Source organism: Actinoalloteichus fjordicus, assembly GCF_001941625.1.
GTDB classification, from domain to species: domain Bacteria; phylum Actinomycetota; class Actinomycetes; order Mycobacteriales; family Pseudonocardiaceae; genus Actinoalloteichus_A; species Actinoalloteichus_A fjordicus.
The window spans coordinates 5,071,224-5,125,000 of the sequence record NZ_CP016076.1 but is presented as its reverse complement, the minus strand read 5'-3'; the positions used below and the strand labels follow the sequence as shown (position 1 = coordinate 5,125,000).

Below are 53,777 nucleotides of genomic sequence, written 5' to 3'. Positions count from 1 at the left end.
CGAAAGCGAGTCCGAATAGGGCGTTCTGAGTCGCATGTCCTAGACCCGAAGCGGAGTGATCTACCCATGGCCAGGGTGAAGCGCGGGTAAGACCGTGTGGAGGCCCGAACCCACCAGGGTTGAAAACCTGGGGGATGAGCTGTGGGTAGGGGTGAAAGGCCAGTCAAACTCCGTGATAGCTGGTTCTCCCCGAAATGCATTTAGGTGCAGCGTCACGTGTTTCTCATCCGAGGTAGAGCACTGGATGGCTAATGGGCCCTACAAGGTTACTGACGTCAGCCAAACTCCGAATGCGGGTGAGTGAGAGCGTGGCAGTGAGACTGCGGGGGATAAGCTTCGTAGTCGAGAGGGAAACAGCCCAGAACACCAGCTAAGGCCCCCAAGTGTGCGCTAAGTGGGAAAGGATGTGGGGTCGCCCAGACAACCAGGAGGTTGGCTTAGAAGCAGCCATCCTTTAAAGAGTGCGTAATAGCTCACTGGTCAAGTGGTCCTGCGCCGATAATGTAGCGGGGCTCAAGCGCACCGCCGAAGCTGTGTCATTCACACGTGTGCCCGGCCTGCCTTTCGGGGTGGGTCTAGGTGTGTGGATGGGTAGGGGAGCGTCGTGCATCGGGTGAAGCGGCCGTGGAAACGAGTCGTGGACGGTGTGCGAGTGAGAATGCAGGCATGAGTAGCGAAAGCAGAGTGAGAAACTCTGCCGCCGTATGACCAAGGGTTCCTGGGCCAGGTTATTCCGCCCAGGGTAAGTCGGGACCTAAGGCGAGGCCGACAGGCGTAGTCGATGGACAACGGGTTGATATTCCCGTACCCGTGTAGATGCGCCCATGGCGAGGCTGGTGATACTAACCGCCCGGATTATTGTTGCCCTTTCGGGGGTGGTGGTGGTCTGCGCGGGATCTGAGCTGGTAGTAGTCAAGTGATGGGGTGACGCAGGAGGGTAGCTCCGCCAGTGAGTGGTAGTACTGGTGTAAGCGTGTAGCCTGCTCTGATAGGTAAATCCGTCGGGGCTTATAGGGTGAGACGTGATGCGTAGCCGAATGAGGCGAAGTAGAGTGATCCCATGCTGCCGAGAAAAGCCTCTAGCGAGTATCTTCGCGGCCCGTACCCCAAACCGACACAGGTGGTCAGGTAGAGTATACCGAGGCGATCGGGTGAACTGTGGTTAAGGAACTCGGCAAAATGCCCCCGTAACTTCGGGAGAAGGGGGGCCGTGTGGCGTGAAGCCCTTCGCGGGCTAGCGTTGTGTGGCCGCAGAGACCAGGGAGAAGCGACTGTTTATTAAAAACACAGGTCCGTGCGAAGTCGTAAGACGATGTATACGGACTGACGCCTGCCCGGTGCTGGAACGTTAAGGGGACCGCTTAGCTCTTCGGGGCGAAGGTGAGAACTTAAGCGCCAGTAAACGGCGGTGGTAACTATAACCATCCTAAGGTAGCGAAATTCCTTGTCGGGTAAGTTCCGACCTGCACGAATGGCGTAACGACTTCTCCGCTGTCTCAACCACAGGCCCGGCGAAATTGCACTACGAGTAAAGATGCTCGTTACGCGCGGCAGGACGGAAAGACCCCGGGACCTTTACTATAGCTTGGTATTGGTGTTCGGTTCGGCTTGTGTAGGATAGGTGGGAGACTGTGATGTGGTCACGCCAGTGGCTGCGGAGTCGTCGTTGAAATACCACTCTGGTCGTACTGGATGTCTAACCTCGGACCCTGATCGGGTTCAGGGACAGTGCCTGGTGGGTAGTTTAACTGGGGCGGTTGCCTCCCAAAGGGTAACGGAGGCGCCCAAAGGTTCCCTCAGCCTGGTTGGCAATCAGGTGTTGAGTGTAAGTGCACAAGGGAGCTTGACTGTGAGACTGACGGGTCGAGCAGGGACGAAAGTCGGGACTAGTGATCCGGCACTGGCTGGTGGAAGCGGTGTCGCTCAACGGATAAAAGGTACCCCGGGGATAACAGGCTGATCTTGCCCAAGAGTCCATATCGACGGCATGGTTTGGCACCTCGATGTCGGCTCGTCGCATCCTGGGGCTGGAGTAGGTCCCAAGGGTTGGGCTGTTCGCCCATTAAAGCGGCACGCGAGCTGGGTTTAGAACGTCGTGAGACAGTTCGGTCCCTATCCGCCGCGCGCGTAGGATACTTGCGGAAGGCTGTCCCTAGTACGAGAGGACCGGGATGGACGAACCTCTGGTGTGCCAGTTGTACCGCCAGGTGCATGGCTGGTTGGCTACGTTCGGGAGGGATAACCGCTGAAAGCATCTAAGCGGGAAGCCTGTTCCTAGATGAGGTGTCCCACCCCTTTGTGGGTTAAGGCCCCCAGCAGACCACTGGGTTGATAGGCCCGAGATGGAAGCCTGGTAACAGGTGGAGTTGACGGGTACTAATAGGCCGAGGACTTGCTCACGAAGATGCTACGCGTCCACTGTGTGGTTCTGAAGGAACAACTGTTCCCCTTCAGACACTCTGGTTGGTTGTCTTGGGTGTGGTCTGCTTCGGCAGACGACACTCCGAGACGATCGGTCCACGGGTGTCGGGGGTGGGTTGTTCGTTCGCTGGTGTGTCGGTGGTCATAGCGGTGGGGAAACGCCCGGTCCCATTCCGAACCCGGAAGCTAAGCCCTCCAGCGCCGATGGTACTGCACCCGTGGGGGTGTGGGAGAGTAGGACGCCGCCGACCTTTACCTCAACCGATGGGTGGAGGGGAGACTGGTTGTAGCACCCTTGTGTGTGGTGCTCCCGGTTTTCCCTCCACCCATTTTTTGTGCCCGAAACCCATGGCACGGCCTGCCCGGGGTCGACACCACCTCGACACCCCCAGCTACCGTGTTACCTAGGCAAGTCGTTTTTGGTCAGCAGGAGGTCTCGTGTCCGGTTCAGAAGAGCGGTCTGGCGGTAACAGCCACCGCTCACCCAGCCACTCAGGGTCAGGTCGTGGCCCTGGAGGTGGCGATCGGGCACAGCGAGAGAACAGGTTCTCCGGTTCCCGCGACAACTCGCGTGATCGCGATCGAGGTCGGGACCGAGACGGCGGCCGAGACGACCGGAATCGCGGCGCGAACCGGAGCGGCGACTCGCGGGGTCAGCGTTCCACGAGTGGCGGGGACCGTCCCCGACGGTCGGACGCCCCTCGGGGAGACCGGCGTGAGGGCGACCGGGGTGGTCGCCCCGCTCCGCGCCGCGACGGCTCCACCGGCAGGGACCGGGACCAGGGCAGGCAGGGCGGTTACGGCCCGCCGCGTGGCGACCGGCCTCGTTCCGGTTCGCCTGCTCGGTCGGGACAGCAGGGTGACGACCGACGTGGCAGGCCGGACGATCGACGCAGCGGGTCCGCTGATTCTCGTGGACGTTCCGGGTCGGGCGACGACCGGCCGAGGCAGGGTTCCGCCGACCGCCGTGACGACCGGGGGCGCACCAGCGCACCTCGGGGAAGCGCGGACCGCCGAAGCCAGAGTGGCGGCTGGTCGCGTGGCTCGGATCGGCCGAGTTCCGGGGGCAGCCGGGATCGCAGGTTCGACGGAGACCGTGGTCCTCGCCGTGACGGTGACAGCGCGCCGCGCCGATTCGACCGGCCGGAGCGCCGGGACGGTGCGTCCGGCGGCGGGGGCGGCTTCCGCTCGGACCGGCCGCGTCGGGACGACTCCGGTACAGGTGGTCGTCCATCCCGCTACGACGGGCCTCGGCGCAGCGACTTCACCGGCGGCCGAGGGTCGTCGGATCGCCCGGCAGGCTCCGGCGCGAGCCGGGACTCGCGGTCGAGCGGCTCGGCGCCGCGTCGGGACTGGGAGCGGCGTGACGGCGGCGGTGTCAGGCGTGCTGACGATCGACGCCCCGTAGGCTCCGCCGACCGGGGACGCTCCGAGGATCGCGGCTCGTTCCGCGGCCGAAGCGATGACCGGCGATCGGATGATCGGCCCAGGTTCGGCGACCGTCGGCCCACGCACGACGGTGATCGACGGGATTCGTCGACCTCTCGGCCGGAACGGTCCTTCGATCGGCGTCCGCCGCGTGACGACGATCGGCGAGGCACTTCGGCTGGTCGTTCGGATCGCCCGGAACGGTCCTTCGACCGCAGGCCGCCGAGGGACGACGACCGTCGTGGCAGTTCGAGCGCTCGCTCGGATCGCCCGGAGCGCTCTTTCGATCGGCGTCCGCCGCGTGATGACGACCGGCGAGGCGGCAGTGCAGGGCGGTCCGACCGACCGGCACGCTCCTTCCGGGACAAGGACAGCCGGTCGACCGGCCCCAGCCGCGATCGATTCGCCGGTCGGGACAACGACCGCAGGCCGTCGGACCGTCGTCGGGACGACCGTGCCGAGTCGGTCCGCGAGCCGGAGCTGCCCGAGGACATCGAGATGACCGACCTCGATCCGGGCGCTCGCCGCGCGCTGGGCTCGTTGTCGTTGAGCCTGGCCGAGCTGGTCGGCAAGCACCTGGTCGCCGCGGGAAAGCTCGTGGACGACGACCCCGCGGCCGCGCTGGCTCACGCGAGGTTCGCTCGGTCCAAGGCAGGCCGGATCGGCCTGGTCCGGGAGGCGGCCGGTGTGACCGCGTACCACGCGGAGCAGTGGGCAGAGGCGTTGACCGAGCTGCGGGCGGCTCGCCGGATGAGCGGCGGCCCCGGCATGATCGCGGTGATGGCCGACTGTGAGCGTGCCTTGGGCAGGCCGGAGCGTGCCCTTGATCTGCTGCGCTCGCCGGAGGCGTCTCAACTGCCTCCTGCCGAGGCGATCGAACTGCGCATCGTCGCGGCGGGGGCTCGTCGGGACCTCGGTGAGCTGGACGCCGCCGTGGTGGCCCTGCAGGGTCCGGATCTCGACCTCAAGCGCCGTCAGCCGTGGAGTGCGCGGCTGTTCTACGCCTACGCCGACAACCTCGCGGCGGCAGGTCGGGGCGATGATGCGGTGCGGTGGTTCCTCAACGCGGCCGAGGCCGATGACGAGGACGAGACCGACGCCTCCGAGCGTGCCAGCGACCTCGCCGACGAGCTGGCGGGCCGCACACCTCCGCAGCGCTACCTGCCGGTGGAGGAGCCCGCGTCGTCGCGGGCCGAGTCGGCGGACGTCGCCGATGCAGACCGCTCCGCGACCGACCGGGACGACACGTCGACGACCGCAGCGCGGGTGTCGGAGCCTGCCGAGCGTGCCTCGGCCGACGGCGCTGACGGCACGACTGCCCGGCCGACCCGGAACCGGCCCGTCCTGGAGGACCCGCCCGAGTCGGAGTCGGCAACGGCGACGGAGTGGGCGCCGGTGACGACGCAGGGATCGGACCCGCGGCCAGCATCGGCCGCCGACGCCGAGCCTGCTGCGGAGGAGCCGTCCGACCCCGAGCCGTCGAGCACCGAATCGCCTGCCGACGAGTCCTCGGAGAAGACGGAGTCCCCGGACGACGCCGAGTCCCCGGAGCGGGCCGAGGCCGCCGAGTCGGATACGCCAGACGAGCAGGGGAAGACGGGCGAGACGGCTGCGGCGGCGACGGCGGCCGAGGAGAGCCCCGGGGCCGCTGCGGACGACGCGACCGGCACGGCCGATCAGACCGGCACCGCCGGGGATCGTTGATCGAGGAGGAAGCATGGGCGGGTTCTCCGCCACTCGGGAGGACGTCGAGGCCGGTCGGCGGCTGCTGGACCGGTACGACGCGTTGTTGCTGGACCTGGACGGCACCGTCTTCCGGGGCGGCGAGCCGGTGGCCGACGCGCAGGCCACGCTGGTGCGGGCCCGCGCGGCGGGCGTCACGCTGCGGTTCGTCACCAACAACGCCTCACGGACTCCCGGCGAGGTGGCGGAGCACCTGCGGATGATCGGCTTCGCCGCCGACGCCCCCGAGGTGAGCACCAGTGCTCAGGCGGGCGCGGCGATGCTCGCCGACCGGCTCGACCCCGGTACCGAGGTGCTCGTGGTCGGCGCGGCAGCACTGCGGTCCGAGGTCCTCTCGGTGGGCCTGCGGCCCGTGCCTGCTGCCGAGGCGGTGTCACCCGAGCGGTTCGCCGCGGTGGTCCAGGGACACTCGGTCGCCACGGCCTGGCCGGACCTGGCCGCCGCCTGCCAGGCCATCCGGTCCGGTGCCTGGTGGGTGGCCTGCAATCTCGACCCCACCGTTCCGACGGAACGCGGTCAGCTGCCGGGCAACGGATCGATGGTCGCGGCGCTGCGCGCGGCCACCGGCCGGACACCGGACGTGGCGGGCAAGCCGAGGGCACCACTGTTCGAGCAGGCGGCCCGCAGTGCGGACTCCGCTCGACCGCTGGTGGTCGGCGACCGGCTGGACACCGACATCGAGGGCGCCGTCGCAGGCGGCATGGATGCGTTGCTGGTGCTCTCCGGGGTCACCGACCCTGCCGGGCTGCTGGCCGCGGAGCCCGCCAGGCGACCGGGATTCCTGGCGGCGGATCTGGATTCGGTCCTCGACGATGCGGAGTCCCTGCGGATCACGTCGCAGCCGGACTGGCGAATCGACGTCGTCGAGGGCGGGCTGACGGTGCGGACGTCGGATTCCGCGGCCGCCCAGGGGCCGCCGTCGGCGCTCGGCCTGTTGCGCGGACTGTGTGCGGCGTGGTGGGCCCGGCACGAGTCGGCGGGCGGTCCTGCCGTACGGCCACTCGATGAGGCCTCCCGCGCTGTGGTGAACGCACTCGGTCTGTGAGTCATGGCAGAGTGTTCATCGTGACCAGATGGCGATCACGAGACGAGCGGATCGGATGAACGCGGATCAGCGCCCGAGCCCGATGGTCTTGTCGAGCAGACGCGCGCCTGGATCGGATTCGGGGGCACCGTACGCGGTCTCCGAGCGCTCGGCAGCCGACCACGCGGTGTCTGATCACACCGGGTCCGATCACGCGACCGCCATTGCCGAGGTCGAGGAGGCGGTCCGGCTGTTGGACGGACTGGACGAACTGGAGACCGCCGCACACGTCGCCCGCTTCGACTCGGTGCACGCCGCACTGAGTGAGGCCCTCAGCGGCATCGATCGGATCTGATCGTGACTCGACGGGTACGGCTGGACGCCGAGCTGGTTCGCCGTGGGCTGGCGCGGTCGCGTGAGCAGGCGGTGGAACTCGTGAACGCCGGGCGGGTCGTGGTGCGCGGGATGGTGGCGCGCAAGCCCGCCACCGCCGTGGAGACCGACGCGCCCGTACTCGTGCAGTCCGATGAGGACGACCAGGGCTGGGCTTCACGCGGCGCGCACAAGCTGATCGGCGCCCTGGACGCCTTCGAGCCTGCCGGTCTGAGCGTGGCAGGCCGTCGTTGTCTCGACGCGGGCGCCTCGACCGGCGGCTTCACCGACGTCCTGTTGCGCAGGGACGCCGCCGAGGTGGTGGCGGCGGACGTGGGCTACGGCCAACTCGTCTGGCGACTGCAGACCGATGGGCGGGTCCGGGTCCTGGACCGGACCAACGTTCGTGCGCTGGACGCCGACGTGATCGGCGGCCAGGTCGCCCTGATCGTCGCCGACCTCTCGTTCATCTCGCTGCGACTGGTACTGCCCGCGTTGGCGTCCTGTGCCGCGCCTGGCGCGGATCTGCTGCCGATGGTCAAGCCGCAGTTCGAGGTCGGCAGGGGCAGGCTCGGAGCCGGTGGGGTGGTGCGTGATCCGGAGGTCCGCGTCGACGCGGTCCTGGAGGTGATCCGGGTGGCCGAGCGACACGACCTGAGCTTCCGGGGCGTGGTGGCGAGTCCCCTGCCCGGTCCGGCAGGCAACGTCGAGTACTTCCTCTGGCTGACAAGAGGACATGCCGTCGCGGGGGAGCCTGCCAGCCCCGCACCGGTGTCGTCCGCCGACCGGACGGCGGCGCAGACCGTCGCGCCGGGGAACCCCGTCGACGTCGAGCAGGCCGTTCGTGACGCCGTGCGGGAGGGGCCGCGATGACCCGCGAGGTGCTCATGATCGTCCACACCGGACGTGAGGCGGGCAGGCGCATCGCGCACGAGGTCGCAGCGATGTTCGCCGAGGCCGACATCAGGCTTCGCGTTCTCTCCGACGAGGCACCGGATCTCGACGCGAACTGTTACGACCGGGTCGTCGATCCGGGACCGGACGCGGCGACGGGAGTGGAACTCGTCTTCGTCCTGGGCGGTGACGGCACTCTGCTGCGGGCCGCCGAGATCGCCCGGCCTGCCCGCGTCCCGGTGCTCGGCGTGAACATGGGACGGGTCGGCTTCCTGGCCGAGGCGGACTCCGAGCACGTCGCGGACGCGGTGCGCGCGGTGGTCCGCCGTGATTACCAGGTGGACGAGCGGATGACGGTGAACGTCGTCGCCTCCTATGCTGGCGAGGTCATCGCGCGGGACTGGGCGCTCAACGAGGCCAGCGTCGAGAAGAGCAGCCGGGAACGCATTCTGGACGTCGTCGTCGAGGTCGACGGGCGACCGGTGTCGGCCTTCGGCTGCGACGGGGTGCTGTGCGCCACTCCCACCGGGTCGACGGCGTACGCGTTCTCGGCGGGGGGCCCGGTGATCTGGCCCGAGGTCCCCGCATTGCTGGTGCTGCCGAGCAACGCGCATGCATTGTTCTCGCGGCCGTTGGTGGTCGCCTGGACCTCGGTGGTGGCCGTCGAGGTCGCCTCCGACGGACACCCGGCAGTGTTGTGCTGTGACGGGCGTCGCACGGTCGAGCTGCCGCCGGGCGCCCGGGTGGAGGTGTTGGCGGGCGACCTGCCGGTTGGCCTGGTCCGGTTGCGCCCCGCTCCGTTCACCGACCGGCTGACCCGCAAGTTCTCTCTTCCGGTGCAGGGATGGCGCGGTCCCATCGACGACTGACCGCTCCGGTCGCCTCCACAGTGCTCATCGGCCTGGCTGCCCGCCCCCGTCGGCGGGCCGAGGGCGCCGAAGGGTCCCGGACGTCTCACCACGGCGATAGGGTTCGGGGTGTGCTGGCCGAGATGCGAATTCAGGGCCTCGGCGTCATCGACGAGGCCACCCTCCAATTGCACCCCGGTCTGACCGTGGTGACGGGTGAGACGGGCGCGGGCAAGACGATGGTCGTCACCGGTCTCCACCTGCTCAGCGGCGGGCGGGCGGAGTCGTCTCGGGTGCGGGCGGGTGCCGAACGCACCGTGGTCGAAGGACGCTTCCGGGTCGAGGGCACCGACGGCGCTGCGAAGGTGGCGGCCGACGTGGGTGCCGATCCCGACGAGGACGGCAGCCTCATCGCCGTGCGCACGGTGAACGCCGACGGCAGATCCCGTGCTCATCTGGGCGGCCGCTCGGTGCCGATCGGCGTTCTCGGCCAGCTCGCGGAGCAGGCGCTCGCGGTGCACGGCCAGAACGATCAGCTTCGGCTGCTGCGGTCCGGCGAGCAGCGGGTGGTGCTCGACCGTTTCGCAGGCGAGCCGGTCCTGACGCCGCTCGCCGACTATCGGCGGGTCCGCGCCGAATGGCTCGGCGTCGCTCAGGAACTGCGGGAGCGCACCGAACAGGCCAGGGAACTCGCCAGGGAGGCGGGCATCCTGCGTCACGGGCTCGCCGAGATCGAGGCGCTGGACCCACAGCCCGGCGAGGACGAGGAGCTGGTCGAGGAGGCGCGGCGACTCGCCGACGCCGACCAGCTTCGCGGCGCCGCGCTCGGTGCACAGCTCGCGTTGACCGGTGCGGCCGACGGCGATCCCGATCAGCCCGGCGCGCTGGGGATGCTGGGCGAGGCCCGTCGCAGGCTGACCGGGACCGACGACACCCAGCTTCGCGACCTCGAACCCAGGCTGGCCGAGGCGATCGCCGTCCTGGTCGACGTCGGCGCGGAGCTGGGGGGATACCTGGATCGACTCGACGCCGACCCGGCGAGGCTGGAACGGGTGCTGTCTCGACAGGCCGAGCTCAAGGCCCTGACCCGGAAGTACGCCGCCGACGTCGACGGCGTACTGGCCTGGGCCGCGCAGGCGACGGAACGACTGTCCCTCGTGGACGGTTCCGACGAGTTGCTCGATTCGCTGGCGCGGCGTCGCGACGCCTTGGAGATCGAGCTCGCCGAGCACGCCGAGCGGGTGGGTGCCGCGCGCGCGGTCGCCGCAGTGGAACTGGGTGAGGCGGTGTCCGCCGAACTGGCGGGTCTGGCGATGGCGTCGGCTCGAATCGAGGTCGGGGTGGCGCGGCGACCCGCCGTGCCTGCCGAGGAGGCGGCGTTGACCCTGGACGGGCAACGGGTGCACGCGGGGCCCGACGGCGTGGACGACGTCGAGCTGCGGCTGATCGCCCACGAGGGTGCTCCCGCGCTGCCGGTGCAGAAGGGCGCGTCCGGCGGTGAACTCTCTCGCGTGATGCTGGCGCTCGAAGTGGTGCTCGCCGACTCCGATCCGGTTCCGACGATGGTGTTCGACGAGGTCGACGCGGGCGTCGGCGGTCGCGCGGCGGTGGAGGTGGGTCGGCGACTGGCCAGGCTGGCGGTGTCTCACCAGGTCGTCGTCGTCACGCACCTCCCGCAGGTCGCCGCCTACGCCGATCGTCATCTGGTCGTACACAAGGGGTCCGGCTCCGGCATCACCAGCAGCAGCGTCCGCACCGTCAGCGAGGAGGACCGGGTGGTCGAGCTGGCCAGGATGCTGGCGGGCATGGATTCCACGGAGACCGGTCGCGCCCACGCCGAGGAGTTGCTGTCCGTGGCTTCTCGCGATCGTGCGTCATTCGGTACGGGGAGGTAGGCCGCACGTCCGAGTGAGGCCGGCTGATCGTGCCCGCGAAGCCGGCGTGTCCGGACTGCTTCGCGGCGTCAGCCTTGTCACCATCGGCGAATGAAGTTCACCGGCCTGCTGACTCGGCGTAAGCAGAACCTGCCCGGAGTGATCGGTGTGGCTCGGGTCGAGCGACACGGCGACGACCTCCTTCGTCGGATCGGTCCCGGCGACATCGCGGTGATCGATCAGGTGGACCTGGATCGACGCACCGCCGAGGCGCTGGTGGCGGCGCGGGCCGCCGCCGTGGTCAACATGGCCACCTCGATCTCCGGACGCTTCCCCAATCTCGGTCCCGAGGTGCTGCTGGACGCCGGAATCCCGCTGGTCGACGACGTCGGCGACGATCTGCTGCTCACCGTCAGGGACGGGGCGCGGGTCCGGCTGCACGAGGGCGTCCTGTACTCCGGCGACCTGGTGGTCGGCAAGGGCGTGGAGCAGACCGCCGACTCGGTGGCCGATCAGCTCGTCGAGGCCAAGGCGGGGATGTCCGCGCAGCTGGAGGCGTTCTCGGCGAACACGACGGAGTTCCTCCGGCAGGAACGGGCGCTGCTGCTGGACGGTGCGGGTCTGCCGGAGCTGGGCGTCGACCTTCGCGGTCGGCGAGTGGTGGTCGTCGCGCCGGGGCCCGATCACCTGGCCGATCTACGGCGGCTGCGCCGGTTCGTCAAGGAGTCCAGACCGGTGCTCATCGGCGTCGAGCAGGGCGCCGACACGCTGCGGGCGCAGGGGCTGCGGCCGGACGTCATCGTCGGCGACCCGGAGCAGATCTCCGTGGAGTCGCTGCGCTGTGGTGCCGAGCTGGTGGTGCCGGCCTGGCCGAGTGGTGAGGCACCGGGGCTCGATCTCGCCCAGGATCTCGGCCTGCCCGCGGTGACCGTCTCCTCTACGGCCAATCCGGAGGACCTGGCCCTGCTGCTCGCCGAGGACAAGGGCGCCGAGCTGATCGTGGCGGTGGGCTGTGAGGCCACGCTGCACGAGTTCCTGGACCGGGGGCGGACCGGGTCGAATCCGTCGACGGTGCTGACGAGGCTCCGGCTGGGCGGGCGACTGATCGACGCGGAGGCCGTCTCCGTGCTGCATCGGAGCCGGGTCACCTCGGGTGCCGTGGCGTTGTTGCTGGCGGGTGTCGCGACGGTGCTGGTGACGGCGGTGGCCGTCTCCGGGCTCGCACCCGTCTACGGCCAGATCGCCATCGACGGAATGACCGATTTCAACAGCTGGGTGAAGGGGCTGTTCTCGTGATCACACTGCGTTATCACCTGGTCGCGATGGCCTCGGTGTTCCTGGCCTTGGCCGTCGGCGTGGTCCTGGGGTCCACGGCGGTCGCCGATCGGCTGCTCGCGGGGATCGGTTCGGACGGGCCGTCGTCCGCCGAGCAGATCGCGACCTTGCAGACGGAGCGTGACGACCTGGCCGCTCGGCTGGGCGACGCCGAGGCGTTCACCGCCGCCGTCGGCGGCCAGACGGTGGCCGGAGCGCTCGACGGGCAGAGCGTGGCGCTGGTCAGCACGGTCGAGGCCGACGCCGCCGACCGGGATGCGATCCGCGAGCTGATCGGCGCGGCGGGCGGCACCGTGTCCGGTGAGATCCAGCTCACCGACGGCTTCACCGATCCGGCTCGGGCCGACCAGCTGCGTGACCTCGTGCGGGGCGTGCTGCCCGCCGGGGCCCAGCTGCCTGCCGCCGTGGACCCCGGGACGCTGGCGGGCGGCCTGCTGGGTGCGCTGCTGTCGACCGACCCCGAGACCGACGAGCCGCAGGCGTCTGCCGAGGAGAGTGCAGCGGCACTCGGCGGGCTGGTCGACGGCGGTTTCGTCCAGGCGGGCGGCGATGTCGAGCCGGGCAGGCTCGTCCTCGTCCTCGACGGCGGCGTCAGTGCCGCGAACGCTGCCGGGGACCGTGCCGCAGTGGTGGCCCGGCTCGCCGCCCAGCTCGACCGGTCCGGCACCGGGGCCGTCCTCGCGGGCCGGGCGGGCTCCGCGACGGGGACCGGCTCGGTGGGGCTTGTGCGGGCCGATCGAGCGGTCACCGGAAGCCTGTCCACAGTGGACGAAGTGGACCGGGCGGCGGGTCGGATCGCGGTGATCCTGGCGCTGCGGGAGCAGAACGAGGGCGCGGCCGGTCAGTACGGCGTCGCGGAGGGTGCACAGGGGCCCGCCCCGGACGCACAGGCGCCTGCGGGCGGTGCGCCGCCCGAGCCGGAGTCCGCAGCCGAGGGGCGTGACGCGGCGGCTGTCGACGACGACGTTCCGGCGGGGGCCGGTGGCGGATGACCTGCGATCCGGCCCCGTGAGTGGGCCGTTCATGGCACGTGGTGTTACGTTAAGACCCCGTGGATCGGTATCACGCCGTCCTCCCAGAAGCTAGTCCGATCCGGTGACGGTCGGTGAATCGGGAACCACGGGGAGCCCTCTTGGTGCTGCAGGCACGCACGATCAAGCACGTGTTCGTCACGGGAGGAGTCGCATCCTCCCTCGGGAAGGGGCTGACGGCATCCAGCCTGGGGCAATTGCTCACGGCCCGTGGCCTTCGGGTCACCATGCAGAAGCTCGACCCTTATCTCAACGTCGATCCCGGCACGATGAACCCTTTCCAGCATGGTGAGGTGTTCATCACCGAGGACGGCACCGAGACCGACCTCGATGTCGGCCACTACGAACGATTCCTGGACCGCGACCTGTCCGGTCGCGCGAACGTGACCACCGGCCAGGTGTACTCGACGGTGATCGCGAAGGAACGGCGCGGCGAGTATCTCGGTGACACGGTGCAGGTCATTCCGCACATCACCGACGAGATCAAGTCCCGCATCAGGGCGATGGCCGAGCCGGACGAGAACGGGATCACCCCCGACGTGGTGATCACCGAGGTCGGGGGCACGGTGGGCGACATCGAGTCGCTGCCGTTCCTGGAGGCCTGCCGTCAGGTACGGCATGACCTCGGGCGCGACAACTGTTTCTTCCTGCACGTCTCGTTGGTGCCGTACCTGGCGCCGTCCGGCGAGCTGAAGACCAAGCCGACGCAGCACTCGGTGGCCGCGCTGCGCAACATCGGCATCCAGCCCGATGCCATCGTGTGCCGGTCCGACCGGGAGATCCCGGCGGCGCTGAAGCGCAAGATCGCCCTGATGTGCGACGTCGACACCGACGGCGTGGTAGCGGCGCCCGACGCGCGCTCGATCTACGACATCCCGCGCGTCGTGCACGCCGAGGGCTTGGACGCCTTCGTAGTCCGCAGGCTCGGTCTGCCGTTCCGGGACGTCGACTGGCGGGTGTGGGGCGACCTGCTCGACCGGGTGCACCAGCCCGCCGAGACGGTGCGGGTCGCGCTCGTCGGCAAGTACGTCGACCTGCCGGACGCCTACCTCTCGGTCACCGAGGCACTGCGGGCGGGCGGGTTCGCCCACCATGCCAAGGTGGAGATCGTCTGGGTCCCCTCTGACCAGTGCGACACCGACGCGGGTGCGTCGGCGGCGTTGGCAGGCGTCGACGGAATCCTCGTACCCGGCGGATTCGGCGTGCGGGGGATCGAGGGCAAGGTCGGCGCGATCCGGTACGCGCGCACGCGCGGGATTCCGATGCTGGGCCTGTGCTTGGGGCTGCAGTGCATGGTGATCGACGTGGCGCGAGACCTCGCGGGCCTGGACGGGGCGAACTCGGCCGAGTTCGGCGAGGACTGCGTGCATCCGGTGATCAGCACCATGGCCGATCAGGAGGCCGTGGTCGCGGGGGAGCGCGACATGGGCGGCACGATGCGGCTCGGCGCCTACCCCGCGCGGCTGGTGGCCGGGACGGTGACCGCCAAGGCCTACGGCGCCACCGACGTCTCCGAGCGGCATCGGCATCGCTACGAGGTCAACAACGCCTATCGGGAGCGGCTGGCCGAGGCGGGCCTGGTGTTCTCCGGCCTGTCGCCGGACGACCGGCTGGTCGAGTTCGTGGAGTTGCCTGCCGACGTGCATCCGTTCTTCGTCGGCACGCAGGCCCATCCCGAGCTCAAGAGCAGGCCGACGCGGCCGCATCCGCTGTTCGCGGCCTTCGTGCGCGCGGCGGCGGACTACAAGGCGCAGGAGCGGCTTCCGGTGGAGCTGCCCGAGGCGGCGCCGAGCAAGGCCGGAGCGTCTCGATGACGCCGTCCGACCCGTCCTCGCCGCCTGCCTCGTCGTCCGACGGCGTGCGGCGGACTCGGGGCGCCCACGAGTTCGGCATCGTGGGCAGCGAGGACCTGTACCAGGGCCGAGTGATGGCCCTGCGCGTCGACGAGATCGCCATGCCGGGTGGCGGCACGGGTCGTCGTGAGGTCGTGGAGCACCCCGGTGCGGTCGCGATCGTGGCCGTCGACGACGAGGGCCGGGTGGTGTTGATCCACCAGTATCGGCATCCGTTGGGCAGACGACTGTGGGAGCTGCCTGCGGGACTGCTCGACGTGGCGGGCGAGCCTGCGGTGGACACCGCGCGGCGCGAACTCGCCGAGGAGGCCGCGCTGTCGGCCTCGCGGTGGTCGGTGCTGGTCGACGTCGCCGCCTCGCCGGGCTTCACCGACGAGGTGGTCCGGGTCTTCCTCGCCCTCGACCTGCACGAGGTGGCCGAGATGACCGCCGAGGGCAATGAGGAGGCCGACCTCGTGGTGCATCGCGTGCCTCTGGACGAGGCGGTGCGCATGGTGGTCGCAGGCGAGATCGTCAACGCCTCGACCTCGGCGGGTCTGCTGGCGGCGCGAGCCGTGCTGACGGGCCTGGCCGAGGCCAGAGAGACCACCGCGCCGTGGCCGGATCGGCCGACTCGATGGGCGAGGCGCACGGCGGGCTCGGACTGATCGAGGCTGCGCGGGCACGGCGAGGCGAGTCGATCGCCTCGCCGTGCCCTCCGGTCGAGAGGCCGTCTCGGCAGGACTCGGGCCTTTCGGCGAAGTGCATCGGTGCCCGACCCGGCCGGGAACGGGCCCGATGCGATGCCTGCCGTTCGGTCGCCGAGGCGATCAGTCGCGGAGGGGAAGGCCCCGGCTGTCGCGTCCGCCGTTGGCGATCAGCAGGATTCCGTCGATCCAGCACCAGAGGACGCCGATGCCGAAGACCGGCGTCAGCAGAAGCTGGGCCAGGCCGATTCCGATGTGTCCGGTGTAGAAGCGGCCGATGCCGAAACTCGGAATGAGCTGGAGGACGCCTGCGGCGATCTTCGACTTCGACGAGTAGACGACGACGTCGGACGGAGGCGGTGCCTGCGGGGGACGCGGTGCGGTGGGCCGGAGCGTCGCCACACCCGGCAGCGTCGGATGCGGGACGGGCAGGTCGCTGAAGATCGCGAGCAGGTCCCCGTTCGTCTTCGCGTCCATCGTGTGTGTGAGCCGTTGTTCGTACTCCTCCAGGCTCAACCTGCCCTCGGAGAGATGAATGCCGAGCGCACTCACGGCTGATTCGCGTTCCGTGGTGCCGATTCTTTTCTGATGGAGATTGTCTGCGCCTGCCACTGGATCACCGTAGCGCCCTTCGACCCCTACCGAGTATCACTGTCTGCTTTCCCGACGGAGACGGCCGGTCACGACCGATTCTCCTTCGCAGACGCCTCGTTCCCGACGCGGCCGTCCGTCGCCGTCGGGCCCGGCAGGGCAGCCCCGGTCCTCGGGCCTGCCGCTCGTCGCAGCCGCGCCCGCTGAGGACACCGTGATCTCAGGCTCCCGCACCGGGACAGTCCCCCGGCACCTGCGTACCCGGTGCGGACCGAGTGCCGTGAGTCGCAGGAGCAGCAGGAGGACCAGCGCGAACACCGGCAGCCAGGCCAGCCGCAGCAGCAGCCAGCCGGGGTCGTCGGCGACAGTGTGCAGGCCGGGCAGCACGCCTGCCCGTGCGGCGACGAGGCTCACCACGACCAGGGCGCTCTGATGCAGCAGGAGGATCCCCATGGCGTCTCGGCTCAGCACCGTGACCACACGGGTGATGATCGGGTGTGTCGCGATGCGGTGCAACGTCTGCCACAGCAGCAGGACGAGGCCGATCTGCGCGACGGCCAGCGCGAGCGCGACCGGGGAGGGCGGGAGCAGGTTGGACCGCTCGGCGCCGGGAACGCCGATCCCGGCCGCCGGGTAGCCGAAGACCGTCACCGCGATCGCCATGCCGAGGACCCCGACCCCGACCAGCATCGCACTCGGCAGCCTGCCGGGTCGCCGTCCGGCGGCCAACGCCGTGCCGAGCTGCCACGGAACCCACCACACGGTCACCACCGTGGTCAGACCCACGGCCTGCGCCAGCCCGCTGGGCGACGTCGCGGCCACGGCCTCCGCCAGCAGTGCCAGGGCGGCGGGCAGCAGCGCGGCCGCCAGACCGAACCGGGCGTCCAGCCGCCGTGCCAGCGGTGTCACGGCCGGCAGCAGCAGGTAGACGCCGAGGAAGCACAGTGGGGAGACGATCAGCTGTGCGGTCGTGACCACCGTCTGCTGCGGCAGGCCGCGCACGGCGAGCACGGCGAACACCACGGCCCAACCGCCGCACAGGGCTGCCACCGGGAGCACGAATCGCCGCAGCCCCAGCCGCCAGGCCCGTTCCCCTCGCCCTGCTCGCCGCCCTGCCGAGGCGAGGTAGCCACCGACGAGGAAGAACAGGCCGAGAGGCTGGAGGAGCCAGCTCAGCGGTGTCAGCGTCGGCAGCGATGCCAGCGGACTGCTTGCGACCAACCCGTCCCGGCTCGCAGTCAGGGGAGTGACCAGCCAGTGGCCGAGCACCACTCCGCACACCGCGACCGCACGGACGAGGTCGATCGACGGGTCCCGGGGCCGGGCACGGGTCGTCATCAGCGCACCGCCGAGTGGGCGTCGTCAGTCGGGTGCGGCGCCGGGCGGCCTGCTGCGCCGACCGGGGAGTCGCCGGGAACAACGCCAGGTTCCGGGGCCGCCTCGGCGGACACGGCCGCGACATCGGGCGCGGCGGAGCCCAGCACGATCTCGGCCACGGCGGTCAACGAGTCGGTGCCCGGCTCGAAGTAGCCGTCATGTCCTGCGACGTCCCGAGCAGGCACGCTGCGAGCGCCGAAGGTCTCGACCGTCGGGTCGCCGCCGTGACCGAGGTCCCCCAGACGCAGCTTCGGGACGGCCGAGATCCAGTCGTTCTCACCTCGGCCTGCCCAGACTCGTGCCTCGGTGTCCAGTTCCTCCACCGACTCGGCGCGGACGCCTGGTGCGGCGAGGAACACGAGTTCGTCGGCGGCGAGTTCGGGCGCGGCCAGACCGCAGACCACCGCGCCGTAGCTGTGGCAGACGAGGCTGATCCGCTGGTCCGGGTTCTGGGTCCGCAGGCCGGTGGCGAAGTCGACCAGCTCATGGGCGCCGGCACGCGCCAGCCGCCCGCCGACGGCGTCCAGCCCGATACCCTCGGGCGTCTGGTAGCCCAGCCAGGCGATGACGGCGGTCTGCGTGCCGGGGGACCGGGTGGTCAGCTCGTCATGGAGCGCCCGAGCCATGCCCATCGGCCTGCGCAGCGGCAGCTCCGACTCGGCGAACCGAGCCAGGTCCACGTCCGAACCGGGGACGAGCACCGCGACGTCCCGCGCCTCGTCCAGATCGCCCAGCACCACGGCGACCCGGCCGCGCCCCTGCGGATCGAACAGCAACAGCTGCTCCTGACGGACCGCTGCCTCGTCGGGTCCGGCCGCAGGCTCCGACTCGTCCGAGCGGTGCCGGTTCGCGGCGTACCGCAGCGCGGCGGGCGCGCCGTCCAGCTGTCCCAGCACGGCGGGATGGGCGTCGACCAGACGTTCGGCCTCGGCCGGACCGGTGGCGGCGAAGAACGCGGCGATCACGGCGGGCTCGGCATCAGGCGGCGGCAGCGGCCTGCCCTGTGAACGATCCTGCGCCCAGGCGGCCGCCGCCGAGGCTGCGGGCGCGAAGGGGGCCGCCGCCGTCGATGCGGGTGCCGTGGTGAGGCCGACCAGCACGCTCAGGCCGAGCACCGCAGCTGTCGGGCGGCCGATCGATCGGAGCTGCCGAACCGCTCGTTCTCTGGTGCCCATGATCCTCGTCGTCCTTCCCGACCGATCCGCCTTCGTGATCGATCGGGCTGAACGCTAAGAGGCTGAGCGGGCTCGAATCGCCCCGCGACGGTAGCGAATCCGAGGTGCTACGAGAGGTGGCCTACGGGCGGTTCGTACCCCTACCCGGGTACGGGTCAGGAGCCGACCGTCACCAGCCCGCATTCGTAGGCGGCGATCACGGCCTGGGCTCGGTCCCGCACCCCGAGCTTGGCCAGGACCCGGCTGACATGGCTTTTCACCGTCTGCTCGGCGAGCACGAGGCGGCCTGCGATCTCGGTGTTGGACAGACCTCTGGCGACCAGGGTCAGCACTTCGGTCTCCCGATCGGTCAGCGCACGGAGGGGATCGGGGCGACCAGGCCCTCCTCGGAGCGGCGGCTCCACCGGCCGCGTCCGGACGAAGTCCTCGATGAGCCGCCGGGTCACCGAGGGAGCGAGCAGTGCCTCGCCCTCGGCCACAACCCGGACGGCGGCCAGCAGATCGGCCGACGGAGCGTGTTTGAGCAGGAAGCCGCTGGCGCCGGAGCGCAGCGCCTCGTAGACGTAGTCGTCCAGGTCGAAGGTGGTGAGCACCAGCACGCGAGGCGGCGAGCTGTCGGCCGGACGGGGCAGGTCCATCAGCAGTCGGGTCGCGGCGAGACCGTCGAGGACGGGCATCCGGATGTCCATCAACACCACGTCCGGCCCGACGCCCTCGCCGGTCAGCCGCCGGGTCTCGGTCACCGCCTCGCGACCGTCGGAGGCCGAGCCGACCACCTCGATGTCGGACTGAGCCGCGAGCAGCGCCGAGAACCCCTCCCGCACCATCGCCTGGTCGTCTGCCACCAGGACGCGAATCATCTCTACTCCTCGGCGTCGTCGGACGGTGCGTCGTCGGTCAGAGGCAGCACGGCCCGGATCTGGAAGCCGCCACTCGCGGTCGGACCCGCCGTCAGCGTTCCCCGGTGCAGGTCGACCCGCTCCCGCATGCCGGTCAGGCCGTGCCCGCCGCCCGATCGGCGCACTGCGACCTGTGGCGGTTCGGACGGTGGTTCGTTCCGCACCGTAATGATCAGCTTAGCCCCGTCGCGGGTCAGATCGATCCGGATCGGCGCATTGGGGGCGTAGCGGCTTGCGTTGGTCAGCGCCTCCTGGACGATGCGGTATGCGGTCAGGCCCAAGGCCTCGCCGACGACCTGTTCCAGGCCGTCCGGCAGGCTCATCGTGACCGGCATGCCGGAGTCGCCGCTGGTGGCGACGAGGTCGGCCAGATCGTTCAGGCCCGGCTGCGGCGCGCGGGCGGGCTGGTGATCGGCGTCGCGGAGCACGCCGAGAAGTCGTTGCATGTCCGACATCGCTGCGCGGGCGGCCTCGCCGATCTCGGCGATCTCCTGTCTGCCGGACTCGGACAGATCGGGCAGGCGGTAGGGGGCGGTCTCGGATCGCACCGCGATCATCGACATGTGGTGAGCCACCACGTCGTGCATCTCCCTGGCGATCCGGTTGCGCTCGCTGAGCCGCACCTGTTCGGCCTGTGCCTCGGAGGTGCGCTGCTCCTCGGCCGCGAGGTCTCGGCGGGCCCGGTGCGCGGAGCCGAGGGAGTAGGCGAGCAGCGCCACCACGATCGCGGAGACGAGCACTCCGCCGAGGTTGATCATCCCCCACGATCGTTCGGCCAGTGCCGCGCTGATCCATACGACCACGCAGGTCACCGCCAGGATCACCAGTACGATCCGCGCGGTGTGTCGGTAGGCGACCAGGAACAGCACGGTCAGCACGACCACCCACATCGGCAGCATCCGCCCGAGGTCCGCCGGAACGGTGACGAAGGCCGTCACGATCGCCAGGATGCTGGCTCGCCAGGCGACCATGGGCAGGACGAACGCCAGGACGGCGATCCCGCCGCCTGCGAATGCCAGGATCTCGGGCCAGATGGTGTCCTGCTGGTCCGCGAAGTTGTCGACGCCTGCGATCGTCACGGTCAGTGCGTAGGCGGCGATCAACGGCACGCGGACTTGGCGTCGCCATCGGCGTGGAGTGTGTCCGCGCCGGGCCAGTGCGGTATCGGTGCCGCTGATCAGCACCAATGACAGCAGCGCGCCCGCCGTGCGTGCCCAGGACCGCACGGCCCTGCCTGTCTCGGCGACGAGCCCGGCGAGCTCCTCCCGCTGCCTGCGCTCGGCATGCCCCTCGGGGTCCTCGCCCTCGGCGGTGGGAGAGCTCTGGAGGACGGCGCTGGTGCGGAACCGGCCGAGGACGCCGCCGAGCAGTACGACGATGACGCCGGACAGCAGCAGCTCGGTGACCGGAAAAGTGCCGACGGCCTCGTCCATCGCCAGGGGGAGTACGGACAGCAACAGCCCGAATCCGCATGTCGCGGTCGTCACCGCGATCCACTTCGCATGGCGGAAGGCGACCAGGAACATCACCGTGAGGTAGTTCGACCAGAAGGGCAGCAGGTCGCCGAGGACCTCATGGAAGAGGAACACCCAGCCGACCATCGTGGCCGTCGCCAGCCGCCAGGCGATCAGCGGTCGAAAGAAGGCGAAGGCGCAGATGCCCGCCGAGGCCAGCAGCGCTAGCTGAGGTACCGGTGCGAGCGGGGCGTCTGCCCCGGGTCCGGGGCTGCTCACGAGCGGATCGAGCCGGGACACACCGAATGCGACGTTCGCCAAGAGCAAGGCGGTGACGAGTGGCGACATCGTCCAACGAAGCAGACGCGACATCCGTGGACGTGGCGTGCCCAGCAAACGATCCGGACCGGTCAGCAGGACCAGGGTCGCCACTCTGATCAGGGCACGTGGCTGCAGCCGCTCCGGTTTGTCGGTGTTCCTCGTCGGTGCCTCCGTTGTCACCGGGCCGATGCTAAGTCTTTCCACACTGGGCGACATCGGACTGCGGAGGTGACTCGAACCCCTACCGGAGCATCAGCGCAGCGCGCGCCGCTCGGCGTCCTCGCCGCCGTGGGCGAGCAGTAGCACGCCGTCGACGAAGGACCAGAGCAGGCCGACCCCGATGAAGGAGAGCAGGAACTGGGCCAGCCCGAGCTTGACGTGACCGGTGTAGAACCGACCTGCGCCGAAGCACGGCACGATCTGCAGGACGCCCGCCAACACGCGATACCTCGGTGACTCGCCCGCCGCAGGTTGGACGTCTCCGGAGGAGATCGCGCGGTTGAGCGAACGGCCGAGTGAGTCGGCGAGTTCGCCCGCCGACCGGACGAACGGGCCGAGGGAGTCCCCGATGCTCGGCGCTGTGCCGGTGGTCTTCGTCGGCGCGGGGGCCGGGGTGCGCTCCGGTTCGCCCACCGTGAGGTCGGGAGCCAGCTGGTGAGTGCCGGGCAGGTCGTTGAACAGCACGATGAGTTCCGAGCGGGTGCGGGCCAGGGTCACGGCCCCGATCCGCTCCTCGTACTCCTCTATCGTCAGCCTGCCCTGGGCGAAGTGGTCGCCGAGGAACTGCATCGCCTGTCCGCGCTCGGCGTCGCCGATGCGGAGACCGTTGGTGTTGGCGAAGGAGGCCATGCCTGTAGACGGTAGGCCTACGGCGAGCCGCGCGGGATCGGTGATGTCCCTGATCCGAGCCCAGGGCTGCCCCGACCTCGAGTCGGCGCGCGAGGTGCATGAGGCGCACGACGGCCCCGACGAGACTCCAGGGCGTCACCACTGGGCCGAGGAGATCGCGCGGCGGCCCGCGCCGAGCAGACCCTAGGCTGGGGCGTCGGCGGCAGGCCGTTGCCTGCCGGGACCCGTCGAAAGGATTTCGATGCGGATCGGCGTGCCCCGCGAGGTCGCCTGTCACGAGCGCCGGTGCGGGCGGCCCCGACCGAGATGGCGGACCTCCGCCGTTCGCGGCCGTCAGTTTCGGGGTGTCGCCGATGCGGGAACGGAGCTTGGCGAGCAAGCCGGGCCGCCTGTCGTCTGCCTCGTCGTGTCCTGGGCTCTGGCGGCTGCGTTCCCTGGTCGACGGCGCGACGACGGGCCGACGTGCCTCGGCAGACCACGGGCGGTGCGGACATGACCGGTGGTCAGGAGGTCGAGACAGGCTCCACGGAGGTCGAGGCGTCGACGGAACCGGCGGCCCGGGCCTCGGCCGAGGTTCCTCCTGCGGAGACCGCTGCTCGGCAGACCGCCGGGCCCGACCGGCTCGGGGGCGCGAACGACGTCGGGCGCGGCTCTTCTGATCCCCGGGACCCCGGAGCCGCTCAGGCCTGCGACGACCCGGACGAACCAGAGCCGTCCGACGAGCTCGTCGGACGGTTGACCGAGTATCTCGACCATCTGGCGGTCGAACGCGGCACCGCCCGCAACACCCTGGACGCCTATGGCCGGGACCTGCGTCGTTATCTGCGGAGCCTCGCCGCCAGGGAGGTGACGACGTTGGCCGACGTCTCTCGTGCGGACGTCACCGCCCACGTCGCCGCCCTTCGGGAGGGCGGGCCGTCCCGACCGGCGCTGTCGGCGGGATCGGCGGCCAGGGCGCTCATCGCGGTGCGCGGGCTGCACCGATTCGCTCATCGGGAGGGAGTCGTCGCGGTCGACGTGGCGGCCGAGGTCTCGCCGCCCGGCATCCCGCGCGGGCTGCCCAAGGCCCTGCCCGTCGACGATGTGCTGCGGCTCATCGACGGCAGCGGCGGATCAGATCCGCGTGGACTGCGTGACCGCGCCGTCGTGGAGTTGTTGTACTCGACGGGAGCCCGGATCTCCGAGGCCGTCGGTCTCGACGTCGACGACGTCGATACCGAAGGGCGGACCGTTCTGTTGGCAGGCAAGGGCGGACGACAGCGACTCGTCCCCATCGGACGACCCGCGTTGGCGGCGGTGCAGGCCTACCTGGTGCGGGGCAGGCCGACGTCGGCGGCGGCGGGCCGAGGCGGCCCGGCGCTATTCCTCAACGCGAGGGGCGGGCGTCTGTCGCGGCAGAGCGCCTGGCAGGTGCTCAAGACCGCCGCCGCAGCGGCGGGCCTCGCGGACTCCGTCTCGCCGCACACCCTCCGGCACTCGTTCGCGACGCACCTCATGGAGGCGGGCGCGGACGTGCGCGTCGTGCAGGAACTGCTCGGCCACGCCTCCGTGACCACCACGCAGGTCTACACGCTGGTCACGATCAACGCGCTTCGGGAGGTCTACGCGCTCGCGCATCCTCGCGCGCGTGACCCCGACTGAGTCGCCCGCGCATGTCGCGTCGGGCGCCGCGCCGCCGTGCGGAGCAGGCGATCGTCAGTACGCGCCGGAATCGGGAACGGGGATGCGTGCGATTCCGGCCGTCGCGGCGCACCGTCGGGCAGACGGAGAGCCCTTGATGCGGATTTTCTCGATCGCGGGGCTGCCGAGCAGACGGGCCGTCGCCTGCGGTGAGGCTGATCATGAGGCAGGAAACCCGAGGAGGTCTTAACGTGAATCCATCCCGCATTCAGGGGATGCCGCTCGGGTAGGAGGTTCGATGATCGGGGTGACCGGAGCCACCGGAGCAGTCGGCGGCCGAATCGCGCGGCTGCTCGCGGACCAGGGCACGGCGACCCGGCTGGTGGTCCGCGACGCCGGACGCGCACCCGAGCTGCCGGAATCGTCGGTCCGCGCTGCCTCCTACTCCGACGCCGACGGAATGCGTGCCGCGTTCGACGGCGTGCGAACCCTCTTCCTCGTCTCCGCCGACGCCGACCCGGAGCGGGTGCCGCAACACCGGACGGCGGTCGACGCCGCCGTCGCCGCCGGCGTCGAACACCTCGTGTACCTGTCGTTCCTCAGCGCCGACCCGGACGCGACGTTCACCTTCGCGAGGGATCACTTCCGCACCGAGGAGTACATCCGCGCCAGCGGCGTCGAGTTCACCTTCCTCCGGCCCAGTCTCTACCTGGACCTGTTGCCCACCTGGGTGGCCGACGACGGCGTCATCAGGGGGCCGGCAGGCGACGGCCAGGTCGCGTGGGTCTCCCGCGACGACGTCGCCCGCGTCGCCCGGTCGGTCCTCACCGGAACCGGTCATGCGGGCCGGGTCTACGACGTCACGGGTCCGGAACTGCTGACGCTGGCCCGATCGGCGGCGGTGCTCTCCACCTTCGCCCACCGCCCCATCACCTACCAGGAACAGACACTGGCCGAGGCGAAGGCATCCCGGTCCGGTCACGGTGCCGAAGACTGGGAATTGGAGGGCTGGGTCACCTCCTACGCGGCGATCTCGACCGGCGAGATGGCCGTGCGCGGCGATGTCGTGGCCCAGCTCACCGGACGGAATCCGCTGTCCCTGGCGGAATTCCTGCGGACTCATCCCGACAGTGTGGAACTGCTCACGCGGAATTGATCCATCGATTCTCCTGCGCGGTCCGACCTGCGGCGGGCAAGCTTGCGATGTGGCCACGGCGAGGCGCGTTGCCGCTTCTTCGCCTGCCGCTTAGAGTGCGGCAGGAGTGGGGCTTGGCGATCAGGTCGCGCCCGGCGGTGGTTGGATCGCAGGCAGAACGGTTCCGCTGCGGCTTCGCAAGGCGTGAACAAGCGCCACCGGGCTGCGCCGCACGAGAACCTTTGGATGCGAGGAGCGAGCCACCATGTCGACACCGTCGCCTTCGGCCGGTCGGCCGCGTGGTGCGGCGGTCGACCTGGGCCTCACGCCCAGGGCAGCCGACCCCACCGAGGAAGAGGCCCTTGAGGCACTCGAGGGCGAGATCGGGCCCACCGGAAGGCCCCGCCGTCACGTTCCCGACCCGCCGTTACTGGACCGGCACGGCCCCGCCACGGTGCTGGCGATGTGCAATCAGAAGGGCGGGGTCGGCAAGACGACCTCGACCATCAACCTCGGCGCGGCACTGGCCGAGTGCGGCAGACGGGTGCTGCTCGTCGACTTCGACCCGCAGGGCGCCCTGTCGGTCGGTCTCGGCGTGTATCCGCATCATCTGGACACCACCATCTACAACGTGATCATGGAGCGACAGGTCTCCGTTCAGGAGGTCGTGCAGGAGACCTCCACCGAGGGCATGCACCTGCTGCCCAGCAACATCGACCTGTCGGCGGCCGAGGTCCAGCTCGTGGTCGAGGTCGGCCGGGAGCAGGCGCTGGCCAGGGTCCTGCGGCCGGTACTGGCCGACTACGACTACATCCTGGTCGACTGTCAGCCCTCGCTCGGCCTGCTCACCGTGAACGCGCTGGCCGCCGCGCACGGCGTCCTCATTCCGCTGGAGTGCGAGTTCTTCAGTCTGCGTGGCGTGGCACTGCTGATCGACACCATCGAGAAGGTGCGGGAGCGGCTGAATCCGGATCTGGAGATCACCGGAATACTCGCCACCATGTTCGATCCTCGTACCCTGCATTCCCGCGAGGTCATGGCCAGAGTCGTCGAGGCCTTCGGCGACATCGTGTTCGACACGGTGATCAACCGGACGGTGCGATTCCCGGAGACGACGGTCGCGGGGGAGCCGATCACTCGCTGGGCACCCCGCTCGGCGGGCGCGAAGGCCTACCGGGCGCTGGCGCGCGAGGTGATCGCGCGATGACCGGGCTCGTGGTCTCGTCTCTCGCGGCGGGACTCCGCAGCGGGGCGTGGCACTCGAAGGCAGGCCGGGAGCACAGGTGACCCGACGCGCCGCACTACCGGGTGCCGCCGAGCTGTTCAGGTCCACGACGCCGGAGACCGGCCGGCCCTCGGGCGAGGCCTCGACCGACGTGCCCGACGTATTGTCCCCTGCCGTCGACACGGCGGTGACCCGCGGCTCCGGCCGCAGGCGACACGACACGAAGATCACCGTCTACGTCTCGTCCGAGGAACTGGTGGCGCTGGAACGGGCCCGGCTCGTGCTGCTGGCCGAACACGGCGTCACCGCCGATCGAGGTCGGGTCGTCCGGGAGGCCGTCGCGGTCGTGCTGGCCGACCTTCAGGCGCGCGGCGCCGACTCGATCCTGGTCGAGCGGCTGCGCGGGGAGGCGGCGGGATGACCGGTCGCGAGCGGGAACCGGTGCTCGCGCCCGTGGCGGCGACGGAGCCGGGCGGCGAGCCTGGCCGGTCTGATCCGTCTCCGGCGTCTCCGGCGTCTCCGGCAGCGTCCGCCGCCGACGTCGGGTCGACGTCCGGGGCGGTCGATCCGGTGCAGCTCGAGACGCGGATCGATCCCGGCCGGGCAGGCCCCCTCGATCCCGAGACAGAACTGACCCTCGACCCGGCCTCGACGCCGGCCGACCCCGCCCCGCACGGCGGTCGGTTCACCGTGCATCTGCACAACTTCGAGGGACCGTTCGACCTGCTGCTGCAACTCATCTCGCAGCATCGGATGGACGTCACCGAGGTGGCCCTGCACAAGGTCACCGACGAGTTCATCGCCCACATCCGAGGGCTGGGCGAGGAATGGGACCTCGACGAGATCACCGAGTTCCTGGTGATCGCGGCGACCCTGCTCGACCTCAAGGCGGCGCGGCTGCTGCCCGCCGCGGACGTGGAGGACGAAGAGGATCTGGCACTGTTGGAGGCCAGGGACCTGCTGTTCGCCCGACTGCTCCAGTACCGCGCTTACAAGCAGGTGGCGGCGCTGTTCAGCGAGCTGGAGGCGGGCGCGTTCCGGCGGTACCCGAGGTCGGTGACCCTGGAGGAGCGGTTCGAGGGACTGCTGCCCGAGGTGCTCCTCGGCGTCGACGCGAATCGATTCGCCGAGGTGGCGGCCGCGGTGTTCCGGCCGCGCCCGCCGCCTGCCGTGTCGTTGGAGCACCTGCACATGGCGAGGGTGTCGGTGCGGGAGCACGCGGCGTACCTGCGGGTCCTGCTCGCGGAGCGCGGTGAGGCGAGCTTCGCCGAGCTCACCGAGGACTGCGAGCAGACCGTGGAGGTGGTCGCTCGGTTCCTCGCCCTGTTGGAGCTGTACCGGGAGACCTCGGTGCTCTTCGACCAGACCGATCCGCTGGGCGACCTGCGGGTGCGGTGGGTCGGCGGCAGCGTCGAGCATGCCAGGGCGGTCGCCGAGTCCGATCGGGCAGGCGTCGAGGACGAGGAGTACGGGTGAATCAGGAGAGCGCGGACGAGGGGCGGCGCGGCCACTCGTCGTCGCCGACCGGGACTGCCGGTCTGTTCGCGGGCACAGGTGCGGACCAGGGATCGATCTCGAGCGCATCGACGGTGCCGGACCCCGCCGTGCCCGATCCGATCGGGCCCGACCCGCTCGTACCGGAACCGGCCCAGCCGGAACCGGACCACCCTGAACCCGAGCACCCTGAACCCGAGCAGCCGGAACCCGAGCAGCCGAGACCCGACCAGCCGGGCCCCGAGGTGCCGGTGCCGAACGTGCCGGTCCCGGACGTTCCAGAACCCGCCGCCCCCGTGCCCGACGTGCCCCAGCCTGCGGTTCCCCAGCCCGAGGTGCCCGACCCGGACGTGCCTGCGCCGCCTGCGGGGGCGGCCGCATCCCCGGCCGCACCGGCACCCCCGGCCACACCGGCCCCGTCGGCCCCATCGGCCGCGCGAGACCGGATGTCCTCGACGCGAGACGACGCCCCCGACCTGACCGACGACCCCGCCCTCGACGCGGCGTTGGAGGCCCTGCTGCTGGTCGTGGACGTCCCGGCGGGTGAGGAGCTGCTCGCGGGGACGCTCGATCAGCCTGCCGGGCGCATCTCGGCGGCCCTGTGCCGAATCGCCACGCGGTATGACGCGGCCGAGAGCGGCATCGAACTCCGTCGAATCGGCGAGGGCTGGCGCCTGTACACCCGTGATCGGTACGCGCCTTATGTCGAGAGATACCTGCTCGACGGGCAGCGGGCGAAGCTGACGAGGGCCGCGCTGGAGACGTTGGCGGTGATCGCCTACCGGCAGCCGACCACACGATCCCGAGTGGCCGCAGTACGCGGGGTGAACGTCGACGGAGTCATCCGTACCCTGTTGGGTCGTGGCCTGGTCGAGGAGACCGGCACCGACCCGGAGACCGGCGGTCTGCTCTACCGGACCACCGAGCTGTTCCTCGAACGTCTCGGGCTGTCCTCCCTGGAGCAGCTCCCGCCGATCGCCCCATTGCTACCCGAAGTGGATTCCATCGATGAGCAACTCTGAGCACAGCAGTCGTCCGCCGCGTCGCGAGCGCCCCGCCGCACCCGGCGACGATCACCCGGAGGGCATCCGACTGCAGAAGGTGCTCTCCCGCGCGGGCATCGCGTCGCGTCGCGCAGCCGAGGAGCTGATCGCCGCCGGGCGGGTCAGCATCGACGGCAAGGTCGTCACCGAGATGGGGCGCCGCGTCGATCCGACGACGGTCACCATCCACGTCGACGGCAATCGCGTGGTGGTCCGGGAGGACCTGGAGTACCTCGCACTGAACAAGCCGGTCGGGATGCACAGCACCATGTCCGACGACATGGGCAGGCCGTGCATCGGCGACCTGATCACCAGCCGTTCGGAGCGGCTCTTCCACGTGGGCAGGCTGGACGCCGACACGGAGGGCCTGCTGCTGCTGACCAACGACGGCGACCTCGCGCACCGGCTGATGCACCCGTCCTACGAGGTCAGCAAGACCTACCTCGCCGAGGTCTCCGCCCCGATCGCCAGGGACGTCTCCAAGACGCTGAAGGCGGGCGTCGAACTGGAGGACGGCCCGGCCAGCGTGGACAACTTCCGCGTCATCGAGTCCCACGGCTCCAAGGCGATGGTGGAGATCGTCCTGCACGAGGGCAGGAAGCACATCGTCCGCAGGCTGCTCGACCACGTCGGGCACCCGGTCGAGCGGTTGGTGCGGACCTCCATCGGCGAGGTGAAGCTGGGCGACCAGCGGCCGGGCAGCATGCGCAAGCTCAACCATCCCGAGATCGGGTCGCTCTATCGCGCGGTCGGGCTGTGAGTCGCGCCGCCGCCGATCCCCGGACGGGCCGAGCCGGGACGTCGGCGGTGCGGGCCGAGGCGATCGGCACGCCGAGACTGATCCTGGAGCCGCTGCTCCTCGACCACGCCGAGCCGATGGCCCAGGCCTTGGCCGATCCCCGGCTGCACACCTTCATGGGCGGCAGCCCCGCGAGTCCGGAGCAGCTGCGCGTCCGCTACCGCACGCTGCTGGCGGGACCGAGGGAGGACGGGGTCTCCTGGTGCAACTGGGCCCTGCGCACGAGGGCCGACGACCGGGTCGTCGGCACCGTGGGGGCCACCGTCGTCGCGAATCGATCGGGCGGCACCGCCGAGGTGTCGTGGGTGCTCGGCGTGCCGTGGCAGGGCCGAGGGCTGGCCAAGGAAGCCGCACTCGCCATGACGGCGTGGCTCGGTGAGCGGGGTGTGCAGGTCCTTCAGGCCTGCATCCACCCCGAGCACCGGGCGTCGGGACGGGTGGCGGCCTCCGCCGGTCTGCGGCCGACGAAACGGGAGATCGACGGCGAGATCGTGTGGCGGGCGGTGCTGTCCGCGCCGCCGGTCGTGCCGGAGGGGCGTCTGTCGTCGGAGTAGTCCGGCTGCGGGGCGAGTCGGCCGGGCGGGCGGATCGGCGACTGCGGCGGGTGGCCACTGCCTGCGCCGAGGCCCGCCGAGCGGGTCGAGCGGGTCGAGCGGCGGAGCCGGGGAGTGGCCCGACGACCTGCTGCGGGAACTGCACCGAGCCCCGTCGCTGCAAGGCCAGCGCCAGCGTTGCTTAGGCACCTGACAGGCATCAGCCGCGCTGTGTCGTCTTCCCCGCGTCGTGCTCGGCCAGGCAGACTCGGGGAGGCGTGCGTGCCTGTCGAGCGGCGGCGGTCCGGCCCCCCATGCGACTCGACAGGAAGCACGAGGTCCGGGCACGCTCTCGTGGAGCGTGGCGGCGGGCAGACTCGACGTGGTCGGTGACTCCCCGCCCCGGCGGCAGCGACGGCCGAGAACCGGTCGTCGGCCCAGGAAGAAGCGAAGGAGCGCATCGGTGACATCCACCGCGAAGGTGATCAGTTCGGTGATCGACGGTCAGGAGACCGGGCCGGGCGGCGGCGAGTACCTGTCCCGGAACCCGTCGCGGCTCGACGACGTGGTGGCCACGGTGACCCTGGGCGGGCCGTCGACGCTCGCGGACGCGGCCCGGTCGGCGAAGCGCGCCCAGCGTGAGTGGGCGGCCGTGCCGCCGCCGGTGCGCGGTCGCGTCATCGCGTCGTTCGGCAGGCTCGTCGAGGCCAACAAGCAGACGTTGGCCGAACTGGTCACTCGCGAGATCGGCAAGCCGCTCGCCGAGGCCCTCGGCGAGGTGCAGGAGATCATCGACACGGCCGACTTCTTCCTCGGCGAGGGCAGGCGGCTCTACGGGCAGACGGTGCCCTCGGAGATGCCGGACAAGCAGCTCTTCACCTTCCGCGTGCCGGTGGGCGTCGCGGCGGTGATCACGGCGGGCAACTTCCCCGTCGCCGTGCCGTCCTGGTACCTGGTTCCCGCGTTGCTGTGCGGCAACGCGGTGGTGTGGAAGCCCGCCGAGTACGCCTCGGCCAGCGCTCGGGCGCTTGCGGAACTGGCGTGGCGCGCAGGTGTCCCCGCCGGAGTGCTCAACCTCGTGTACGCCGACGGCGAGAACACCTTCGCAGGCCTGGAGCAGGCCCTGACGGAGGGCACGGTCCACAAGATCGGCTTCACCGGCTCGAGCGCCGTCGGAGTGAAGGTCGGCGAGCTGGCAGGCAGGCACCTCCAGTCGGCGTGCCTGGAACTGGGCGGCAAGAACCCGATGGTCATCGCGCCCGACGCCGACCTGGACCTGGCGGTGGAGGGCGCACTGTTCTCCGGCTTCGGCACCGCAGGTCAGCGCTGTACCTCGCTGGGCAGCATCATCGCCCACGTCGACGTGCACGACGAGTTCGTCCGCAGGCTCACCACGGCGGTCGAGAACGCGGTCGTCGGCGATCCTCGCCAGGACGTGCTCTACGGCCCGATGCTCGACCAGAAGTTCGCCGACAACTACGAGCGCCTGCTCGGCTGGGTGGCCGACCACCACACGGTGCTCGGCTCGACCGCGACCGGTCGGATCACCGACGCCGCCCCGCGTACCGGATTCGTCGGCGATCACTCGGCCGGTCTCTTCTATCACCCGGTGCTGTTGGACGGTGTCCGTCCCGACGACCAGGTGTTTCTGGAGGAGACCTTCGGCCCGCTGGTCGGCGTCACCACCTACCGGACCTTCGACGAGGCCCTCGAGTTGGCCGACCGTCCCGGCTACGGGCTGTCCGCCAGCGTCTACACCACGGACCCCGCGACGGCGTTCCGGTTCCGGGCCGGGATCGGCGCGGGCATGGTCAGCGTGAACAACTCGACCTCTGGTGCCGAGGCGCACCTGCCCTTCGGCGGTAACGGACGCTCCGGCAACGGCAGCAGGCAGTCGGGCATCTGGGTGCTCGACCAGTTCACCCGCTGGCAGTCGCTGAACTGGGACTTCTCCGGGAAGCTCCAGAAGGCGCAGATGGACGTCGCGACGATCGAGCCCGACCTGGACTTCCGGCTCTGATCGACCACGGCTCGCACGGGCCGCCCGGCGACCGCCGCCGGGCGGCCCAGTGCGCTCTCGGGGGAGCCGTCTCGGCAGCTGCGACCGTCTCGGCCGCACCACCGTGGTCGGTGGCCCCGGACGTTGGGGGCGGAAGGCTCGACGTGACGCCTCGCCTCGGTCATCTCCTGCGATGATCGAGATAGGCCAGCACGGCGCGCACCCTGCGATGAGTGTCCTGGTCGGGCGGGAGATCCAGCTTGGTCAGGATGCTGCGGATGTGCTTCTCCACCGAGGCCAGTGACAGGTGCAACCGCGCGGCCAACGCCGTGTTCGACCGGCCCTCGGCCATCTCGGCGAGCACGTCGTGTTCTCGCGGAGTGAGCGAGTGGACAGTCGGATCACGCCGATTGCGGTTGAGGAGCTGGGCCACCACCTCGGGGTCCATCGCCGTTCCCCCCGCCGCGACGCGTTCGACGGTGGCGATGAACTCGTCGAGGTCGGCGACCCGATCCTTCAACAGGTAGCCCACCCCGCCCCGCCCGTCGGAGAGCAGCTCAGCGGCGTAGGCGCGCTCGACGTATTGCGAGAGGATCAGCACCCGCGTGTCGGGCAGCCGCCTGCGCAGTGCGACGGCGGCCCGCAGTCCCTCGTCGCGGAACCCCGGCGGCAACCGGACGTCGATGATCGACAGATCCGGAGCCAGCGTGCCGACCGCCGACATCAGAGCCGGAGCGTCCTCGACGGCGGCGACCACCTGATGCCCCTCGGCGGCGAGTATCTGGGCCAGTCCCTCCCTGAGCAGCAGGAGGTCTTCCGCGATGACTATGCGCACGGCAGTCTCGTCTCCACGATGGTCGGCCCGCCCGGCGGGCTGTCCACCGAGAGTGTTCCGTCCAGCGCCGTGATCCGATCCGTCAGCCCCGCCAGGCCGGGTCCCGTCGGGTCGGCACCGCCGACGCCGTCATCGGCCACCCGCAGCGTCACCGTCCTGCCCCGGCCCGCCCACAGCCCCACGGTGACGGCTGAGGCACTCGCGTGTTTCGCGCTGTTGGACAGGGCCTCGGCCACCACGAAGTACACCGCCGACTCCGCTGCGGGCGGCAGCCTGCGGGACAGGCTCACGCTCAGTTCCACCGGCAGCGGATGATCGGCGACCAACGCCTCCAGCGCGGGCTCCAGGCCTCGGTCGGTGAGGATGGGCGGATGAATGCCTCGGACGAGGCCGCGTAGTTCGGTCAGCGCCGTCGACGCGGTCGTCCGGGCGGAGTCGAGCCGTGCTCGGGCCTGCTCGCCCTGCTCGCCCACTGTGCGCAGGGATCGATCGATCAATGCCAGCTGCATCGTGAGCGCGACCAGTCGTGCCTGCGCTCCGTCATGCAGATCACGTTCGATCCGGCGTAGTTCCGCCGCCTGCGCGGCCAGCAGCCTGGCTCGTCCCGCCGTCAGCTCCTCGATCCGGCTTGTGAAGCGTCGCCGATGTTCGGCATCGAGCAGCGTCCGTGCCGCTGCGATCTGTCCGATGGTGATCGCCCTGGCGAGCAGGACGGCGCCGGGGAGGGCGATCAGCAGTGCAGCCCACGAGGAGGGCGGCGGAATCCGCGACAGGTCGACGCCGAACGACGTCATGATCTCGATCGCCCACGCCCACACCGACGGGGCAGGCACCCCGAGGCACCAGGACCAGACCAGGAAGCACACCACCAGGCCGCCCAGTCCCAGCGGACACATGAGCAGCAGGTAGCCGACCTCGCGCCCGCTGACTCCGCCTGCCAGATACCGCAGCACCCTGGTCCGTCGGCTCTCATCCCGGCGCGCTTGCGCCGGTGTCGGGATCGCCTGGCCCGTGAACAGCCCGATGCGAAGTCGTTCACCTCGCAGGAGACCGCGGAGCAGCGCAGGCAGCACGGCCAGTGCCAGCGTGATGATCACCGGGTCGGGTCGGAGGACGATGAACAGGACGGCGAGGGCCGTCGTCGTGGTCGCCGCCCCGGTCAGCCCGCCGAGGACGGCGAACAACGGGTCGCACACCACGAGGCGTGCGCCGTGCCGGAGCGACGGCCACGTCCATGGGCGCCGTCGCGCTGCCGGTGCGTCGGCGGGTCCGGCGGTCACGGCGCGCAGGTCGTGCCCGGCATCGGCAGCGTGCCCGCGAGCAGATAGTCGTGCACCGCGTCGCGCACACAGGGGTCTCCGCCGAGATAGACGGCGTGCGCGAAGTCCGCATAGGGCAGCACCACGCTGCCGGGGAACGACCCGGCGACGGCGTGTGCCCCGTCGAGGTGGGTGGCCGGGTCCTCGGTGGAGTTCACGATCAACGCGGCAGGCGCCGCCGTCTCGGCGGGCGGACCGGGTGGGTTGACGTCCCGCACCGGCCAGCCTGCACAGCGCCAGGCCTCCTTTGTCGGGTCGAGCCAGCCGACTCGGGGGGCATCGTTTCGGATCTGCTCGGCGATCGCCGACTGACCTGCCCAGTCGTCCGGGGTCACCGGGAAGTCGAGGCAGTAGGTCAGTTGTCCGGAGTCTGCGTCGAAGCCTTCCGTCGGCGGCAGCATCTCGGCCAGTCTCGTGCCGTCACCATCGGCTGCGGCAACCAACGCCTCGGCGAGTACCTGGTGGCCGACCCGAGCAGCCTGGCCTGCCGCCAGCCGGACCGCGAACCCGTTCAGCGTCCGGTCCGGACCGGCGGGCAGCGGCGCCGAGTCGGCGGCCGCCGCCACCGAGTCGAACACCGCGAGGACGTCTCGGCCGTGCAGCGCGCACGCCTCATCCCGATCACAGGCGTCGGCGGCACCGTGGAGGAGGTTCTCTGTGTGCCGTGCACCTGCTGCGATGCGTTCCTCGTAGGACGAGGTGTGGTCGAGGACGCTGTCCAGGTAGATCCGGTCGAGTCGATCGCCGTGATGCTCGGCGTACTCCTGACCGAAGACCGTGCCGTAGGAGTTGCCGTAGAAGGTGATCTTCTCTTCGCCCAGGGCTACGCGGATCGCGTCGATGTCGTGGGCGACCGACTCGGCATCGGCGTTCGCGGCCAGTTCGGAGTCCTGATCCACGCAGCTTTCGCCGTATCGGCCGACGGCGGCCTGATTCCGTCGATACGCCGTCGCCGAGTCGAGTAGGGCGCCGATCGGCGGCGCTGCGGCGTCGTCGCAGATCGGCGTGCTGGAACCGTATCCGCGCGAATCGAAGGTGACCACGTCGAACCAGGCCGTGAGCTCGGCGAGCCGCTCTCGCCCGTCCGGCCTCATGACGAACGGCAGCGCGGGTTGGGGTCCGCCGGGATGAAAGATGATCGTGCCGCGTCGCTGTGTCGGGTCCTGGGCGGGGAGCCGCGCGAGGCCGAGACTGATCTGTCTTCCGGCCGGAACGGCGTGATCGACCGGGACGTCGAGCGTGGCGCACTGCACCGCCTGCGACTCAGCACACTCCTGCCAGTCCAGGTTCCCTGCGGGGGAGGGGAGCCCGGCAGGCAGCGCCGTCGCCGGGCGCGGCGCTGCGGGTGCCTCGGGCTGAGGGGATGCCGGTGCTCCGCAGGATGCGACCGCGATGAGCGCGACGAGAAGGCCGCCGAGGACAGGTCTGCCGAGGATCGGAAACATGACGATGACCCTGCCGCTCGTCCGCATGATCGCGCATCGACGTTGTCCCTACAACCGCCCCCCCCCCGCCTGCCCGCCGGCGAGGGCATGGCAGGCAGGGGGCAGCCGGCCTCACCGCAGCGATCCGGCGACGTCACTGGCCGCCACCAACAGCACGGCGACAGGGATCAGCCGGGTGAGCGGCACCCGGTAGCTCCCTCGGCCGTCCTGCTCGACCAGTCCGACCCCCGTGAGGGTGCGCAGGTGGTGATAGAACTGGCCCGTCGAGTTCAGGCCCGCGCTCTCCTGCAGTTCCACGGCCGTGGCCGACGATGCCAACAGCCTGCGGACGATGGCCGCCCGGCCGGGGTGCCCCAGTGCGCTGAGCACCCCTGCGGCCGGGGGGAGCGGCAGCGACATGACGCGCTCGGCGCTCAAGACGATCTGCCAGTGGACGCCGCCTGCCCAGTCCGTCTCGCCCTGGTAGCCGACCACGCCTCGAGCCCCGGAGGAGTGCTCGGCCGTCCCGCCCTGGTCCGGAGTGTCGCCCGCCGACGGACCCTCGGCGGTGGAGCCCGCACCGTTCCCGCGACCCGTCGGACCTGGGACGTCGGCCGGTGCTGCCTCGGACAGCTCGGCCTCCAACCGGAGGACCCTGGCCTCCAGCTCGGCCACTCGCTGTTCGATGTCGGTCATCGTGTCATTCTGCGCCAACTGCCTCACGCAGTCGTTCAGCCGCCTCCGGATCCTGCAGCGCCTCGTAGATCACCATCTGATGGCCGCCGCCCAGACCTGCGCCCCAGTCCTCCATGGACATCCCGGTGATCACGAAGGTGATCGAGGAGAGGGTGCCGTCGTCGTGCCGCAGCGCCCAACTGTCGGAGAGCTGTCCGGGGAAGCTGCCGCCCTTGGCGGTCACGCCCTCCAACTGGGTCCAGGAGAGGTGGGGCACCGCGATCTCGGCAGCGGCCTGCTCGCCGAGCCCGTCCTCGACCAGTCGGCGGTGCAGCTCGTCGATGTGTCGAGGCTCCACCCGCCCGAGCTCCTCGGCCCAGGCGACCTGCTCGTCCCAGTTCGGCAGCTTCTGCTCGAGGACAGCCGAGCGGAACTCCTCGTCGGCGAGGTAGCGCTCGGCGAGCGCGTCGTGGCCCTCGTCGGCGTGCTCGGGCATGAGCAGTGCGATGGCGGCGCCGAGGAAGTTGGGCAGCTCGGTCGGCTCCCAGCCGATGCGCGCGGCGGCGTCGAGCATCCGCTGGTCGCCGATGCGGTCGCGGAGCAGGTCGGTCCCGGTGTTGTCGCTGAATTTGATCATCGAGTGGACGACGTCGTCGATGGGCACCTCCTGGTCCTTGTCCGCCGGGTCGATGCCCAACTCCTCGAGGGCGGCGGGATGCGCACCGCCGTCGGTTCCCTCCAGGTAGTAGGCCTCCCACTCGCCCAGCGTGACGGTCGACGCCGGGTCGATCTCACCGTCGGCCACGGCCAGCGAGTACGCGGCCAGATGCAGGATCTTGCGGGTCGAGGCGAACGGCTTCGGCTCGTCGGCCCCGGTGGACCACGTGGTCCCCCGCCCGTCGTCGAAGACCAGACCGACGGACTCGGAGTTCTCGGCGAGATAGGCCCACCAGTCGAGGTCCTCGCCAGGGGTGGACGCCGCCGAGGACGTCGACTCCACCGGCGAGTCGGCGCCTGCGGACGGCGGCGTGCTCGCCGAACTCGCGCCGCATCCGGTGCCGAACAGCAGCAGGCCGGACAGCAGGAACGGTTGCCATCGCATACGGGAGCCTCCATCGATTCGTAATTACGGAATTCTGGAGGAAGGGTAGCAGGGGCGTCACCCGTTCGGCTCACGGTGGCGGCGCGCGAAAGGCGATGCGGCCTGCTGACCAGGTCGGATGTTCGTCGTCGAGCGTGCTGGACACGCGCGGTGCGGGATGGGAAAGACGGAACGGGGCGAGGCTGCGGTGATCCGGCCGAGACGACAGCGGCCCGTGCCTCCGCCTCCACTGCGCCGCCGCCTGCGTCCGACCAGCCAGTCCGGGCCCGACGACCGGCGGCCACGGCCGGGTGTGCTGTCGCGGGTGTCGCGTCGGAGGCGGGCGTCCCGGTGCGCACATTCGGTGTCGAGGCGCTCGAGGTGCTCGAGGCCTGCCGCCGACGCCGAGCCCGCGCGCACGAGACAGGTCTCGACGCGGGTCCTCAACAGGCGGGGAAGCGGCGTTGCATCCTGCGGAGCTGACCCTGGAGATACGGCCGGGCTCGGCGTTGGCCGCCGCGCTCGGCGACGGCCTGGGCGAAGGCGGTCAGGGCGCGCAGCACCCGCTTGGCGTCGGGTCGCCAGCCGCGCTGCTCACAGTCGGTCAGCCAGTCGACCGGGCTGATGTGCCCCCTGCTGCGATTGCAGCGGCCGCAGGCCGCCACCTCGTTCTCCAGCCACGACGGACCTCCCTTGACTCGAGGAACCAGGTGATCCGTGGTGGGCAGGCGGATCGAGGAGAACTCGCGGCCGCACCAGATGCAGGTCGGGCCGTCTCGATCCAGCACAGAACGAAGGCGGTCCGCGCGATTGGACTGGCGGAGTCGCGCCGTCACGCTGTCGGCATCCTCTCGGCGGCGGCCCTTCCCGACGGAGAACCTCTCACGCACGCTGCGGTGCCGTCGAGACCTGCCGCAGGAACCGCCCTTGCGCATCGTGGTCATGCGGCACTCGGTCCGTCTCCGGCGGTGACGCGACCGACCCACAGGTAGTCGCGTGCTCTGGTCGCCGCCACCAGACGCTGCCGCTCCGCCTGCTCGGCTCGTTCGCGTCGTACCTGGTCGCCCAGTCCGACGTCGCCGACCGTGCCGAGTGCCCAGAACACCGAGGAGAACTCCAGTCCCTTCGCCCGCAGCACGGTGCCGACCTTCACCGTGTCGGTCTGGGTGCCGTCGTAGCGATCCAGGTGCGAGACGGCGATGCCCGCATCGGCCAGGGCGCGGAACATCCGGCGTGTCTCCGCGACGGTGGCCGCGAGCACGGCGACGTCACCCGCGTCGTCGATCGGTATCGCGCGCACTGCCGCGACGAGATTCGGGTCGAAGTCATGGTCTGGCCCGGCCCAGTGGTCGACCCGGCCGCCCGGATGCGCGACCACCACGTCACGCAGGGCGAAACCCGCCGCGCCGTCGAGGTCGTCGACCTGATTGACGGCGTCGACCTTCCTGGCATAGTCCACGACCCCGGCGGAGTTCCGGTAGTTGGTGCGCAGGATCTCGCCTCTGCCCTGCACGGGTATGCCCGCATCGGACAGCCGCCACCCGCCTGCATAGACCTGCTGCTGTCCGTCGCCGACCAACAGCAGGCCGTTGGGCTGATCACCGACGAGGGCATGGAGCAGACGCAGTCCCAGCAGGACCACATCCTGAACCTCGTCGACGACGACGGCGGAATACGGGGGGTCCAACGGTCGTCGACGGATCTCCGCTAACGCGGCCGAGAGCAGGTCGTTGTAGTCGTGGACACCGTGATCGAGAAGATTGCGCTGGTACTGCTCGTACAGAGCCCAGACCTGGGCACGTTGATCCGGAGTGAGGGCCACCCGTCTGCCGCGCCGATGCACCCCCTGGTACTGCGCGAGCGACGTCAGACCTCGGCCCTTGATCACCCGATCGATCTCGGTCCGCCAGTAGCCCAGGGGCGCCAGCGATTCGAGTCCGTCCGCGCGAAGCCGGCTCCAGGCCCTGGCGAGGCTGTTCTCGACGGCAGACTGGTCCTCCGTCGGCGGTCTTCCCCGCTCGCCGAGCAGCCGACGAGCCCACCGGTGCAGGCTGACGAACTCGACTCGGTCCGCCACCTCGGGGGCCAGTTGCTCGAAGGACCGCTGGTGGACCTTCGGCAGCGAGGCGACGAAGGTCGTGAACAGCAGCCTGCCCTGTGAGCGTCGCGCGAGTCGGGCGAGCCGGTGCAGCGCGACCACGGTCTTCCCGGTTCCGGCAGGCCCGCTGATCCGTGCCGGACCGGAGTAGACCCGCTCGACGAGGGCGATCTGCCGCGAGTCGAGGAAGGTCAGCCAGGAGGCGAACGGGCCGGAGACGGCCCTGCTCCTGGCTGCTTCGTGGGCGGTGTCCGCATCGAACAGCGCATCCGACTCGGGCGCGGGCGCCTCGTCGACGATCGAGACCAGGTCGTGGTCGGGAAGGCGCCGGGCGGCCTCCTCGGCGATCTGCTGCACCTCCGCGCGTCGGAGGCGGGGCGAGTCCGTGGTGAAGAGCCTGTCCAGGGTGCGTTCGTCGAGGCTGAGCAGCGTGCCGGTCGATCGAGGCGGGTCGACGGCGGCCGAGTCTGCGATCGACACCAGTCGGACCGCCGCGCCCGCGAGTCTGCGGCCACCGAGGACCGGGATGCCCGCCATCGCCTCTTCCGCATGGCGGGCCACCGAGGCCTGCTCGCGGGGGGACCCGGGCGGGAGACGGCGGCTGCTGCGGTCTCCGGTGGCGGGTTCGGCGGTCTCCGCGGCGAAGACGACGGCGAAGACTCCGGCCGGACCGATGAGCAGTGCGTCGGCGCGGCCAGCCTCGGGCTGCCGCCGCAGCAGCAGCCGCCAGCCGAGCGCGTACCTGGCGAGGAACGCGCTCAGCACCCGGCGTTGCCAGGCGGGTCTGGGCGGGTGATGGATGCTCAGCTCGGCAAGCCGGGCCATGAGTCGTCGCAGCTGAGCGTCCTGCGCCTTGCCTGCCAATCGGATCACCCCCGCGTCAGCGTGCACCCGGTGCCGACCGTAGTGCCGAGTGTGCGCGAAAGCGATCAACATCAGCGGCCTCACTCGGACGGCCAAGTGAGCCGACCCATTGGGCGGGCGCGATGGTGACTTTCTGCAATCGAGAGTCACTGCATTTCACTCCATAGTGTCAGCGTTGATCGAAGTCAACGCTGATCAACAATGGCTCTGCTGGTACGGCCGCCGGGACACCCCGATGCGGGCACGCGTTCGCGGCCGGTCGAGGCGCGCGGCCGGAGTGCATCGGGGTGAGCACCGCGACGGCAGGATGAATCTCCGGCGTCGGCCAGTGCGGCCCGGTCGCTCGGCGGGACCGGTCGTCGAGGTGACCCCGAGAGTCCGCAGGCGCCTCGATCCATCGTGCGGCCGGGCCGGATCGCATCTCAGGCCGTCTCGCGCCCCGGTTCGGACTGCAGGACCCGGCTCTCCCCCACCGCGAGGTCCCACAGATCGTCGCGCGCGCGGCCCGTGGCGTCCCAGGCGGTACGCACCCTCTCGATCGGTTCACACACCGGCTCGCTGCTCAGCGCGAACGTCCCCCAGTGCATGGTGGCCATCCGCCGTGCACCGAGGTCGTCGAAGGCCTGCACCGCCTCCTCCGGGTTCAGATGGGAGTGCTGCGACAGCCACTGCGGGGAGTAGGCGCCGATCGGCAGCATCGCCACGTCGAGATCAGGGTGACGTCGGCCGATCTCGGTGAACCAGTGGCCGTAGCCGGAGTCGCCCGCGTGGTACAGGCGATGCCCCGACGGCTGCTCGATCACCCAGCCGCCCCACAGGCTCCGGCACGTGTCGAAGAGCCGCCGACGGCTCCAGTGGTGCGCGGGGACGAATTCGAACCGCAGCCCGGCGACGTCGGCGGACTCCCACCAGTCCAGCTCGACGACCGTCCGGAAGCCGCGCCGGACGAACCAGCCGCGAAGCCCGGCAGGCACCAGCATCGGCGTGTCCCTGGACAGGCGTCGCAGTGTCGGCGCGTCGAGATGGTCGTAGTGGTTGTGGCTGATCACGACGGCATCCACCCGAGGCAGCTGGGACCAGTCCAGGCCCGCGGGCGTCAACCGCCGAGACACGCCGGGAATCCGGGTCGACCACACGGGGTCGGTCAGCACGCAGGCCCCGCCGATGCGGAGCACGAAGCCCGCATGTCCCACCCAGGTGATGCCTGCCGCGCCCGGTTCGATCGTGGGCAGGCCCCTGCGCAGCACGGGTATGCGGTCGCCCGCCCCGGCAGGCGTGCGCAGACCTCCGGAGAGGAAGAGCCGGAGCATGTCCTTCGTGCCGGGCGGCGGGGAGGTCACCCGGTCGGCGAACGACCGAGGCGCGCGCCGCCGTGCGACGGCGGCCGAGGTGCTCTTGATCATGCGCATCAGCCTCACACGGCCAGGGGCATCGTCCATCCGGGTCGACCCGGTGTTCATCCCTCATCGTCGACCCTGATCTCCCGGAGTGCAGTGTCATGCCGACCGAGGCGGAGTGGCCGCCCGATCACCACGGCGACGACAGGGCGACGGAGATAATTGACGACGAAACCATTTCTTCGGCATGTCGCGTTTGTCGGCTCTGTGTTCTCTGGTCGAGATCGACCTGCGAGAGATCCGGTCGTCGGCGCTGCGTACCATTTCTTACTCGACATCCCGCGATCGCCGCCGACCGCTGCGTCGCGCGTTATCACTCCGCGAGTTCAATGCCATTGCCGTGGCTCATCTGGGAAAGGTGCGGTGCCTTCGGTGTCCGTCGTGAATCCGAGCTTAGAAGTGCGTCTCACCTCCGACGACAGTCCGCTGATCGTCGAACGCCTGTTGAGGTCGCTTCGTGTGGAACTCGAGCGACTGGACGGCGTCGAGGCACGCTTTGCGGAGAAACCCGCTGCCGAACCGGACGGTGCCAAGGGCGGTGCCGTGATCGCCGATGCCGCGCTCTGGCTCTTCCTTGCCTCGGTCACACAGACGACCGGACGGATCGTCGTCGAACAGATTCGCGCCTGGCATTCCAGGCAGGGGCGCGATCGAACGATCCGGATCACTCGAGGCGAGTCCTTCATCGAAATTCCCGGTGACCTCGACGAGTCGCAGGAACGGGTCTTGGCCCGCTGGCTCGACCAGGACGCCCCGTGAGTGGCCCGCCGCGCAGGCACGCCCTGCTGATCGGCACCGAGCTGCACTCGAGCCCGGACTTCGCGCCGTTGCCGTCGGCAAGGGCCGACGTCGAGCAGCTCGCGCCGCTCTTGGAACATCCCGCGATCGGCGCGTTCGACTCCGTGCGGGTCCTCCTCGACGCCTCGGCGCCGGAGATGCGGCGAACGATCGAGGACTTCCTCGGTCCCCTCGGCCCGGATGACCTCGCGCTGCTCTACATCAGTGGGCACGGCGTGCGCACCACAGCCCAGGGTGAGTTCCACTTCGTCGCGGCAGACACCGAACCGGGGGATCTGCTGACGATCACCTCGGTCGGCGCCTCCTACGTCAATGATCATCTGCAACTCTGCCGGGCCCGGCAGAAGGTCGCGATCCTCGACTGCTGTCACAGTGGCGGTTTCGCCCTGGACTTCGCCACCAGCCACGCGAAGTCGCAGCGGGGGAGCCCGTTGACCAGCCGGGCCGTCTACATTCTGTCGTCCTCCGACGCCACCGAGGCCTCCTTCCAGGGCAGGAGCGATGCGGGCCGAGTGCTGCCCTCGGTGTTCACCGGGAAGATCCTCGACGCGCTGCGTAGCGGGTCGGCCGACTTCGACGGCGACGGCAGGGTCACGGTCGACGAGCTGCGTCGTTGGGTCGATGAGCAGATGCGGGGTGTCGTTCCGGTACAGACGCCGATGACCTCGACCCTGCACGTCAACGGGGTCATCGAGTTCGCCAAGGCCTATCGCGGGCCCGCGTTGGCTCCCGCGCCGCCGCTTCCCCGTGGCTCGGCGCGCCGCTCGGCGACGGGCGCCGGGAAGACTCGTGGGGAGCCGGACGAAGGCAGCGGGAAGAAGCTGCTCGAGTACTACCAGGACTGTCTCGCCCTGTCCGAGGTCGAGCCGGACCTGCTGCGGGTCGACCAGGTGGGGAGCCGCTCCGTCTGTCTCACCGGTGCCGAGCGGATTCTCACCGGCAGGCTCGACGAGGACGAGATGATCCCGCTGTCCTCGGCAGCGGCGGATCTGGTGGCGAAGGCGGGAGAGCGAGACAAGCTCTGGTACGGCTATCCCGCCGTCGCCCTCCTGCGGTCACGAGACGGCCGAGCTCTGCGACCCCCGATGTTCGCGCCGCTGTTCATTCGCGAGGTCGAGGTGGTGCCCTCGGACGCCGGTCTCCGCTTGAAGCCTTCCGGCCCGGTGCTGCCGCATCGCGGGCTGGCGGAAGCGGTCCTCGGTGCGGAGGATGCCGATCGGCTGTTGGACACCTACCGGCCGACCTGGCAGCCGGGCATGGAGTCTCAGCTGGTCAAGGACATCCGACACCACCTGATGCACGACTTCGAGCTGGAGTGCGTCCAGGAGCTGCGCCCCGGCCACCTCGATCCCCGGATCGATCTACGCGTCCCCAGCGACGGCGCCCGCAACGCCGCCGTGCTGTACCTCCAGCGCACGGAATGGGATCCGAACAGCCGGCTGTACAAGGACCTCGCCCAACTCGGTCCTGTGCCGAAGATCGCCGGGACTGCGTTGGGCGCGCTGTGGCCGGACGTTGCCCAGCCACCGGTCGCGGCAGCTCCGTTCACCGGAGACGTGGTCGCGCCGAAGCCACTCAACGGGGCGCAGCGGCGGGTCCTGGAAGCCGCGATGAGCAGGCAACTGACCGTGGCGACCGGGCCGCCAGGCACCGGCAAGACCCAGTTGGTGGTCAACGTGGTGGCGACGGCGCTGGCCAACGGCGAGAAGGTCCTCGTCGCCTCCAGCAACAACACCGCCGTCGACGAGGTGGCCGACGGCTGCAAGGAACTGGTCTCCGACTCGATCGTCCGCACCGGGAGCCAGGAGAAACGACGGTGTGAACAGCAGAGCCTCACGGCGTTGGCGAGCCTGGAGCGGGGCGCCACGAGCACGGCGACGGCCCGCGCCGAACTGCGCCGCGCCTCGGCACATCTCGCGGAGGTCATCGGTGAGCTGGGGGCGAAGGCGGCGGCCGAGCAGGGGCTGCTGACGTTGTCGATGCGACGCAGGAAACTCCTCGACCGGCTCGAAATCGACGTCCCCGCACTGTCAAGCCTGCTGGACGCGGTGGCGAGACCGCAGCAATGGGCGGTGCGAGCCAGGCAGGCGGCCGGGGCCCGATGGTTCGCTGGCCTGCGGAGGCGGCGCGTGCTGCGCGCGCTGGGCTGGCGGGGCGAGGCCACGGCGTCGACGTGCGAGCTGCTCGCGGAGGTCGTGGAGGTCGAACTCCGCCTACGAACGGCACGAGAACAGGCCACGACGTTCGCCGAGGACGATTCGTTGGCCACCGAGGCTGCCTGTCGCGAGGACGCCGTCCGCACGGCCTCCCGGGAACTGCTGGCGGCGGTGGTCGCCACCGACGCCGTCACCGGCCGACGACAGATTCAGGATCTCCTGCAGACGGTCGCCTCGGGAGAACGGAGCGACTGGAGTCAGGTGGCCCAGCTGGTCGAGCACGTTCGTGGCTGGGCTGTCACGGCCCTGAGCGCACGCCGGTTCCCCACCGAGGCGGGGCTGTTCGACCTGGTGATCATCGACGAGGCGAGCCAGTGTTCGATCCCCGCCGTCCTGCCGCTGCTCTTCCGCGCCAGGCGGGCCCTGGTGATCGGCGACGCGATGCAGCTCAAGCCGGTGACCACGCTCAAAGCGGGCACGGAGGCCGACATCCGGCGAGCCGTGGGGCTTCGCTCTTCCTGGCTCGACGAGCGGAAGCTGGCCTATCACCGGTACTCGGCTTTCGCCGCGCTGGAACGGGCCGCGGGCGGGGCACTGCTGCTCGACGAGCACTACCGCTGCCACCCGGTGATCGCCGAACTGATCAACACCCGGTTCTATCGGGGTGGCCTGGACGTGCGGACCGACGTTCGGCGTCTTCGGGGACTCGCCGATCGCCGGGCCGTGATCTGGGCGGATGCGCCGGGTGAGCCGTCCCGGTCTGCGGGCGGGTCCTGGCAGAACAGGGCGGAGTCGTCCATGGTGGAACGCTCCGTCGACTACCTCCTTCGCCGGCTGCCGCCCGAGGCGACCATCGGCGTCGTCACGCCTTTCGCAGGCCAGACGGCTCTGCTCAAGAAGCAGCTCACGGCATACTCCCGCGTCCGGGTGGGCACCGTGCACACCTTCCAGGGCGGCGAGTGCGACGTGATCGTCTTCTCGCTGGTCGCCGGGCCGCTGATGAAGTCGACGACGACGGCGTGGCTGGAGGCGGAGCACACCCTGTGGAACGTGGCGATCAGCCGGGCGAAGGCCAACCTCCTCGTGGTCGGCGACCGATCCTTTTGGCGGGACAGGCCGGGGATCGCGGCGGAGCTCTCGGCCGTCGCTGAGTCGGACCAGTCCGGCGGCACGCCCGATGAGTCGCTGGACGACCTCATGCAGCTGATGTATGAGCGACTCAGGTCCGAACCGGGCACTCCGCGACTACGGCAGGTACTCGGCGGCTACCCGGTGGACGCCGAGGTGGTGCGGGACGGCGGCAGCATCGCGGTGGCCCTCGACCGGGGACACGGACCCGAGGCGGCGGCCGATCACCTTCAGGCCGGACTTGCCCGGCTCGCCCTGCTCACCGACGCCGAACAGGGCAGGACGGCCGTGCGCCTGCCCGCGTGGCGGCTCTTCGACGATCGTCCCGTCCTGTAGCCGCCCCACACGCCGATTCCGACGGCTCGCGTCCGTAGCATCCTCGGGGTGCTCAACCCCATCCACCTGCGGACCTTGCAGGAGTGCGTGCGCACCGGTTCGTTCGCCGAGGCCGCGCGGGCGCTGGGCTACACCGCCTCGGCGGTGTCGCAGCAGATGATGCTGTTGGAGCGGGCCGTCGGTGCTCCGCTGTTCGAGCGGTCGGCGAGGTCGGTCCGCAGCACCGCCGTCGGCGACCTGCTGGCCGTGCGCAGCCGGGACGCGCTCGGGGCGCTGCACCAGCTCGAACGCGAGGTGCGGGCGATGGTCGTCGGCGATCGGGGCAGGCTGCGGATCGGCAGCTTCGCCACGGCCAACGCGCGAGTGCTGCCTGCCGCGTTGGCCGCGGTCGTGGCCGACCGGCCCGGTGCGGAGGTACATCTCGACGAGGGAGAACCGGACGAGGTGCTCGCCGGGGTCCTGGACGCCACGCTCGACGCGGCGGTGGTCTTCGAATATGACCTCGACCCCCGGTCCTGGCCGGTGGAGCTGTCCCGCGTCGAGCTCTTCACCGAGGTGCTCGGACTGGCGGTGCCCGCCGATCATCGCCTCGCCGGGCAGGAGGAGATCGGCATCGGCGAGCTTGCTGACGACGCGTGGATCTGCACCAGGGAGGACACCGCAGGCGCGCGGGCGCTGACCAGGCTGGCAGCCTCGGCGAACTTCGTGCCCAGAATCGTGTGTCGGAGCAACGACTACGGGGTGGTCCGGGACCTCGTCGCGCGCGGGCTGGGCGTTGCCCTGCTGCCCGGCCTGGCCATCAGCGACGAGTCGCTGCGCGTGTTGCGCCTGGTCGGCTGGCAGCCGTGTCGACGGGTGCTGGCGCTGTTCCGTCCCGGCAACACCAACCCGCTGCTTCCCCTGATGCTGGAGCGGTTGGCACAGGTCAGCGCGGAACTGCCTTGTGCCGTGCTGCACGAGGCGCACTCCTGAGCCAGCCGGTAGCCGCCGGGTCCGTTTCGCCGGGCTCGTCGTCGCGGGCCACTGCCCGGCCGTCGTCCGACACGGGGCCCGCCGCTACCCCGGTCGGCAGACGACCGCGCCTCGACACGCCGGACAGTGAAGGGCTGCTGCGGCTGAGACCCACCGATTGGTCGGCTGCGGACCCTTGGACGGCGTCGCCTGCGGCGACCATGCTGGAGTGGAGAACGGCCACCGCTCGCCGAGCGGCTGCGCGGCCGTCGAGATCCGGCCCGGCCTGCGCGAGGGGTGCGTGTGACGAAGAACCCGGTGGACGAGTACTTCCTGACCGAGATCGCGGGGCTTGCCGCCGTCGACCCCGTCGACCCGGACGCGCCGATCCCCGGCCACCCTGGCGTGACCGGTACTCGGCTGCTCAGCCTCTTCGATGCGCAGGCCGGAAGTCGGCACCTCGATCTCGCCGCGCGCGCCCTCGGTGCGGCGGGCCAGGGGTTCTACAGCATCGGATCGTCCGGTCACGAGGGCAACGCGGCCGTGGCCGCCGCGCTGCGGCCGACCGATCCCGCACTGCTGCACTACCGTTCCGGCGCCTTCTACCTGGAGCGCGCCGCCCAGGTGCCGGGGCAGCGCCCGCTGCGGGACGTGCTGCTCGGCGTCGTGGCGGCAGCGGCGGAACCGATCTCGGGCGGCAGGCACAAGGTCTTCGGCAACCGAGATCTCGACGTCATCCCGCAGACCTCCACGATCGCCTCGCATCTGCCGCGTGCCGTCGGCCTCGCCTTCGCGTTGGAGCGGGCCAAGAGCATCGGCGTCGCGACCGACCGGCCCTCGGACGCGGTAGTCGTCTGCAGTCTCGGCGACGCGTCGGCCAACCATTCCACGGCGACCGGGGCGATCAACGCCGCGATGCACTGTGCCTACCAGGGCGTGCCGTTGCCGTTGCTGTTCGTCTGTGAGGACAACGGCATCGGGATCAGCGTTCGCACCCCGGCAGGCTGGATCGGCCGAAGCCACCGGGACCGCCCCGGCCTCGAGTACCTGGAGGCGGACGGCTCCGACCTGCCTGCCGCGCTCGAGGTCGCCAGGACGGCCGTCGACCGGGTGCGCAGCGAGCGGCGTCCGGTGTTCCTGCGGCTGTCGACGGTGCGGCTGATGGGTCACGCGGGCTCCGACCTCGAGTCCGGGTACCGCAGCCGGACGGAGATCCTGGCCGACCACGCACGAGACCCGGTGACCAGCACGGCCCGCCTGCTGGTGAACGCGGGCGTCGTCACGCCGGGTCGGCTCCTCGACCGTTACGAGGAGCTGCGGGCCGAGGTCGCTGCGGTCGCGGCGGAGGCGGTCACGCTGCCGAAGCTGACCTCGGCGGCGGAGATCGTCCGTCCCCTTGCTCTGCCGCGTGCGGCGGAGACGGCGCGGCGAGCGGCGTCGGCGGCGCCCGTCGCGCGCCGCGCGGCGGCGTTTCCGGACGGACTCCCGGAGTCGGAGGGCCCGCTCACCCTCGCCCAGTCCGTCAACCGGTCGCTGGCCGACCTGCTCGCCGCAGACGACGGCGTGCTCGTCTTCGGTGAGGACGTCGGGCGCAAGGGCGGCGTCTACGGCGTCACGAAGGGGCTGCGGCAGCGATTCGGCAGGCTCCGGGTCTTCGACACGCTGCTGGACGAGCAGAGCGTGCTGGGCACCGCACTGGGTGCGGGCCTCGCAGGCCTGCTCCCGATCCCGGAGATCCAGTACCTCGCCTACCTGCACAATGCCGCCGATCAGCTCCGAGGCGAGGCCGCGACACTCCGGTTCTTCTCCGCCGGGCAGTACCGGAACCCGATGGTCGTGCGGGTGGCGGGCTACGGCTATCAGAAGGGCTTCGGCGGGCACTTCCACAACGACAACGGGGTGGCGGCACTCCGGGACGTGCCCGGCCTGGTGGTGGCCTCGCCGTCTCGGCCGGATGACGCGGCCGCGATGTTGCGAACCTGCGTCGCCGCCGCTCGTGTCGACGGCGCGGTGTGTGTCTTCCTCGAGCCGATCGCGCTCTATCACACTCGTGACCTGTACGAAGACGGCGACGGTGCCTGGGCGGCGCCGTATCCGGTACCGGCGAGCCCCGCCGGAGCGGTGCCGATCGGGCGGGCCCGCCGTTATGGCGACGGCCCGGACCTCACCCTGGTCAGCTTCGGCAACGGACTGCGGATGAGCCTTCGGGTGGCCCACCGGCTGGCGGAACAGGGCGTCGGGGCGCGCGTGGTGGACCTGCGCTGGCTGGCGCCGCTGCCGGTCGCAGACCTGGTGGCCGAAGCCGAGGCGACCGGCCGGGTCCTGGTGGTGGACGAGACACGGCGCAGCGGGGGTGTGTCCGAAGGGGTCGTGACCGCGCTCGTCGACCACGGCTTCCACGGGCGGCTTCGACGCGTGACCAGCGAGGACAGCTTCATTCCACTCGGCAGGGCCGCCGAACGGGTGCTGGTGGACGAGGCGACCATCGAGGCAGCCGCGCTGGACATGCTGGCCTGATCGAGGCCCGTCCGGCCTCGGCGGGTCGGATGATCGCGGCGAATCGAGGGTGCGCGGCGTGACGACGGCCGCGCCCCGACCTGCGCCGGTCGCCTGCAGACCCTTGATTGCGCTCCGCCGCTCGGATTCGTGGCGTAGATTGATCGTCACCGTAAGCAGTCTCGATCTTGTGCGGGCGAACCGCCGTGATCCTCGGTGCGGAGGCGGTGCTCATGCAGCAGTCGGACATCGGCAGCCCGGACGGCTCGGCCGCGAACCGAATCGACGGGTCCGCCGCCGGTCAGGTCGTTCAGGCGGGGAGCATCGGTCACGTCCACTTCCACACACCGGTCGTCACCCTCGAACGACCGGGCAGGCTGCCGCTGGACCCGCCGTACTTCGTCAATCGGGCGGCGGAGCTGGCTCTGTTGTCGGATCATGCCGAGCACGCCCTGCGGGATCGCCTTCGATCGGTCGTGATCCACGGCGCGGGCGGGGTCGGCAAGACGGCCTTGGCGGTGCACTGGGCTCGACGACATCGCGATCTGTTCGATGACACGTTGTTCGTGGACCTCGGCGTGTTGCGCCATCGGGGCGGCGTCGACGTCGCCGACGTCCTCGGCATCCTGCTTCGCTCCCTCGGCGTGCCGGGCCAGGCGGTGCCCGCAGGCCTGGGCGCCAGACTGGACGCCTACCGTGCCAGGACGGCGGACCGGAGGGTCCTGCTGATACTGGACGACGTGCTGCAGCCCGCGGAGGCGAGACAGCTGCTGCCCGCCTCCGGCACGGGGCTGGTGTTGATCACCAGTCGTCGGCAGCTGAGCGGCCTCGTGGTGCGGGGAGCGCGCCCGCTGCCCGTCCCGCCGCTGAGTCAGGACGCCGGGATCGCCCTCGTCGGAGAGCTGCTCGGTGCGATCCGCCCCGACCTGCGTCCGGACGAGCTCGGTGACTTCGTCCGGCTCTGCGGCGGGTTCCCTCTCGCGCTCTGTGTGGCGGGTCGAGGGCTCGCCGCCCGGCGCCGCAGCTCCCTGCCACGGCTGATCGCTCGGCTCACCGAGGGCAGCCGACTGCTCGGCGGCGCGTCGGATGAGGAGGTCACCATGCAGGCCCACCTCGATTCCGCCTACGCGGAGCTGTCGCCGACGGCGCGGCAGGCGTACCGGCGGCTGGCCGACCATCCCGGTGCCGACTTCGGCGTCGAGGTGGCCGCCGTGCTCACCGAGCTGGCGGAGCCGGACCTCGACGACGCGCTGGAAGAACTGTGCGAGGCTCACCTGCTCACCGAGATCGCCGAGGATCGGTACCGGTTCCATGCCCTGGTCCTGCTGCACGCCACAGCACAGGCGACGGCCGACGGATCTCCTGCGGAGCGTGCGGCCGCGCAGGCCAGGGGAGTGGCCTGGTATCTGCTGGGTGTCCAGACCGCCGACGTGACCATGGCGCCGACCCGCCTGCGGCTCGCCCGTCCCGAACCCGGCGCTGCGGGAGTGTTCGCCGACGGAACCCGGGCCTGGCAGTGGCTGAATCAGGAACGGGTGAACCTGATCTCGGCCGTCCGTCTCGCCGACCGGCTGGGCATGGACGAGGCGGTCTGGCAGTTCTGCGAGGCGCTGTGGCAGCTCTACCACGAACGGGGACATCACGCGGACCTGATCGAGTCACACCGGCTCGGCGTCGAGGCGGCCCGGCGGTGTGGTGATCTCGCGGCGCTGGCGCGAATGCACAACCAGCTCGGCCGGGCACGTCTGGAACTCGGCGAACTCGACGCCGCAGGGCGCGAACTGGTCGACGCACTGGTCGCGGCTCGATCCGCCGGGCACGCCCAGGTGGAGGCCGCCGTGCTGGAGTCGACCGGGCTGGTGCACTGTGCCTCGGGACGGTTCGCCGACGCCGTGGAGGTGTTCCGCCGCACGAAGGCGGCCAACGCGGCAGCGGAGGATCTACACGGTGTCGCGGTGCAGACATATCACCTGGCCGAGGCGCTGTACGGCTGTGGACGCCTCGACGAGGCGGTCGACGAGGTGACGAGGGTCCTGCAACGGATTCAGGGACTAGAGGGAGAAGGGTCCATCGCGGCCAAGCTGCGGATCATGCTGGGACATACGCTGCGCGAGCTGGGGCGGTCGGCAGCGGCGGTCGCGGAGTTCGAGGCGGCTGCGGCATCCGCCAGCGCGCTCGGGCTGTCTCGGCGGGAGGCAGAGGCGCGGCGCGCGGCGGGGGAGATTCGTTCCGAACTCGGCGACACCGCCGCCGCCGAGGTGCATCGTCGACGGCTCGAGGAGCTGGCGGCGAGTTCCATCGACTCGACGTCGATGCCCTCGTCGGCCGAGCAGCGCCACCGCGCCCGAGGTGCCCGACGCGCTGCGGACGCGTCGTCGGCGCGAGAGCCTGAGGTCGGCGATCAGTGACCTGCCTGCGGACCGGTCTGGCCGAATCGACCGCGGTCCGTTCTGCTCGACTGTTCGCGGTCCGTCCGCACCGAGACACAGGCCATGCCGATCAACTGCTCGGCGGCACCGCCAAGCCGTCGAGCGGATCGGCGGCGGACTCTGGCGGAGGAGTGTCGGGAGGCCCGTCGACAGCCGACCCGGGTGAAAGCGTCCGGGGGGGGAGCCCGTTGCGAGCAGTCGAACCCTCGTGCCGAGGCGGATGCCCCACTCCGCAGGCGGGTCTGTCGCCGCTGAGCAGGCGGCGATCCAGCCCGCCGCCGTCAGCACGGGATCGAGCACGCCACCGGGCGAACTCCGATCATGCACCAGCGCGGTGCGGCCGTCGTCGGATCGGATCAGGCAGCCGCCGCCGTCGGCCACGGTCACCGCGACAGCCCGTGCCCCCGGATGACGCCCCGCCAGCTCGGCTGCCCGCTCGTCAGCCTCGTCCGTCGGAACCGGGCTGCGGCTCACCACCAGGTCCGCGCTCTGGTGCAGCCGAGGATCGGCCTCGTCGTCCTCCACCACGAGCATCGGGTCGACCGGCCCGCCGGGCTGTTCGGCGTCCAGCAGCGCCGGATAGCGGTGCATCGTCACGACACCTGACGCGTCCGGGGCCGTGGCGTCGACCAGGAACGCCGTCGGAGGCTCCCCGGCCTCCGGCTGAGGTAATCCGATCGGGGGGCATCGGGCGGCGTGGGCAGGCTCGGACAGGCCCAGCAGTTCATAGAAGGTGCTGCGTAGCGCGGCATGCGCCGACCCCGGCGCCGTGAGCACCGTCTCAGTGAGCGCGTGCTGCTCGGTCGCGCGGTGTCGGGATGCCAGTTCCTGCAACTGCCCCAAGAGATCGCCAGCCGGGTCCAGCCTCGGCAGGCCTCGGCCCAGCGTCGCGGTCGGAGCGCCGGGTGCGATCTCGCCCTCGCCCGTGGCGGCGAGCAGCGCGGGACGGCCGAGGGCCGCGCCGTAGACGCTCACGGAGCCGTGGTCGCCGATCACCCAGTCGGCGGCGATCAGCGCAGCTCGCCAACCGTCGGTCGGCGGGATCACCAGCAGTCCGGCGTCCATGGCGTTGCGGAGCCAGGAACGCACCAGGAACGGACTGTGCTTGGACCAGATGTTGGGATGCAGGACCAGTGCGACGCGATACTCGTCCATCGGCAGTGCTGCGGTCAGCCGGTCCGGCAGGTCCGGCCAGGTGCCGAACAGGGATTGATCGTGCCAGGTCGAGCTGATCACCACGAGCCGCTGCCCGGTGGTCAGGCCCAACGCCTGCCGATATCGATCGCGTCGGGGCAGACTGGCGATCATCCGGTCATGTGCGGGATCTCCGATCACCCGAGCCGCTGCGAGCGCAGGCGGACAGGATCGGGCCAGCCGATCGAGCTGCTCGGGATGGGACAGCCCGATCACCGAGGGGATCAGCCTTCTGCGGTGCATCAGCTCGCGCCGGGACAGGCCGGTCGGTGAGACGTGATCGCCGGTGGCCGAGGGCACGACGCGGTTGTAGCCGACGCCGTGCGGCAGCACGATCAACGGGCAGCGCAATCCCCGCATTCCCGCATTGACGTTGGCGGCCACCGCCAGGTGGAAATCCTCGCGAACGGCCTCCGACCAGGGGCGGAGCTTTGCACCGATGTCGTTGAGGAACTCGTGCAGTCCCGGTTCGAACGCGGAGCCGTGGTTCACGGTGAAGGAGATCTCGATCCGACGATCTGCCGACAACAGCGGCAGCACGTCCAGGAGCCGGTCGACGGTGGTGACGTTTCG

The 53,777-nt window shown here is 70.5% G+C and carries 39 protein-coding genes and 2 rRNA genes (1 of these 41 only partly in view); 27 read left to right on the top strand and 14 right to left on the bottom strand.

Annotated elements, in window-relative coordinates; translation table 11 throughout:
* The 12 genes from UA74_RS21640 to UA74_RS21575 all read left to right on the top strand — a co-directional run.
* Positions 1-2,400 (top strand): 23S ribosomal RNA (locus UA74_RS21640); it begins 712 nt to the left of the window's first position.
* A gap of 155 nt (positions 2,401-2,555) precedes the next feature.
* A 5S ribosomal RNA gene (gene rrf, locus UA74_RS21635) occupies positions 2,556-2,672 on the top strand.
* Between the two features lie 1,675 nt (positions 2,673-4,347).
* Positions 4,348-5,553, top strand: a complete 1,206-nt coding sequence (locus tag UA74_RS33755; RefSeq protein WP_075741886.1) for a hypothetical protein — start codon at positions 4,348-4,350, stop codon at positions 5,551-5,553.
* A gap of 13 nt (positions 5,554-5,566) precedes the next feature.
* A complete protein-coding gene (locus UA74_RS21615; RefSeq protein ID WP_075741885.1) occupies positions 5,567-6,637 on the top strand; it encodes an HAD-IIA family hydrolase in 1,071 nt (356 codons plus the stop codon).
* A gap of 28 nt (positions 6,638-6,665) precedes the next feature.
* Positions 6,666-6,971 carry a hypothetical protein gene (locus UA74_RS21610; RefSeq protein ID WP_075741884.1) on the top strand — a complete coding sequence of 102 codons (306 nt, stop codon included), beginning with the start codon at positions 6,666-6,668 and terminating at the stop codon, positions 6,969-6,971.
* Between the two features lie 2 nt (positions 6,972-6,973).
* The gene (locus UA74_RS21605) at positions 6,974-7,861 is read left to right on the top strand and encodes a TlyA family RNA methyltransferase (RefSeq protein ID WP_075741883.1); all 888 of its coding nucleotides are present in this window, start codon (positions 6,974-6,976) and stop codon (positions 7,859-7,861) included.
* Complete coding sequence (locus UA74_RS21600; protein WP_075741882.1) at positions 7,858-8,751, top strand: NAD kinase; 894 nt, start codon at positions 7,858-7,860, stop codon at positions 8,749-8,751. Before UA74_RS21605 ends, UA74_RS21600 begins: the two co-directional genes overlap by 4 nt.
* A 110-nt stretch (positions 8,752-8,861) precedes the next feature.
* Positions 8,862-10,625 (top strand): DNA repair protein RecN, encoded by a 1,764-nt coding sequence (gene recN, locus UA74_RS21595; RefSeq protein WP_075741881.1) that lies wholly within the window; start codon positions 8,862-8,864, stop codon positions 10,623-10,625.
* Between the two features lie 90 nt (positions 10,626-10,715).
* On the top strand, positions 10,716-11,900 hold the full coding sequence (gene steA / locus UA74_RS21590) for a putative cytokinetic ring protein SteA (RefSeq protein ID WP_075741880.1): 1,185 nt from the start codon (positions 10,716-10,718) through the stop codon (positions 11,898-11,900).
* Entirely contained in the window at positions 11,897-12,931 is a 1,035-nt protein-coding gene (locus tag UA74_RS21585; RefSeq protein WP_075765310.1) for a copper transporter, read from the top strand. The genes steA and UA74_RS21585 overlap by 4 nt, the downstream gene beginning before the upstream one ends.
* 143 nt (positions 12,932-13,074) lie before the next feature.
* A complete protein-coding gene (locus tag UA74_RS21580) occupies positions 13,075-14,784 on the top strand; it encodes a CTP synthase (RefSeq protein ID WP_404799998.1) in 1,710 nt (569 codons plus the stop codon).
* Entirely contained in the window at positions 14,781-15,470 is a 690-nt protein-coding gene (locus tag UA74_RS21575) for an NUDIX domain-containing protein (protein ID WP_083683464.1), read from the top strand. The genes UA74_RS21580 and UA74_RS21575 overlap by 4 nt, the downstream gene beginning before the upstream one ends.
* A gap of 162 nt (positions 15,471-15,632) precedes the next feature.
* Here UA74_RS21575 and UA74_RS21570 read toward each other — a convergent pair whose 3' ends face one another.
* The 6 genes from UA74_RS21570 to UA74_RS33045 all read right to left on the bottom strand — a co-directional run bounded on the left by UA74_RS21570 (position 15,633) and on the right by UA74_RS33045 (position 22,175).
* The gene (locus UA74_RS21570; protein WP_075741878.1) at positions 15,633-16,121 is read right to left on the bottom strand and encodes a DUF1707 domain-containing protein; all 489 of its coding nucleotides are present in this window, start codon (positions 16,119-16,121) and stop codon (positions 15,633-15,635) included.
* Positions 16,122-16,157: 36 nt separating this feature from the next.
* Entirely contained in the window at positions 16,158-17,438 is a 1,281-nt protein-coding gene (locus UA74_RS21565; RefSeq protein WP_075765308.1) for an acyltransferase family protein, read from the bottom strand.
* Positions 17,438-18,652 (bottom strand): alpha/beta hydrolase, encoded by a 1,215-nt coding sequence (locus UA74_RS21560; protein WP_083683463.1) that lies wholly within the window; start codon positions 18,650-18,652, stop codon positions 17,438-17,440. The genes UA74_RS21565 and UA74_RS21560 overlap by 1 nt, the downstream gene beginning before the upstream one ends.
* A gap of 155 nt (positions 18,653-18,807) precedes the next feature.
* A complete protein-coding gene (locus UA74_RS21550; protein ID WP_075741874.1) occupies positions 18,808-19,512 on the bottom strand; it encodes a response regulator transcription factor in 705 nt (234 codons plus the stop codon).
* A 2-nt stretch (positions 19,513-19,514) separates the two neighbouring features.
* A complete protein-coding gene (locus UA74_RS31105; protein WP_157434364.1) occupies positions 19,515-21,506 on the bottom strand; it encodes a sensor histidine kinase in 1,992 nt (663 codons plus the stop codon).
* Positions 21,507-21,578: 72 nt separating this feature from the next.
* A complete protein-coding gene (locus UA74_RS33045) occupies positions 21,579-22,175 on the bottom strand; it encodes a DUF1707 domain-containing protein (RefSeq protein WP_075741873.1) in 597 nt (198 codons plus the stop codon).
* 43 nt (positions 22,176-22,218) lie between these two features.
* Here UA74_RS33045 and UA74_RS32285 point away from each other — a divergent pair, with 43 nt between their 5' ends.
* The 10 genes from UA74_RS32285 (at position 22,219) to UA74_RS21495 (ending at position 32,044) form a co-directional block, all read left to right on the top strand.
* Entirely contained in the window at positions 22,219-22,362 is a 144-nt protein-coding gene (locus UA74_RS32285; RefSeq protein ID WP_157434363.1) for a hypothetical protein, read from the top strand.
* A 548-nt stretch (positions 22,363-22,910) separates the two neighbouring features.
* Positions 22,911-23,816 carry a site-specific tyrosine recombinase XerD gene (locus tag UA74_RS21535; RefSeq protein WP_075744077.1) on the top strand — a complete coding sequence of 302 codons (906 nt, stop codon included), beginning with the start codon at positions 22,911-22,913 and terminating at the stop codon, positions 23,814-23,816.
* Positions 23,817-24,093: 277 nt separating this feature from the next.
* Complete coding sequence (locus UA74_RS21530; RefSeq protein ID WP_198042812.1) at positions 24,094-24,951, top strand: SDR family oxidoreductase; 858 nt, start codon at positions 24,094-24,096, stop codon at positions 24,949-24,951.
* 244 nt (positions 24,952-25,195) lie between these two features.
* Positions 25,196-26,137, top strand: coding sequence for a ParA family protein (locus tag UA74_RS21525; protein ID WP_075741872.1), 942 nt, complete (start codon positions 25,196-25,198; stop codon positions 26,135-26,137).
* 76 nt (positions 26,138-26,213) lie between these two features.
* On the top strand, positions 26,214-26,576 hold the full coding sequence (locus tag UA74_RS21520; RefSeq protein WP_075741871.1) for a hypothetical protein: 363 nt from the start codon (positions 26,214-26,216) through the stop codon (positions 26,574-26,576).
* Positions 26,573-27,631, top strand: coding sequence for a segregation and condensation protein A (locus UA74_RS21515; RefSeq protein ID WP_232237361.1), 1,059 nt, complete (start codon positions 26,573-26,575; stop codon positions 27,629-27,631). The genes UA74_RS21520 and UA74_RS21515 overlap by 4 nt, the downstream gene beginning before the upstream one ends.
* A gap of 140 nt (positions 27,632-27,771) precedes the next feature.
* On the top strand, positions 27,772-28,671 hold the full coding sequence (gene scpB / locus UA74_RS31100; protein ID WP_075766282.1) for an SMC-Scp complex subunit ScpB: 900 nt from the start codon (positions 27,772-27,774) through the stop codon (positions 28,669-28,671).
* Positions 28,658-29,452: a pseudouridine synthase gene (locus tag UA74_RS21505; RefSeq protein WP_083683460.1), complete on the top strand. Its 795-nt coding sequence runs from the start codon at positions 28,658-28,660 to the stop codon at positions 29,450-29,452. Before scpB ends, UA74_RS21505 begins: the two co-directional genes overlap by 14 nt.
* Positions 29,449-30,045 (top strand): GNAT family N-acetyltransferase, encoded by a 597-nt coding sequence (locus UA74_RS21500; protein WP_075741870.1) that lies wholly within the window; start codon positions 29,449-29,451, stop codon positions 30,043-30,045. Before UA74_RS21505 ends, UA74_RS21500 begins: the two co-directional genes overlap by 4 nt.
* Before the next feature lie 442 nt (positions 30,046-30,487).
* A complete protein-coding gene (locus UA74_RS21495) occupies positions 30,488-32,044 on the top strand; it encodes an aldehyde dehydrogenase family protein (protein ID WP_083683458.1) in 1,557 nt (518 codons plus the stop codon).
* A 160-nt stretch (positions 32,045-32,204) separates the two neighbouring features.
* Here UA74_RS21495 and UA74_RS21490 read toward each other — a convergent pair whose 3' ends face one another.
* From UA74_RS21490 to UA74_RS21455, 8 genes are all read right to left on the bottom strand, one after another.
* On the bottom strand, positions 32,205-32,858 hold the full coding sequence (locus UA74_RS21490; protein ID WP_075741869.1) for a response regulator: 654 nt from the start codon (positions 32,856-32,858) through the stop codon (positions 32,205-32,207).
* Positions 32,849-34,138 carry a sensor histidine kinase gene (locus UA74_RS21485; protein ID WP_083683457.1) on the bottom strand — a complete coding sequence of 430 codons (1,290 nt, stop codon included), beginning with the start codon at positions 34,136-34,138 and terminating at the stop codon, positions 32,849-32,851. The genes UA74_RS21490 and UA74_RS21485 overlap by 10 nt, the downstream gene beginning before the upstream one ends.
* The gene (locus UA74_RS21480) at positions 34,135-35,622 is read right to left on the bottom strand and encodes an alpha/beta fold hydrolase (RefSeq protein WP_198042811.1); all 1,488 of its coding nucleotides are present in this window, start codon (positions 35,620-35,622) and stop codon (positions 34,135-34,137) included. The genes UA74_RS21485 and UA74_RS21480 overlap by 4 nt, the downstream gene beginning before the upstream one ends.
* Before the next feature lie 111 nt (positions 35,623-35,733).
* The gene (locus UA74_RS21475) at positions 35,734-36,297 is read right to left on the bottom strand and encodes an ArsR/SmtB family transcription factor (RefSeq protein WP_075741866.1); all 564 of its coding nucleotides are present in this window, start codon (positions 36,295-36,297) and stop codon (positions 35,734-35,736) included.
* A gap of 4 nt (positions 36,298-36,301) precedes the next feature.
* Positions 36,302-37,378: a serine hydrolase gene (locus UA74_RS21470; RefSeq protein WP_075741865.1), complete on the bottom strand. Its 1,077-nt coding sequence runs from the start codon at positions 37,376-37,378 to the stop codon at positions 36,302-36,304.
* Positions 37,379-37,800: 422 nt separating this feature from the next.
* Positions 37,801-38,301: an HNH endonuclease gene (locus UA74_RS21465; protein WP_198042810.1), complete on the bottom strand. Its 501-nt coding sequence runs from the start codon at positions 38,299-38,301 to the stop codon at positions 37,801-37,803.
* The gene (locus UA74_RS21460; protein WP_157434362.1) at positions 38,298-40,391 is read right to left on the bottom strand and encodes a UvrD-helicase domain-containing protein; all 2,094 of its coding nucleotides are present in this window, start codon (positions 40,389-40,391) and stop codon (positions 38,298-38,300) included. Before UA74_RS21460 ends, UA74_RS21465 begins: the two co-directional genes overlap by 4 nt.
* Positions 40,392-40,741: 350 nt before the next feature.
* On the bottom strand, positions 40,742-41,722 hold the full coding sequence (locus UA74_RS21455; RefSeq protein ID WP_075766280.1) for an MBL fold metallo-hydrolase: 981 nt from the start codon (positions 41,720-41,722) through the stop codon (positions 40,742-40,744).
* A 156-nt stretch (positions 41,723-41,878) separates the two neighbouring features.
* On the opposite strand from UA74_RS21455, the gene UA74_RS32280 reads away from it, so the two are divergent.
* From UA74_RS32280 to UA74_RS21430, 5 genes are all read left to right on the top strand, one after another.
* The gene (locus UA74_RS32280; protein WP_157434361.1) at positions 41,879-42,475 is read left to right on the top strand and encodes a hypothetical protein; all 597 of its coding nucleotides are present in this window, start codon (positions 41,879-41,881) and stop codon (positions 42,473-42,475) included.
* Positions 42,472-46,134: a caspase, EACC1-associated type gene (locus UA74_RS21445; protein ID WP_075741863.1), complete on the top strand. Its 3,663-nt coding sequence runs from the start codon at positions 42,472-42,474 to the stop codon at positions 46,132-46,134. The genes UA74_RS32280 and UA74_RS21445 overlap by 4 nt, the downstream gene beginning before the upstream one ends.
* Positions 46,135-46,182: 48 nt before the next feature.
* Complete coding sequence (locus UA74_RS21440) at positions 46,183-47,106, top strand: LysR family transcriptional regulator (RefSeq protein WP_075741862.1); 924 nt, start codon at positions 46,183-46,185, stop codon at positions 47,104-47,106.
* 282 nt (positions 47,107-47,388) lie between these two features.
* Positions 47,389-49,602, top strand: a complete 2,214-nt coding sequence (locus tag UA74_RS21435; protein WP_075741861.1) for a thiamine pyrophosphate-dependent enzyme — start codon at positions 47,389-47,391, stop codon at positions 49,600-49,602.
* Between the two features lie 167 nt (positions 49,603-49,769).
* Positions 49,770-51,989: an NB-ARC domain-containing protein gene (locus UA74_RS21430; protein WP_157434360.1), complete on the top strand. Its 2,220-nt coding sequence runs from the start codon at positions 49,770-49,772 to the stop codon at positions 51,987-51,989.
* Positions 51,990-53,777: the final 1,788 nt, after the last annotated feature.

What these genes read in the sequence shown, in the direction of transcription:
- UA74_RS21565 (WP_075765308.1), bottom strand. Translation starts at nt 17,438, where the DNA reads ATGACGACCCGTGCCCGGCCCCGGGACCCGTCGATCGACCTCGTCCGT.
- UA74_RS21515 (WP_232237361.1), top strand. Translation starts at nt 26,573, where the DNA reads ATGACCGGTCGCGAGCGGGAACCGGTGCTCGCGCCCGTGGCGGCGACG.
- UA74_RS21505 (WP_083683460.1), top strand. Translation starts at nt 28,658, where the DNA reads ATGAGCAACTCTGAGCACAGCAGTCGTCCGCCGCGTCGCGAGCGCCCC.
- UA74_RS21530 (WP_198042812.1), top strand. Translation starts at nt 24,094, where the DNA reads ATGATCGGGGTGACCGGAGCCACCGGAGCAGTCGGCGGCCGAATCGCG.
- UA74_RS21610 (WP_075741884.1), top strand. Translation starts at nt 6,666, where the DNA reads ATGGCGATCACGAGACGAGCGGATCGGATGAACGCGGATCAGCGCCCG.
- UA74_RS33755 (WP_075741886.1), top strand. Translation starts at nt 4,348, where the DNA reads ATGACCGACCTCGATCCGGGCGCTCGCCGCGCGCTGGGCTCGTTGTCG.
- UA74_RS21455 (WP_075766280.1), bottom strand. Translation starts at nt 41,722, where the DNA reads ATGATCAAGAGCACCTCGGCCGCCGTCGCACGGCGGCGCGCGCCTCGG.
- UA74_RS32285 (WP_157434363.1), top strand. Translation starts at nt 22,219, where the DNA reads ATGTCCCTGATCCGAGCCCAGGGCTGCCCCGACCTCGAGTCGGCGCGC.
- steA (WP_075741880.1), top strand. Translation starts at nt 10,716, where the DNA reads ATGAAGTTCACCGGCCTGCTGACTCGGCGTAAGCAGAACCTGCCCGGA.
- UA74_RS21615 (WP_075741885.1), top strand. Translation starts at nt 5,567, where the DNA reads ATGGGCGGGTTCTCCGCCACTCGGGAGGACGTCGAGGCCGGTCGGCGG.
- UA74_RS21465 (WP_198042810.1), bottom strand. Translation starts at nt 38,301, where the DNA reads ATGACCACGATGCGCAAGGGCGGTTCCTGCGGCAGGTCTCGACGGCAC.
- UA74_RS21575 (WP_083683464.1), top strand. Translation starts at nt 14,781, where the DNA reads ATGACGCCGTCCGACCCGTCCTCGCCGCCTGCCTCGTCGTCCGACGGC.
- UA74_RS21600 (WP_075741882.1), top strand. Translation starts at nt 7,858, where the DNA reads ATGACCCGCGAGGTGCTCATGATCGTCCACACCGGACGTGAGGCGGGC.
- UA74_RS21550 (WP_075741874.1), bottom strand. Translation starts at nt 19,512, where the DNA reads ATGATTCGCGTCCTGGTGGCAGACGACCAGGCGATGGTGCGGGAGGGG.
- UA74_RS33045 (WP_075741873.1), bottom strand. Translation starts at nt 22,175, where the DNA reads ATGGCCTCCTTCGCCAACACCAACGGTCTCCGCATCGGCGACGCCGAG.
- UA74_RS21460 (WP_157434362.1), bottom strand. Translation starts at nt 40,391, where the DNA reads ATGTTGATCGCTTTCGCGCACACTCGGCACTACGGTCGGCACCGGGTG.
- UA74_RS21560 (WP_083683463.1), bottom strand. Translation starts at nt 18,652, where the DNA reads ATGGGCACCAGAGAACGAGCGGTTCGGCAGCTCCGATCGATCGGCCGC.
- UA74_RS21525 (WP_075741872.1), top strand. Translation starts at nt 25,196, where the DNA reads ATGTCGACACCGTCGCCTTCGGCCGGTCGGCCGCGTGGTGCGGCGGTC.
- UA74_RS21480 (WP_198042811.1), bottom strand. Translation starts at nt 35,622, where the DNA reads ATGTTTCCGATCCTCGGCAGACCTGTCCTCGGCGGCCTTCTCGTCGCG.
- UA74_RS21470 (WP_075741865.1), bottom strand. Translation starts at nt 37,378, where the DNA reads ATGCGATGGCAACCGTTCCTGCTGTCCGGCCTGCTGCTGTTCGGCACC.
- UA74_RS21475 (WP_075741866.1), bottom strand. Translation starts at nt 36,297, where the DNA reads ATGACCGACATCGAACAGCGAGTGGCCGAGCTGGAGGCCAGGGTCCTC.